The organism is Geobacter metallireducens GS-15 (genome assembly GCF_000012925.1).
In the GTDB taxonomy this organism is placed as follows: domain Bacteria; phylum Desulfobacterota; class Desulfuromonadia; order Geobacterales; family Geobacteraceae; genus Geobacter; species Geobacter metallireducens.
This window is the reverse complement of the sequence record NC_007517.1, coordinates 799,454-856,771: the sequence shown is the minus strand read 5'-3', so window position 1 is coordinate 856,771 and position 57,318 is coordinate 799,454. Positions and strand designations below refer to the sequence as shown.

Sequence of the window (57,318 nt, the reverse complement as noted above, 5' to 3'; positions counted from 1 at the left end):
AGGCCACTTGACCGTTCGCAACATCAAAGAATGCGCCGAATTCAGGATCGAGGTCTGACATGGAACCAGCCCGCAATCCAGCCAAATCCATCAACATTCTCTTTGTGGAAGACGACCGGTATGCGAGAGAATTGATTCCGCTCATGATCTCCAACAAATTCCCGGGGGTTGCCATCATCCTTGCCGATAATGGCGAATCAGGGTTGGAACTCTGCCGGGCCAATGAATTCGACATCGTCATAACCGATATCAACATGCCCGACATGGACGGCATCCGGATGGCCGGGGAGATCAGAGGCCTGAAACCGGACGCCAAAATCATCGTCATGTCCGGTTATAGCGAAAAGTGCTACTTCGACCAGTTGCAGGATATCGGCATCACGGACTATATCCTGAAACCGGTAGACACCAAGCTTTTGTTCCTGGCTATCGGCAAATTCATTGACCAGGTCATGCTGAAACGTCACAGGCCTGCGGTGATCAACTAACCGGCACCATGCAGAAACCGGAGTTACCAAGCCCCCCTAGAGAAAAGAGGCACCGCAGATAACCACCGGTGCCTCTTTTCTCATTTTCGAGACCGCCCTTCGGCAAATCGCTCCCTTGCATTAACGCTCCCGTTTGTATAAAGTGACCCTGTTGCATTTTTGCCACACCAAGGATTCCCCATCAATGGTTGAAAACCATCACCAGCAGCCACCCATCATTTCCCCTCCGGAACAGGAGCGGAAGAAGCGGCGGCGGGAAGCGATTATCATCGCCATCTCCGTCCTGCTGATCCTCGTGCTGACCCGGGCCGAGATCCACCTCTCCCGCATCAGCTCCGAAGTCCCCATGGGGAGCAACATCCTCATCTTCGGCATCATCAACATCATCATTCTCCTCATCATTCTCCTCATCTACCTGGTTTTCCGCAATGTGGCCAAGCTCCTCATGGAGCGACGAAGCAAGGCCATTGGCGCCAATCTCCAGACCAAGCTCGTCATCGCCTTCATGGGACTGTCGCTGGTACCGACCATGCTCCTCTTCGTGGTGTCGGCCTCCTACGTCAACATGAGTATCCGCAACTGGTTCAACACCCAGGTCGAGAGCTCCCTGTCCGAGTCCCTGGAGGTGGCCCAGACCTACTACAAAAACTCGGCCGCCAACGCCCTCTATTACGGCCGGCAGATCAGTTCCATCATCCGGGACGAGCGGCTCCTGAACGAGGAAAACCTTCCCCGGCTCCGGGAGCTGGTCCGCCGGAAGCAGCAGGAGTACAACCTCGGCATCGTGGAGGTCTACTCCTCCCAGAACGAAGAGCTGGTCCGGTCGTCGAACCCCGGCGTCCCCCAGGGGGAATTCACGAACCCCTCCTCCGAGGACATCAAGATGGGGCTCAACGGCAAGGAACTGAGTCGCGTCAACACCGTGGGGAAAGCCGACCTGATCCGCGGCATCATGCCCATCTACTCCACCTACCGGGCCGACGAGGTGGTGGGGGTGGTGGTGGTGAACTACGTCGTCCCCTACTCCCTCGTGGAGAAGATGCGGGAGATCACCAGCTCCTACGAGGAGTTCCGCCAGCTCAAGATCCTCAAGAACCCCATCCGCTCGGGGTACATCCTGACCCTCTTCCTTGTCACCATGGTGATCGTCTTCCTGGCGGTCTGGTTCGGCATCTACCTGGCCAACAGCCTCACGACCCCCATCAAGGAGCTGGCCGAGGCGACCCGCCAGGTGGCCGAGGGAAACCTGGACGTGCAACTGGGGCAGCGCTCGAGCGACGAGTTCGGGATGCTCGTGGCCGCCTTCAACAAGATGACCCTGGACCTGCGGAGCCACCAGCAGGCCCTGCGCCAGACCAACATCGAGCTCGTCCGGAGCAACCAGGAGCTGGACGAGCGGCGCCGCAACATGGAGATCGTGCTGCGCAACGTGGCCGCCGGCGTCATCTCCGTGGACAGTCATGGTGTGATCACCACCATCAACAAATCGGCGGAGGAGCTCCTGCAGGTCGCCGCCCGCGACGTGGTGGGGAAGAACTTCCGGGAGGTTCTCAAGCACGAGCAGATCGACACCCTCAAGGGTATCCTGCGCGACATGGTGATGGCGAAGCAGGACACCATCAGCCGTCAGGTGACGGTCCCGATCCGCGACTCCAGGGCGACACTCCTCTTCAACCTGACCATGCTGCGGGACGAAAGCGGCGAGTTCCTGGGAACGGTGGTGGTCTTCGACGACCTGACCCAGCTCATCAAGGCCCAGCGGATGGCGGCCTGGCGGGAAGTGGCCCGGCGCATCGCCCACGAGATCAAGAACCCCCTGACGCCGATCCAGCTTTCCGCTCAGCGGCTGAGAAAGCGCTATCTCCCCCGCTTCGGCGACGAAGACACCGTCTTTGACGAATGCACCGCCATGATCGTCAAATCGGTGGATGAGCTGAAAAACCTCGTGAACGAATTCTCCAGCTTTGCCCGGATGCCGGCCGCCAACCCGGCCCCCAACGACCTGAACGGGATCATCCGCGAGGCCCTCACCCTCTTCAGCCAGGGGCACAGGGCCATCTCGTTCGGCTTCCGGGAAGACCGCCGGCTCCCCCATCTGCAGCTCGACCGGGATCAGATCAAGCGGGTCTTCATCAACCTCCTGGACAACGCCGTGGCGGCCGTGGCCGAAGAGGGGGAGATCGAAATCGAAAGCCGCTTCGATCCCGTCCTGAAGATGGCGGTGATCACCGTGGCCGACACGGGACACGGCATCGCCCCCGAGGACAAGCCCCGCCTCTTCGAGCCGTATTTCTCCACCAAGAAGTCCGGGACCGGCCTGGGGCTTGCCATCGTCAGCACCATCATCGCCGACCACAACGGCTTCATCCGCGTGCGGGACAATCTTCCCCACGGGACGAAATTCATCATCGAGCTGCCGGTAACGGCGTAATAATCCAAATAACACGGAGAAACGGAGGACACGGAGCAAATCAAAAACCGGCGTTCAGAATCATTTCTGGTAGCCTCTCTGTTTTTTTCTCTTGGTTTCTCCGTGCTCTCCGTCTCTCCGTGTTATTGAATCACTGCTTTCAATACAAGAGGATCCACCCATGAACGAAACAATACTCGTCGTCGATGACGAACAGAACATCCGCACGGCCCTGGCCGGCATCCTCGAAGACGAGGGATACCGCCCCGTCTTCGCCAAGGACGGCCTGGAAGCCCTCGACATGGCCAAGAAGGAGAACCCCGACCTGGTGCTCCTCGACATCTGGATGCCGCGGCTTGACGGCCTGGAGACCCTTCAGGCCCTCAAGGAGTTCCACCCCCTCCTGACCGTAGTGATGATGTCGGGCCACGGCACCATCGAAACGGCGGTGAAGTCCACGAAGCTCGGGGCCTATGACTTCATCGAGAAACCCCTCTCCCTGGAAAAGGTTCTCGTCACCGTAAAAAACGGCCTCGACGTGGGGCGCCTCAAGGCCGAGAACGACACCCTGCGCACCGTGGCTTTCAAGGGACACGACATGGTGGGGAACACCCCGGCCATTCTCCAGCTCCAGGAGCAGGTGAGGCGCGTGGCGGCCACCAACGCCTCGGTGCTCATCACCGGCGAGAACGGCACCGGCAAGGAGCTGGTGGCCCGGGCCATCCACCACTGGAGCCCCCGCAAGGAGAAGCCCTTTGTGGAGATCAACTGCGCCGCCCTCCCCGAGGAGCTCATCGAAAGCGAGCTTTTCGGCCACGAAAAAGGAGCCTTCACCGGCGCCGTGGCCCAGAAGAAGGGGAAATTCGACCTGGCCGACGGCGGCACCATCTTCCTGGACGAGATCGGCGACATGTCCCTGAAGACCCAGGCCAAGGTGCTCCGCATCCTCCAGGAGCGGAAATTCGAGCGGGTGGGAGGGACAAAGACCATCGAGGTGGATGTGCGGGTGGTGGCGGCCACCAACAAGGACCTCCCCGGCGAGATCCGCGGCGGCACCTTCCGCGAAGACCTCTTCTATCGCCTCAACGTGGTCCCCTTCACGGTGCCGCCGCTCAGGGAGCGGCGGGATGACATCCCGCTCCTGGTGGAGCATTTCCTCGCCATCTTCGCCCAGCGGGAGGGACAGGAGCGCAAGAAGATGCTCCCGGAGACGGTGGAACTCCTCAAGGGGTACGACTGGCCCGGCAACGTGCGGGAGCTGCGCAACATCATCGAGCGGCTCGTCATCATGACGCCGGGAAAGGTCATCACCCCCGACCAGGTCCCTGACACCATCGGCAGCGCAGCCGGCGAGGCGCACCGCCCCGGAGCTCCCCTTGAGCTCAACTCCCTCCGGGAAGCCCGGGAGGGGTTCGAGCGGGAATTCATCCTCCAGAAGCTGGAGGAGAACGGCTGGAACATCTCCCGCACCGCCGAGGCAATCGAGCTGGAACGGAGCAATCTCTACCGGAAGATGAAGAGCTACGGGATCGACGCCAGGAAATGAGCTTTGGGTATCCCACCAAGAGAAAAGGCCGTCCCCCACTAGGGAGACGGCCTTTTCTCTTGAAGAAGAGAGTTTATTTCTTACTTCTGCTGCAACACGCAGTCGATGATGGCGTTGATCCGCCGGTTCATGGCGCGTCCCTTCGGGTCGGAGTTGTAGCCGATGGGGCGGGTATAGCCGTACCCCTTGGCGGAGAGGCGGGATCTCTCGATGCCGAACTTGTCGGCCAGATAGGTCACGACACTCTCGGCGCGGCGCAGGGAGAGCTTCATGTTGTAGTCGTAGCTCCCCACGCGGTCGGTGTGCCCTTCGATAACTGCGGTTGTCGTGGGATTTTGCTTCATGAACTCGCCCACCTTGGCTATTTCGTCATGGTACTGGGGCTTGATGGTGTACTTGTCGGTGTCGAACTGGATATTGAGGCTCACACAGAGCCGGTCCGGAAGCTTGGCGATAACCTTGGGATCCTCCAGGGTGCAGTCGATGACCGCCTGGATCCTGCGGTTCTTCTGTTTTCCCGCCTCGGTGGCGTTGGAGGTAAGGGGCTGGGTCTTCCCATACCCCTTGGCGGAGAGGCGTGAGCGGTCAATCCCGAAATCATCCACGAGGGAATTCACAACGGCTTCGGCCCGCCGCTGGGAGAGCTTCATGTTGTAGTCGTCGCTCCCCACGTCGTCGGTATACCCTTCGATGACCGCCGTGGTGTTCGGATACTGCTTCATGTAGTCGGCGACACGCTTCACCTCGTCCTTGTACTGGGGCCGGATGTCGGCCTTGTCGATGTCGAACTCGATCTTGAGATCGGTGCAGTACTTCATGAGGCCAGGGCGCGGCTCGGCAGCCATGACTGCGGGAGGGGCCTCGGGTGCCGGGGTCGCTTCAGCAGGAGCAGCCGCGGGGGCTACGGGAGCGACAGCCTTCTTCTCGCCGCCAAACAGGAAACTGAGGCCGACGGTGTATTCCCAGTTGCTGAGCGTCCGGCTCAGGTCGAGGATGTAGCGGCCATCGGTCCGCACCGCAAGCGCCTCGTTGATGAAATACTTGAGGCCACCACCGGCCGTGACGATGCCGTCGGTACGGCTCTTCACCCCGGCGCCCTCACTGTCGATGGTGATTCCGCCGCCGCCAACGGCCAGAAACGGCACCAGATCCTTTTCCGGCATGAAGTGATAGAGCCCCTCAAGACGGTAGGTGATGGCATCAACATCGGACTCGCGCTTTGTCTGCTCGGTGGGGGTATAGCCGAAGACCCCTTCAAGCCCACAGTTTTTCGTAAAATTGTACCCACCACGGATACCGAAGGTGGGGCCCGTCTTGATGTGCTGCTCGCCATCGAAGGTGTATCCTCCCACGTAGGGAGTGATGGCAAATGAACCCGGCTTCACCTCCGCCATCGCCGTCGTGGCAAAGGCAAGGGCGAAAAGTGCGCATCCTGCAGCCAATAGTCTCTTCATCGCGGAACCTCCTTGTTCTGTGTAAGGCAGCCTCAAGTCAATCTCGGAAAAACTATAGACCGGCATTACCGCTTGTCAACGGATGCAAATGCGCGAAGCTCGTCATGAAAACGGTTGACAGGTCGCACCACGGCCGGGTTATATAGATGCACGCTCAAACCATGCGAAAACGCGAGGTGCCCGATGACCCTTCTCGACACGATCCTCGACGCCAACAGGGAGTTCGTCCGCCCCGGGGTATTCCCTCCCCTTCCCAAGAACCCGAGGAAGCAGTTCGCCATCTTCACCTGCATGGATACCCGGCTCGTGGACTTTCTGGAACCGGCCATGGGAATCAAGCGCGGTGATGCTAAGGTCATCAAGAACGCCGGCAACACCATCGTCGACCCCATGAGCGGCGGCGTGGTGAGGAGCCTCGTGGCGGCCATTTTCATGCTCGGCGTGGAGGAAATCTTCGTAATCGGGCACCAGGACTGCGGCATGGCCAGCGTCGATGCCAAGGCCCTGAAAGAGCGGATGATTGCGCGGGGCGTGGATCCTGCGATCATCGAAGCCCAGGTGCCAGACCTGGCCCAGTGGATGGGGGCCTTCTCCTGCCCCGAGGAGAACGTCGGGCGGGTGGTTTCCGTTCTCCGCCAGAACCCTCTCATCCCCCGGGACGTGCCGATCCACGGCCTCATCTTCTGCCCCAACGACGGTCACCTGGACGTGGTAGTGAGGGGCTACTGAGCCCCGTGAGGAGCGACATGACCCACGACTCCCTCTTCAGCACCGCCGAACTGGAAACGGTTCCCCTTTTCCGCTTCGTCCCCCTGGAGTGCATCGAGGGAATCTTGGCCCACTGCACGGCCCAGGAACTCCCCCGGGGCGAGCGGTTCGAACCTGACGGCCCCCTCGACCGCAGTCTCTCGGTGCTCCTGTCGGGGCGCCTTGCCCTCCACTATGACGTTCGGGAGACCAATGATCCCCTCTTTCTGGAACCGGGGGATATCATCGGCGAGACGTTCTCCGCGGGAGAACCGGGCGTCCCGTGCCTGCTGGTGGCTGCCGAGCCCTGCCGCGTCCTCGTCATGGAGGAGGACCTCATCTGGTCCCTGGCCCAGGCATCCCACGCCGCCGCCTGCAACCTCCTCGGCATCCTCCTGCGGCGGCGCCACGACCCGAGCCGCGAGAGCTTTGCCGGAACGGCGCGCGAATACGCCCTCCACGACCAGAGCATCGTCGACCCCCTTACCGGTTTCCAGACCCGCCGCTGGTTGGAAGGGGTCCTGGAGCGCCAGGCAGGCCGCGCCGCCTCCAGCGGTAAACCCCTCTCCCTCATGATGATCGACATCGACCACTTCCGCGCCTTCAACGAAGAGCACGGCCGCATCGGCGGAGACCGGGCGCTCCATGCCGTGTCCAAGGCCCTGCGCAACTACCTCCGTCCCACCGAGGTGGTGGCCCGCTACGGGGGGGACACCTTCGCCATCCTCCTCCCCGAAACCGGAGTCGCCACGGCCCGGATGATCGCCGAACGCCTTCGCCAGCGGCTGACCAACACCGTCATCGACATCCATGACGGCCGCATGCTTCCCCCCCTCACCATATCGGTGGGGGTTGCCGAAGCCGCCGTCGGCTCGGACAGCCTCACCCTGCTCAGGGGCGCCCTTGAGGCCCTCGACGCCGCCAAGGCCTCGGGGGGGAACGCCGTTTCCGGCTGATTCGGCGACCGTCACCGTCACCTATGCTCTTCAGGCTCTTCCTCATCTTCAGCGTTGTCCCGGTCATCGAACTCTATCTCCTCATCAGGGTCGGGAGACTCATCGGCGCCCTCCCCACCGTGGCCCTCCTTCTCCTCATCAGCTTTGCCGGGGCGTGGCTCGTCCGGCACCAGGGATTCGCCATCCTCCGCACCATCCAGAGCGAGCTGGCCGCAGGGCGGCTTCCGGCCGCCAGCATCCTGGACGGCGCCGTCGTCCTTGTGGGAGGCATCCTGCTCCTCACCCCCGGCTTCTTCTCCGACTTTCTCGGCCTCTTTTTCCTCATCCCCGCCACCCGCACAATAATCAAGCAGTTCTTGGGGCTCTGGCTCCAGAAGAAACTCGCCAGCGGCCAGGTCATCATCCGCCGCCACTGACCCTCCCCGCCGACCTCCCTTCCGTTGCATCAGCCCCGTAATGCGGTACCCTTGATGATGCCGAACATACTTGCATCAAGGAGGACTCACCCATGAAGGTACTCATTCCGTTCTATTCCATGTACGGCCACATTTACCGGATGGCCGAGGCCGTGGCCGAAGGGGTCCGGGAGGTCTCGGGCGCCGAGGCGGTGCTCCGCCGTGTCCCGGAAACCCTGCCAACCGACGTATTGCAGAAAATGGGGGCCGTCGAGCCCCAGAAGGCCTTTGCCCACATCCCCGTCTGCACCGTGGACGAGTTGGCCGCCGCCGACGCCATCATCTTCGGCACCCCGACCCGCTTCGGCAACATGTGCGGCCAGATGCGCCAGTTCCTGGACGCCACCGGCGGCCTCTGGGTGAAGGGAGGCCTCGTGGGGAAGGCGGGAGGGGTCTTCACCAGCTCCGCCACCCAGCACGGCGGCCAGGAGTCCACCATCCTCACCTTCCACACCTTCCTCCTCCACCAGGGGATGGTGCTCGTGGGGCTCCCCTACGCCTTTGCCGGCCAGATGCGGATCGACGAGATCACCGGTGGTTCCCCCTACGGCGCCTCCACCATTGCCGGAGGCCAGGGAGAGCGTCTCCCCAGCGAGAACGAACTGGCCGGCGCCCGCTACCAAGGGAAGTACATTGCGGAAATCGCGGCGAAGCTAAAAGGATAAACCCCTCACCCGGCCTACGGCCACCCTCTCCCCGAGGGAGGGGTTTGGTGTCTCCCCTCGCCCTCGGTGAGAGGGGCTGGGGGCGAGGGGCAACAGGGAGGTTCCCCCATGACCTGGATCCGCTGGTTCTCCGCAATCACCATCGACGACGTCCCCCTCGTGGGAGGTAAAAACGCCTCCCTCGGGGAGATGTACCGGGAACTCCGCCCCCTGGGGGTGAAGATACCCAACGGCTTCGCCATAACCGCGGAGGCCTACTGGTACCTGGTCCGCTCTGCCGGGGTGCTGGACGAGATGCGGCGGACCCTGGCGAAACTCCACAAGGAGGACGTGGACGACCTGGCCTTGCGAGGCCACCGGGTGCGGGAGCTTATCTGCGGCGCGCCGCTCCCGGCGGACCTGGCGGCGGAAATCACGGCCGCCTACCGCCGGCTCTGCATTGAGTACGGCGAGAACTGCGATGTGGCGGTCCGCAGCTCCGCCACCGCCGAGGACCTCCCCACCGCCTCCTTCGCCGGTCAGCAGGAAACCTACCTGAATATCCGGGGCGAGGTGCAGCTCCTGGACGCCTGCCGCCGCTGCTTTGCATCGCTCTTCACCGACCGGGCCATCTCCTACCGCATCGACCAGGGGTTCGACCACTTCAAGGTGGGGCTCTCCATCGGGGTCATGAAGATGGTCCGGTCGGACCGGGCCTCCAGCGGCGTCATCTTCACCCTCGACACCGAGACCGGCTTCCGGGACACGGTGCTGGTCACCGGCGCCTGGGGCCTGGGGGAGAACGTGGTCCAGGGGGCCGTGAACCCCGACGAGTTCACCGTCTTCAAGCCGCCCCTCCGCCAGGGATTCCGCCCCATCGTCCGGCGCAAGCTCGGTGAGAAGAAGATCAAGATGATCTACGGCACTGGCACCTCCAAACACCTGACGAAGAACGTGGAGGTGCCCAGGGAGGAGCGGCGCCACTACTGCCTGGCCGACGCAGAGGTGCTGGAGCTGGCCCGCCAGGCCCTTCTCATCGAAGAGCACTACTCGAAGCGGGCCGGCCACGACGTCCCCATGGACATCGAATGGGCCAAGGACGGGGTTTCGGGGGAGCTCTTCATCGTCCAGGCCCGCCCCGAGACGGTGGAATCCCAGAAGCGGCTCGACTTTCTCGAAACATATGTTCTGGAGCGCAAGGGGGAAGTCCTTGTCACCGGCACCAGCGTCGGCGGGAAGATCGCCGTCGGCCCGGCCCGGGTCATCACCGATGTCCACAAATTGAACGAATTCAGCCCCGGCGAGGTCCTGGTGGCCGACACCACCACTCCTGACTGGGAGCCGGTCATGAAGACCGCCGCCGCCATCGTCACCAACAAGGGGGGGCGTACCTGCCATGCGGCCATCGTGAGCCGCGAGCTGGGGATTCCGTCGGTGGTGGGGACCGGCGACGGCACCGGGCGGATCGCCCCGGGCCGGGAGATCACCGTCTCCTGCGCCGAAGGGGACGTGGGGCGTATTTACGACGGCGCGCTCCCTTTCCGGATTGAGCGGGTGGACCTCTCGGGGATGCGCCGCCCCCGGACCAGGATCATGATGAACCTGGGGAACCCGGAGGAGGCCTTCTCCCTCTGCCGGATCCCCAACGACGGCGTGGGGCTCGCCCGGATGGAGTTCATCATCACCAACCACATCAAGGTCCACCCCATGGCCCTCGTTCACCCGGAGCGGGTAGAGGACGAGGCGTCCCGCCGCGAGATCGGGCGCCTCACCGCCGGCTACCCCGATCCGCCCGCCTACTTCGTGGAGAAGCTGGCCGAGGGGATCGGCACCATCGCCGCTGCCTTCCACCCGAAGCCGGTCATTGTCCGGATGAGCGATTTCAAGTCCAACGAGTACGCCTCGCTCTTGGGGGGGCGGGCCTTCGAGCCCGCTGAGGAGAACCCCATGATCGGCTTCCGGGGGGCTTCGCGCTACTACGACGAGCGGTACCGGGAGGGGTTCGCCCTGGAGTGCCGGGCGCTGAAACGGGTGCGGGACGAAATGGGGCTTGTGAACGTGATCCCCATGATCCCCTTCTGCCGGCGGATCGTGGAGGCGGAGAAGGTCCTGGCGGAGATGGCGGCAAACGGCCTCGTGCGGGGAGAGAACGGCCTCGGTGTCTACGTCATGTGCGAGATACCGAACAACGTCATCATGATCGACGAATTCTCGCAGCTCTTCGACGGCTTCTCCATCGGCTCCAACGACCTGACCCAGCTCACCCTCGGCATCGACCGGGACTCGGCCCTGGTGGCCCACGTCTTCGACGAGCGGGACCCGGGGGTCATGCGCCTCATCGCCAGCGTGGTGGAAGGGGCGCGGCGCAATCACCGCCACAGCGGCATCTGCGGCCAGGCCCCCAGCGACTACCCGGAGTTCGCCGCCTTCCTGGTTCGGGAGGGGATCGACTCCATCTCGTTAAATCCGGACTCGATCCTGAAGATCACCTTGCGGGTGCTGGAGATGGAAAAGGAGATAGAGAAACCATGAACCGCGACTGGACCCTCATCGAGACCCTCCTCCCCCAGGACACCAATTCTGCGGGAAACATCTTCGGCGGGGTGCTCATGAGCCTCATGGACAAGGCGGCGGCCATCACCGCCTGGCGCTACGCCCGGTGCGACATGGTCACCGCCGGGGCCGAGGAGATCGCCTTCATCCGGCCGGTGCATGTGGGGGAGGTGGTCAAGGTGGAGGCCCGGGTGGTCTGTACCGGCCGAACGTCCATCGACATGGCGGTAATGGTTGAGGCGGAGGATGTCTTCACGGGGCAGAGTTACGAGGCGGCCCGGGGATACTTCACCATGGTGGCCCTGGACAAGGGAGGGAAGCCGACGGAGGTCCCGCCGTGGGAACCCCGCACCGAGGAGGAGCGGCGCCGCTGCGAAGCGTCCGGGGAGCGCCGGGCCAGGCGCCGGGAGAGGAAGTGACCAACGCGGCAATTATCGCAGCCCAAGAGGGCTTCTCCGGAGGCCCTCTTGCTTTTATGGGACAAACACCGATTAATCCCTTCCTGATTAACCTACGAAAAATGCGGCAACTCCCCTCCAGTTCTGGGATAATGCCATAGCGGCCGGCAAGGACGTCACCAGGCTCAAGTGCGGCAGTGGCGGCATGGGCGGTGGCGGTATGGGTGGCGCCATGGGATGTCCCGGCAGCGGAACGGACCCCGACCGGTGGACTACCACTGGCGTGCGGCCATGGATAGCGGCATGTGCGGCGGCATGGGAGGCGGTGGCGGCATGGGCGGAAACTGCGAAGCCATGGCCACCATGTTCCCGCCGCCGGAAGTGGACCAGAACCGCACCGCCATGGGATTTTTCCCTCGGCCCCAGGTGGACAACATCGTCCTCTTCCTGAAGACGCTCTCGGACGGCTACTTCACGAGATAGCGGCATTCCGGATGCTATCAAAAAAAGGGCGACCTGGAGGGGTCGCCCTTTTTGCTGTTTCCAGCACCGGCATGCTGTTACCGCCGCCCTCCGCCAAAGAGGGATCCCAGCCCCCCCCGGATAATCTGGCGTCCCACCTGACTGCCGATGGCGTGGGCCGCGCTCTTGGCAAAGGCCCCGAGCACCGTCCCCACCTGGCTTGCCACTTCGCTCTTCCCCTCCTCTGGCGCCGGCGCTGCCGCCTCGGTCTTGGCCTTGAGCGTCTCGTAGGCCGATTCCCGGTCCACCGCTTTCTCGTAGAAACCGGCCAGGGGCGAGCGGGCGATGACCGCGGTCCGCTCGGCACCCGCGAGGGGGGCGAAGCGGCTCTGGGGTGGGCAGACCAGGGCCCGCTCCACCACGGTGGGGGCCCCCTTCCCGTCCAGGACCGATACAAGAGCTTCCCCCACCTCCAGCTGGGTGATGACCGTCTCCACGGAGAAAGCGGGGTTGGCCCGGAAGGTTTCCGCAGCAGCCCTGACCCCCTTCTGGTCCTTGGGGGTGAAGGCCCGCAGGGCGTGCTGGACTCGATTCCCCAGCTGCCCCAGCACCGTATCGGGGAGGTCGACGGGGTTCTGGGTCACGAAGTAGATCCCCACCCCCTTGGAGCGGATGAGCCGCACCACCTGCTCAATCTTCTCCACCAGGGCCTTGGGGGCGTCGTCAAAGAGGAGGTGCGCCTCGTCGAAGAAAAAGACCAGGTTCGGCTTCTCCGGGTCCCCGGCCTCGGGGAGCTGCTCGAAGAGCTCCGACAGCATCCAGAGGAGGAAGGTGGCATAGAGCTTGGGCGACTGCATCAGCTTGTCGGCGGCGAGGATGTTGATCACCCCCCGGCCGTCGGAGTCGGTCTGCATGAAGTCCTGGAGGTTCAGGGCCGGCTCCCCGAAGAACTGCTCCGCCCCCTGCTCGCCCAAGGCCAGGAGGTTCCGCTGGATGGCGCCGATGCTGGCGGCGGAGATGTTGCCGTAGGCGGTCTGGAACTCGGCGGCGTTGTCCCCCACGTAGCGGACCATGGCCTGGAGGTCCTTGAAGTCGAGGAGCAGCAGGCCGTTGTCGTCGGCCACCTTGAAGATGACGTTGAGGACCCCGCTCTGGACGTCGTTCAGGTTCAGGAGCCGCGACAGGAGAAGCGGCCCCATCTCAGAGACCGTGGTCCGGACCGGGTGCCCCTGCTCCCCGAAGACGTCCCAGAAGACCACGGGGAAACCGCTGCAGGCGAATCCCTCAAGCCCCATCTTCGCCACCCGTTCGGCCACCTTGGGGTTCTCGTCCCCCGGCAGGGCCAGCCCCGACAGGTCCCCCTTCACATCGGCCATGAAGACCGGCACGCCGATGGCGCTGAACCGCTCGGCCAGCACCCGCAGCGTCACCGTCTTGCCGGTGCCGGTGGCGCCGGCCACGAGCCCGTGGCGGTTGGCCATCCGCGGCAGGAGGCAGACTTCCTTCTCTCCCTTGGCTATCAGCAGTGCGTCCAGTGCAGTACCCATATATCTTCCTCCCTTTCCTTCATGGCATCCTCTTGAAGTGTTGCCGCTGAACTACCGCCAACCATTTCTCCAACCGGAACGCACCCTCACCCCAGCACCCACCCATAGAGTTCCCGGTACGCCTCCGCCTCCCGCCCGGCCGAAAACCGCTCCTCCACGAACCGGCGCCCCTGCTCGCCGAGCCGCCGGCGCAGCCCGTCGTCCTGCAGCAGGTCCCGGGCCTTTTGGAGCAACTCCCCCTCGTCCCGGTAAAGGAGCCCTGTCTTCCCCTCCTTCACGATGGAGCGGTTCCCCTCGATGTCCGCCGCCAGGACCGGCCGGCCGAAGGCCATGGCCTCCAGCACGCTGTTGGCCATCCCCCCCTCGAAGATGGAGGTATTGAGGACCACGTCGGCACGCCGGTAGATGGCACCAATGGCGTCATGCCCCACCTCCCCCAGGTAGCGGGCGAAGGGATGGCGCACCATCTCCGCCAGAACCGTTGCCCCATACGTTTCGTCGAGGACCGGGCCGGCCGCCACAAGCCGGACGCGGGAATCCTCCCCGTGGAGTTCCGCCATGGTAGCCAGCGGGAAGCCGACGTTTTTCACCGGCCGAAGCCCGGCCGGCAGAAAAAAGACGATTTCTCCGGCGTCGAAGCGCTCCTCTCCCCAGCAAAAAATCTCGCCGGGAAGCTCAACCCCCTGGGGAATGATCCGGGTCTTTGCCGCCAGACTCGGGTGGTGATCGACCACGCGGTGCTTGACGCTGGGGTCAAAGGCAACGATGGCAGTCGCATCACGCAGGACAGCAAGGGATTCTTCCCGCCGATCGTCAGCAAGGGCTTCGTAGACATCGGAACCGGTCAGGGTGACGATGTAGGGGATACCGACGACGCGGGCGATCTCCCGGGCCACCCGCCCCCCGAGATAGGCGTGGAAACCGTGGATCGCGTCCGGCTTCATCTGCCTGATCTCCTCAAGGATTTGGGCCGCGGTCAGACAGTCGAGGGAGTAGACGGCCGCCTCGCACCCGGCAGTGGCAAGATGCGCTGCAATGCGCCTGACGGTAACGGCGTTCCCCCGCACCGGCGGGGCATAGTAGGGAGTGATGAGGGCAATTTTCATGTATGCGGGAGGCTCCTCTCGGAGCGAGGATAGTAGCCTGACTGCGCCTTCCGATGCAAGGACAAAGCCCTTGCAGGGCTGCTCCGGCTCATGGTATTTTTCGTAGATATTTTACAGGGAATTCACCACATGAAAATAACCATTCTCGGCAGCGGCACCTCAACCGGCGTCCCCATGGTCGGCTGCCACTGTCCCGTCTGCTCGTCAAGCGACCCGAAGGACAAGCGAACCCGGTCCTCTATCATGATCGAGACGGCGGGGAAGTACATCCTCGTGGACACCTCGCCGGACCTCCGGCGCCAGGCCCTGCGTCAGCGGATTCCCTACATCGACGCGGTACTCCTCACCCATCCCCACGCCGACCACATAAACGGCATTGACGACCTGCGCGGTTTTCACTTCATCCACCGCCGGGTGATCCCCTGCCACGGCAGCCGGACAACCATGGAGGCGGTGCAAAGGAACTTCTCCTACATCTTCCGGGGGCTGGAGGTGGTCGGCTACTCTCCCCTCATGGAAGCCCACATTGTGAACGAACCGTTCGCCCTTTTCGGGCAGAGCATCGTCCCGATCCATCTCTACCACGGCGCCATGCCCGCCACCGGCTACCGGATCGACGGCGCCGCCTACCTCACCGACTGCAGCCGCATCCCCGACTCGTCGCTATCGCTCCTGACCGGCCTGGACATCCTCATCATGGACGCCCTCCGCTACACTCCCCACGAGAACCACTTCAACATCGAGGGGGCGCTCAGGATCGTGGAGCAACTGAAGCCAAAGCGGGCCATCCTTACCCACCTGACCCACGAGGTGGCCCATGGGGATGAGTCGCGGCTCCCCGAAGGTGTTGAGTTTGCATACGACGGCATGGAGATTGCTTTGTAGACGGAGCTGACCAAACAAGCGGCATAAGGTTCCCATGAACAAAGACATCCGCCTCCACGGACATATCGACGATCGAATCGAGTATTACGCCATCGTGGCTGGCGAGGATGCCCACCGGCGCTACTTCTTCAACGCCGCCGAGAGCAACGGGGCGCAGCTTCGCTTCTTCTCCCCCGGCAACGAGTTCGTCATCGGCCGCGGCGGCATACGACACGCAGGCAATGGCGGCTCATTCTGCGAGTACATGTTCGGCGTGGACCAGCCCATGGCTGACCTGGCCAAGGGGGATGTCATCAACCGGCTCGTGGTCTACGGCGCCCGCTCCGGCGACGAGGGAGGGACGCTCCACTTCAGCGAACAGACCAGTGGGGAGTTGGGCTTCGACAAAATTTTCTTCGACGGCAACGCGGTGGCGAACTACTTCTTTTTCCTCGCCTCGGAACGCCTCGGCGCGAGCCTCCGCCAACAGCAGACAGCCATCGTCCGCGCCGTCGGCAAGGCCCTCAAGCGCTCTCCGACCGTGGGCGCCCATGACGAGAACACCCTCATCGACGAGGTGCTCGGGCTCCTGAACGACCCCGGCGCCCTCTTCTTTCTCTTCAAGCTGGTGAACATCCATCACCGGGAATATTACGACACCTTCCGCAGCCTCTACTTTGCCAGCAAGAAAATCTCCGACGAGGATTTCGCCGGGCTTTCGGACATTGCCGAGCGTCACAACATCGACCGCTACCAGCAGGAGCGGATCCGGATCGATGTCATGTACAAACATCCGGCCAATCGGCGGATCGTTGACGAATACAAGAACATCCTCATTGGCTGCCACCTCAAGGGGGAGATCAGCGCCCTGGAAAACGCCCGGCTCACCCGCCTTAAGACCCTGTCGGTGCGAAACAAGATTCCTGGTGCCCTCTTCTACGCCCTCGACGACATGCTGAAAAAAGACAAGAAGATCGGGGGGACCGAGGAGCACGAATCCATCGCCGAGACCCGCCAGATCCTCGAAGGGCTCTTCCTGCGGGAACGGGAGATCGAGAGCGCCATCGACCGGGAGGACATGGTGAGGCTTCTTTTCGCCAAAAAGCGCGCCTCCGAGGTCAGGGACCACACCTTCGAGGAGATTCTTCTGGACGCCAGCAAGGGGTGCGACGAGAGGATCCGCGACGGGGCGGACATGGCGCTCCTGGAGGGATTCTCCCACATCATCACCTATTTCGACCGGTTCGACGCCACGTCCCAGGCGGTGAACCAACTCGCGTTCATGGAAACCGTGCGCATCTCCGAGGAGATGATCCGGAGCCTCCTGGGAAACCGGAGCGCCTTCGAGGAGTTGCGGCCGGGGCTCTTCACCGAGATCTTCATTGACGGGATCCTGGAGAACAAGTATCTGGGCCGCTACGGACGGAGGAAGGTTACGGCGCTCGTGGCGGGGCTGCGGCTTATCGAGGAGAACCGACTCACCGTGGCGACGCTGCTGGACGAATTGCTGGCCATCGACCGCGAGGAGCGGCTCGCCATCGCCCTCCTGAACCATGTGCGGGACCGGATCAGGAACTTCTACTCCAACTACGCCACCCGGGACGACCAGGCGACCATGAAACGCGAGGTGACCGAGGATCTGCGGAAACGGAAAATCATAACCGGCTCCATCCCCTCACGGCTTTTTGACGAGACCATCGTTACCATCAAGAAGGAGGCGGTCTACCTCCATAACCTCCTCCCCCAGATCATCGGCGAGAAGGACAGCGCCCTGCGGGAGGATTTCCTGGAGAACTCGGGCCTGGACCGCTTCTACGTGGAGGAACTGGAGCGGGAATACTTCGAGCTGAACCGGCTCGACCTCGAACAACTCTACCAGATACGCAAAGGGCTCAGTTAAGGCCGGGACCAAGGACCGGGGACCAGTAAAACCCACTTCCCAAAGCCGCGTTAGCCATGCTGCCACACCAGCCGCACCCATGTGAACATGCGCTTCCCGGTCCCCGGTCCCAGATCACCGGTCCCCGATTTCCTTGACTTCCCTCCCCCCCTTCTCCTACACTGCTTCTGAGTACATTTCCTACACTCAGAGGCATCCATGACCAATCTCAGCACCCAGCTCAATGCACTCCGCGACCGCATCGCCGACTATGGCAAGGAAAACCTGGAGGAGATGCTCCATGCCGTTGCCGAGGGAATCCGCCTCGTCTCGGGCCAGGACCGTATCCGCATCTACCTGGAGGACCTGACCCGCGGAGTCCTCTCCTGCGTCTACGCCTCGGGCCCTCTGGCAGACGAGATCCGTGCGGTAAGCTTCCCCATCATTTCCCGGGAGGCCACGGTCTCCAGCGTGTTCGTCAGCCAGTACCCGGCTGAGTTCCGGCATGACCCGGCCGGCCCGAGCACCTTCGACAACGGCTTTGCCGAGCGGTTCGCCGTCGGCATCTCCTCGCTCCTGCCGGTGGTGAGCCAGGGGAAGTCCATCGGCGTGGCCTGCATCGACCGCTTCCAGCCGGCGGATCTCCTCAGGGGGAAGGATAAGGCCCTCCTGGGCGAGTTCATCACCTCCGTGGCCGACCGGATCGACTCCGCCCGCATCTACCACCAGCAGCTCCTGCTGGCCCGGCGGGTTGACGAGTACAAAAAACGGGAGGCCGCCTCCTTCATGGTCCAGTCGGCGGTGCGCCTCATCGACAAGCTGGTGCTCGCCTCGGTGCTCGTGCCGGTCATGGGCGACGACGGCACGGCGCGACTCGCCATCCTTGCCAGCCATTCGGAAGACCCCCGGTTCAAGTCCCGTTACGACGAACAGGGAGAGATCGCGCTGCAGCGGGGCACCTCCCTCATCTCCCGCTTCATCGACGACAACGCCGTCATTACTGACGAACGGCTCCTGCGCCCCCTCTTCATCCCCGACCTCACCCAGCACTCCCTCCAGAAGAAGGCCCTCACCGAAGAGATGGCGCTCCGTTCCCTCTACGTGGTCCCCCGCTACGAGCCGTCCAGCCGCAAGGTCATCTGCCTCGTGAACTACTTCACCGTTGAGCTCTACCGTTTCTCCGACTTCGAGATGGGGCTTCTCCAAACCCACGCCGAGATGGCCGAGCGGGCCGTGAACGAGATCGGCGGCGAGCACCTGGAGATCCGGGTCCTGGCCGAAATCACCGAACTCCTCCAGGAACGGACCGAAGAGCTGCAGCCCTTCCTCACCAAGGTCCTCTCCAAGGCGACAGAGCTCATCGGCGCCGACACCGGGAGCATCGCCATCGTGGAGGAGCGGGAAGGGGGTAAGTGGCTCCTGGTGGAGGACGAGGAAGGGACCATCGTCGGCGCCAAGAACAAGGCGTGGATGAAGAAGCACATCCCCCCCTTCCGGATCGGCGGGGGGGAGCTCCCCCCGGAGGAACGGAGCCTCACGGGGTACGTGGCCTGGTCGAAGCAGCCCAGGATCATCGCCCACGTGGCCGACGAACAGCAGGGCGAGGGGTTCCACCGCTCCATGCACGAGCAGATCCAGAGCGAGATCGCCGTCCCCATCGTCTGCGACGACGAGGTGATCGCCGTGGTCTGCCTCAACTCCCTGAAGCCGGCCTGGTTCACCGAGGAGCACAAGCGGATCCTCCAGATCATCGACCGGCTCACGGCCCGGCACATCTCGGACCTGACGCGGATCGAGCGGCTCCAGAACGAGGTGACGCGACTTAAAAGCGACGTGGCCTACAAAGACCCCCAGATCTCCTCCTACCGCCTCGGCAACATCATCGGCAACAGCCGCAAGGCCCAGGAGATCGTCGACTTCATCGAGACCGTGTCGGTTCCCCTCTTCAACCGGATCACCCTCTGGTCCAAGAACGTGCTCCAGGAAGCCACCATCGGCCTCCCCTCCATCCTGGTCCTGGGGCAGACCGGCGCCGGCAAGGAATTCTTTTTCAACAACCTCTACAACAAGCTGAACGAGATGTACCGGGAGAAACTGAACCCCAGCGGCCAGCTCCCGGTGAAAAAGACCAACATCGCCGCCTACAGCGGGGACCTCACCTACTCGGAGCTCTTCGGCCACAAGAAGGGGGCCTTCACCGGCGCCTACAGCGACCGGAAGGGGATTCTGGAAGAAGCGGCGGGGGGAATCGTCTTCCTGGATGAGATCGGCGACGCCGACCCCAAGACCCAGGTGCAGCTCCTGCGCTTTCTCGACAACGGCGGCTTCGTGCGCCTGGGGGACAACCAGGACCGGTTCAGCCGGGTGCTGCTGGTGGCCGCCACCAACAAGGACCTGACCGAGGAGATCCGGCGGGGAAACTTCCGGGAAGACCTCTACCACCGCCTCTCGGAGCTGTCGATGCGGGTGCCGTCCCTGAATGACCGGCGTGAGGATATCCCCGACCTGGCCACCCACTTCCTCGGCAAGCTCTACCGCACCTATCGCGGCGACGAGCCCAAGGAGGACACCCCCACCCTCACCCGCGACGCCAAGCAGCTCCTGATGAACCACCACTACCACGGCAACATCCGGGAGCTACGGAGCATCCTGCTGCGGGCGCTCTTCTTCCGGAAAGGGAAAGTCCTTACCGCCGACGACATCCGCCGTGCCCTAGCCGCCGGCATGCGGGAACTCCCCCCTGCCAACGCCGCCCAGGAGCTCAACGAACGGCTGTCAGTTGACATCATGCAGCAGATCGCCAACGGCGCGACCTTCTGGGAAGCGGTCTACGAGCCCTACTCCGCCAACGCCATCTCCCGGGATGTGGTGCGGCTCGTTATCGAGCGGGCAAAGGATGCGGCGGGCAAGGCCATGCCCCAGGTGGCCCGTTATCTGAAAGCGGTGAACGGCGACGACGAGGAAAACGACGATGAGCGGAAAAAATTCTTTAAATTCAAGAACTTTTTATACAAGACCGTGAAGCTGTAGGCAAAAAGACGAAAAGGCTGCAGGGGAGTAACCCAGCAGCCTTTTCTCGAGACGGTGTCGACCCGGCACTAGCCGGATGTTTACGGTAGGCCGAAACCTACCTCAGGTGCTACAGCACTGGTTTTCGGACCGCTGTTTCGACCTGCGCCTCCTTTCGAACATCGAATGCCTGCTCTGGTTATCTCTTCGGCCGTCGCGAAAAAAACTTGAGGGGAAAAAAGGATTCAGCGCCGGCGCCGAAGGTGGGTCGCAAACTCCTCCCGCGTCAGCTCTTTCTTCCTTACCAGATGCTCGACCTGACGGCTCAGCGCCGCCCTCTCCCCCTCCTTCATGGCATCCTTGACCAGCACGAAGAAGGGAACGTTGCGCACCTGGGGAAAGAGGCGGAAACGCTCCATGAGCTCGAACGCCGACATGTCGGGAAGCATTACGCAGCAGAAGACCATGAAGGGGCGGCCGATGGTGGCAAGGGCAACCGCCTCTTTGCCGGTGTATGCGTTAACCACATCGAAGCCGAGGGACGTTAGCGCCTTGGCCAGATGCTCCTCACCCCGCTTCGACACCACCATCACCTGCAGGTCCCAGGTCTCGGCATCCTCCGTGAGCCCCAACACCGCCAATTTCGTCAAGAGGTAGTCGGGATCGACAGGAAGGGTGAAAAATCCGACAGCGGGGAAAATCCCTCCCACCTTCCCCTCCTGGCTGAGATAGACCGGCAGTATCGGCACGTCACGGGTGGCCGCGTTATTCTTGATGTCGAGCAGAATCCCCCACCCGTCCCTGGAAAAGGGCGAGAGGTCGAGAACCACCCCGAGGGGCCTGCCGTCGGCAAAATCATCCATCCCGTGGCAGGTCACCCGGTATCCTGCATAGGTCAGATAATCGCGCACCTTCGCCGAACGCTCCTCATCACATCCCAACCCCATCAGCCAGATTTCGGGCTGCCGTTGCGTATCACTCATGGAATCCCCCGGACTGCGCACGTGAACTGTTAATGAGTAAAATAACAAATTTTCATGCATCTGCAAGGGGACAGGGCCAGAATCTCCCAAATATTGAAAACCAGAGCCCCTTGTGTTAGCGTTTCAGGGAGACGACGACAGACACACCAGGGAGGACATGACAATGCCGAACACAGTCTATTTCGCCGACATGCGGGCCGGCCACAAGGAAAACCTCTTCGACAAGATCGGCAAGCTCATGATCCTGGCCGGGGTCAGGGAGCGGGTTTCCACCGGGGATCTTGTGGCAGTCAAGGTCCACTTTGGCGAGCGGGGGAACCACACCTTCATTCGCCCGATCTTCATCAGGCGGATGGTGGAGGAAATCAAGGGATGCGGCGGCAAACCATTTCTCACTGATTCGTCCACCCTCTATCCCGGCGAGCGGAAGGAGGCCGTCTCGGCCCTCACCTGCGCCGTCGAGAACGGCTTCGCCTACGCGGTGGCCGGCGCCCCCCTCATCATGTGTGACGGTCTCCGGGGAAACTCGGCGACCGTCGTGGAGGTGAACGGCGAAATCCTCAAGAAGGTTCCCATCGCCTCCGCCATCGCCGAGGCCGACGCCATGGTGGCGGTCTCCCACTTCAAGTGCCACGAGCTGACCGGTTTCGGCGGCGCCCTCAAAAACCTCGGCATGGGATGCTCCACCCGCGAGGGGAAGATGACCCAGCACTCCACCGTGGCCCCGAAGATCGCCGAGACGTACTGCACCGGCTGCGGCCTCTGCCTCAAGGCCTGTGCCCATGACGCCATCGCCATCATCGAGGGGAAGGCAAAGCTCGATCCCGCCCACTGCGCCGGCTGCAGCCGCTGCATCACCGTCTGCCCCACCAAGGCGGTCCAGATCCAGTGGAACGAGGCCGCCGATCTCGTCATGAAGAAGATGGCCGAATTCGCCAAGGGGGCGGTCGTGGGAAAAGAGACGAAGACCCTCTTCATCAACTTCATCACCCAGGTCTCCCCCGCCTGCGACTGCTACGGCCACGCCGACGCCCCCATCGTGAACGACATCGGTATCTGCGCCTCCACCGACCCGGTGGCCCTGGACCAGGCCTGCGCCGACCTCGTCAACGACGCCCAGGGTAACCAGAACACGGCCCTGGAAAGCGGCCATGAACCGGGGGGGGACAAGTTCCGGGGCGTGCACCCGGACATCGACTGGGAAGTGCAACTGGTGCATGCCGAGAAGATCGGCTTGGGGACAAGGGAGTATGAGTTGGTGAAGGTGTAAGAAGATCGCGAACTACCGAGCCAACCATCACACAAAGCACATATTCAATAATTTAGAGCAGTTGCGGACAGAGGTTACCATTCAAAGTGGGGCGTCGGCGCTGCGGGTGTGGTGCTGGCGCCACGACCAGTGTTGCATTAATGCAACAGCAAGGATGTAGCTACAGCCTGCCGGAGCGGATGATGGCGAAGACCCACCAGAGGCCGATGAAGCCGGCGATGGTGTATCCCATGAAGGCGAAGATGGGAAATTCGAAGATCTTCGGCCCCTTGTCGGTCTGCATGATGATGGATGAACCGACGATAAGGGCGGCGATGATGAGGCTGGAGGAGAGGCGGTTGATGGACTTGTCGAAGTCCCTGAGGGCCCGGTCGAGCCCCCGGTGCTCCAGATCGATCTTGAATTTGTTGCGATTGATCCGGTTGAGGAACTCCTTCAAATCCTTGGGAAGATTGCGGAACAGGGTCACGTAGGAGGTGATGTGCGAGCCCATTTCGCGCACGAGGTGTTCCGGCGAGAACCGGTCCCGCAGGGCCTTTTTCATGAAGGGACGCAGGTGCTCCACCATGTCGAAGTCGGGGTCCAGCTCCCGCCCCATCCCCTCGATGGCCACCAGGGCCTTGGCCAGGAGCATCAGGTCGGGCTGGAACCGGATGTGGTAGGTGGTGATCACCTCCAGGAATTCAAGGAGCATCCGCCCCACCTCGATCTGCTGGAGCGGCACCTCGTAGTAGCTGTCGATGAGCCCCGACAGGTCCCGCCGCAGGGCCCGGGTGTCGAGGGTGTCGGTAATGTCCCCGGAGTAGAGCAGCAGCGAGATCACCTCGTCCACATCACGCTGCACGATGGCCAGGAGGATGTCGGTCAGGTACCCCTTGAGCTGGGTGTCGAGGCGCCCCACCATGCCGTAGTCCAGGAGGCAGATGACGTTGTTGGGGAGGATCAGGACGTTGCCCGGATGGGGGTCGCCGTGGAAGAAGCCGTGGATGAGGACCATCTTGAGGAAGGCATCGGCCCCCCGCCGGGCGAGGAGCTTGCGGTCGAGCCCCGCCGCATCCAGGGCCGCCGTGTCCGAGACCTTGATCCCGTCCACGTGCTCCATGGTCAGGACCCCGCCGGCGGTCTGGCCCCAGTAGACCGTGGGGAAATGGAGGGTGGGGTCGCCGGCGAAGTTCTCGGCGAACTTCTCGATGGTATGGGCCTCCCGGGAGAAATCCATCTCTCGCCGGATGGTGCGGGCAAACTCCTTCACGAGCCCCACGGGATCGTAGAGGTCGCTGCCGGGGAGGTGCCGCTCGGCCAGCATCGCGAGCCCCATCATGGCGTCCACATCGGTCTCCACGAGCCCCACGACGCCGGGACGGCGGACCTTGATGACCACATCCTCGCCGGAGACGAGCCGGGCCCGGTGGACCTGGGCAATGGAGGCGGCGGCCAGGGGCTCGGAGTCGATAAAGGAATAGCACTCGGACGGCTCCCGTCCCAGGTGCTTGCGGATCTGGTCCTCCACCGCCTCGAAGGGGAACGACGGCACCTGATCCTGGAGCTTGGCGAATTCCAGGATGAAGCTGCGGGGAATGACGTCGGGTCGGGTGGAGAGGATCTGCCCCAGCTTCACAAAGGTGGGTCCCAACTCCTCCAGAGAGAGGCGCATCCGCTCGGCAGGCGAGAGGAGAGCAAGCTCCGACGCCGGCCTGCGGAAGAGCTTGCGCCCCCGGGCCACGAACTGGGAGAGCCCCATGAGCTCCAGCGCATGGTCGAAGCCGAACTTGAAGAGGACGCGGACAATCTGCCGGTAGCGCCGCAGGCTCCGAATATTGCGGTTGAGCTGGATGAACGTCAGCATTCAGTGCCGGGTTCGGTGCAGGTGGAGAGCTTCGCCTCCAGGACATCCACCCGCTTCACGAGACGGTCGTACTCTTCGCGTGGGACGAGGCCGAGCCGCTCGATAGCCCTCTTGACCTCCTGGTCCGCCATCTCGGCGACCCGCTCACGGGCATCCTTGGCCATGTTCTGGAGTTTCTCCACGAGCGCCTTCCCCTCGTCTTCCCCCACCTTGTACTTCTCCTTCAGGTCGGACACCAACTCCTCGGCCTTCTTCTGGGAGAGGGACACAACCCCCAGGCCGGTCAGAACCGCTTTTTCGATAAGCTCGATCATGGTCGAATCCTCCTCAATGGTCTGTCATCACACGGTTAAAACGTAGCAGGAATGGCGAAAAAGACAAGCATCTTCCCTATATCTCCAGATCGAGATCGGGCTGATGGAGCCTTCCTTCCCGGTCGTCGAAGGGGATCGAGAGGAGTCGGCCGGCCCCGCACCGAACTGCAAAAGAGTCGAGAAACCGCTGGTTCACGCGCCGCTCCGTGGCGACGGTGGCGAGCACCACTGCTTCGGTCAGGGCACGGGCATCGGCCTCACGGAAGACGATGGGGGCAATGCGCGAAGGGACGCCGGCGGAGCGACCAAAGGCGGGGGATCGGAGGGTCAGGAGGCGACCGGCCCTGAGAAGCGAGGCTGACTTGGCAGCGAAGGCCGGTACAAAGACCAGGGGAGACTTCTCCCCCCGGCCCGGCGAGAGCGGGGAGACTGAGCCCGCCAGGGCCAGATACTCCCGGAGGGTGGCCACCTCACCACCGACCGTGACCGCCCGGAAGGGGAAGACCCAGAAGGGGAGCCGCGGCATCTCCCGCCGCGCGGCCGGGGGAGCGTCCAAGTCGGGGCCTGCCACGTGGACAATCTCCCGCTGCACCAGCTCTTCCCCCACCAGTTCCCGGTAGGAGCCGCACGGCTTGCAGGGATAGATGACATCCTCTCCGCCCGCTTCAAGGGTGGCGCCGCAGGCCGGACAGCGGAGAGGGATGACGCGGAGGTCGTGCCGGTCAGCCAAGCTCCACCTCCCTCTGCCGCTCCACGAGGGCGAAAAACCAGCCGGCAAGCCGCTCCGGAGAGAGCCCGCCGTTGGCGGCCAGCCACCCCAGGAACCCCACGGCGACGGCGGCGCCGAGAAGCTGATGGAGCGTGAAGGCGAACACGAGGAGCGTCACCGTAAGGAGGGGGCGCAGGAGCGTCAGGCGAGTGCTCCCCGGAAGCCGCCCCGCCAGAACCCGGCCGTTCACCCCGTCAACGGTGACGGGATAGAGGCGTTCGTCACGGGCGAAGGTGAGGCTCCAGACCGGGTACGAGATGAGGGCGAGGCGCTCCCCGCAGAGGGAGAAGCGCCCCGTGGAGCGGATCACCCCGTTTCCCCCGCCCCTGGCCCTGGCCTGAGCCACCGCCTCCCGCCGCACCTCGTCGGGGTCCTTCACCGGGTCGAACACCGTCCCCCGGCCGGAGACGAGAACGAAATCCATCCCCCGGAGGGGAAGGACGGCGCCGGCCACGGCGATCCCCCGCAGGCCGAAGCGCGACACATCGCAGGCCGGAGAGCTGTAGTCCACCGCCACCATGACGCTCTCGGTGGCGCACTGGTTGGGGCCCCGCACCTCCCGCACCGTCTTCATGCCGTTCTCGTCGTACTCTTCCTCCCGCGTCACCGTTTCCCGCTCGGTCCAGAGCCAGCCGGCGGCGTGCCCCCGCAACCGCCAGAAGGGGAGAAAGCAAAGCTCGCCCCCCTCGAACCGGAGCCGCTCCACCACATCCGGGTCGCCGCCTGCCGCGGCCACGGCCCTGCGGGCATTGGCCCGGGCCTGGGCCAGGTCGATCCGCTCCTCGATCCAGAATCGGGAAATCCCCGCCTCCCCCGAGATGGCAAGGGAGGTGCCGCAGGAGGGGCACCGGGCGTTGCGGTCACCCTCCCGGAAGGAGAAGGGGCTTGCACACTGGGGACAGGAGATGGTGACGGTCTGCTGCTCGGCCATTCAGGCCTCCCGCCGGAGAAACGCATTGAAGGAGAAATATGCCATTCCGAAGATGATGGCGAAGGCAATGGCCCGGTGGAGGTGGTTCTTCACCGCCATGCCGACGATGACAAGGAGCAGGGAATACCCCACCACCAGCGCCACGTGGCGCAGCGGAAGCGTAACGGCGCTCCGTGGCAGGGGATCCAGGAGATACGCCCGGCGGTCCACCGCCGATACCACGGCCCGGCAATCACTGCCGCCAACGCGGAAGGTGAGGAGATAGAGGGGAAGATGGACGAGGGCCAAGGAGCCGGGCTCCCTCCCGGCCCCGTCCCCCCAGGGCCTCGGCCACGGGGATGTCGGGCGGGGTGAAATCGCTTCCCTTCGGTACGTAGAGGAGATCCCCCCCGGGGAGAACCAGGGATGCCATCCCGAACCACGGGTGCCGCAGGGCCGGGACGAGGCGCGTTCCGCCGCCGGAGCGGGAGAGCCAGAAGGGGGCCACGAGATACTCGCAGCCGAGCCGCTCCACCGGCGAATCATCCCCCCCACCCTCCAGGGTGGAGGCGAGGGTGCTCCATGCCAACCGGTCATCCCGGCTGTGGGCCAGGTAATATTCGACAATCCCCCTTCCCTCTTCCGCCACAAAGGAGGAGGTGCAGAAGGGGCAGTGGTGGAAGCGGGTCTCGGTGCGGGCCTCGACCGAGGCGCCGCATTGGGGGCAGGACACGGTCACCGGCTATCCTCCGGCGGGCCGTCCGCACCCGGGGCAGAACCGGGCATCCCCCGGCAGCTCCTTGCCGCAGCCGGCGCAAAAGCCGGGTTCCGCGGCAGCGCCGCACTGGTGGCAGAACCTGGCCCCAGCCACAAGCGGCGTTGCACAACGGGGACACCCCCCTCCCGCAGGAGCCGGTGCCGGTTTCGCCCCCCCTCCCCCCATGGCGTTGGCCACCATGCCGGGGAGGATCATGCCGAGACCGGCCCCAAGGCCGAGCCCCATCCCTTGGGCCGCCTCGCCGCCCCCTTCCGCCGAGGCCGCCTTCTCCAGGCTCTGGGCCGCCTTGAACTTCAGATAGCGGTCCACGTCCCCGGCCGCCTCCATGGAGCTGCGCTCGTCAATGACCTTCTGGACCTCCGGCGGCGGCGTAATCGCATTCACGTAGAGTTCGGCCATCTCGATGCCAAAACCGCCGAAATCCCCGGCAAGACGCTCCTTGAGGGCTGAAGCCATCTCGTCGTACCGGGCCGGGAGGTCAAGGACCGTGTCGATGGTCTCACCCAGGTAGTCGTTCAGCCGCGCCACGATGATGTCCCGGAAGAACTCCTCCAGCTCGGCGGCCGTGTAGAGCCCCCGGGTCCCCACCAGGGCGTTCACCAGGAGCTGGGGCTCCACAACCCGCAGGGTGTAGGAGCCGAAGGCCCGCAGACGTACCATGCCGAAGCGGCTGTCACGGAAGGGGACCGGCTCCTTGGTCCCCCAGCGGAGATCGGTAAAGGTGTGCATCCCCACGAAGCAGACTTCGCAGCGGAAGGGTGAGGTGAACCCCCAGGGGAGCGCCAGGAGCTTGGTCAGGATCGGGAGGTTGGCGCTCGTGAGGGTATGACGCCCCGGGCCGAAGCAGTCGGCGACCTTGCCGTCCTTGAAGAAGACCGCCCGCTGGCTCTCCCGCACCACCAACTGGGAGCCGAATTTGATCTCCGCCGACCCCTGGGGAGGTATGCGGCGGACCATCTCCCGGCCGCTGTCGTCGAACCACTCGATAACTTCGAGAAAGACCGCGTTCATGTCATTGATCGCCACGGGGACCTCCGTTCAAACAGCCGTTTCACGTTGTTGCAGCTTGTAGCACGTATCGGGCAACAGTGACAAAACTTGAGGGATTTTAACAGAAGATGCTCACTTCCTCAGAAGCCAGAGGATGAGGGAAAGAATCACGGAGATGAGGATGCTCGTGGCGAGGGGGAAGTAGAAGGTGAAGTTGTCGCGCTTCACGTAGATATCGCCGGGAAGCCGGCCGAGCCAGGGAATCTTGCCGGCGAAGGTGAGGGCGACTCCGATGGCGGCAATGATGAGCCCGAAGACGATGAGCGATTTGCCGAGCCCCTGCATCACTTCGCCCCTTCCCGCGGATGATACCGTTCCTTCTCGCTGTAAATGCAGCCGCAGTACTGCTGGCGGTAGAGCCCCAGCTCCTTGGAGAGGCGGATCCCCTCCTGCCATCCCCGCCGGTAGTCGTCGTAATGGAAGGCCACGCCGTGACGCTCTGCCGCCCGCTCGGCGCAGTCGCGGATCGCGTCATGCTTCTGGTAGCGGCTGTAGAGGAGCGTGGAACTGAACGCGTCGAATCCTCCTGCCGCTGCTGCGGCCGCGACAGCATCAAGACGAGAGAAGTAGCAGTAAAAGCAGCGATCGTCCGGGTTCTGGGCCACCGCGGCCAGGAACTCCTCCAGCCGGTACTCGTCGCGCCAGATCACATCGAGCCTCACCTTTTCCGCATACGCCCGCACCGTGTCGCGACGACGCATGTACTCCTGATAGGGGTGGATATTGTGGTTGAACCAGTAGCCGGTCACCGCCGCGCCTTGGCCCCGGAGTTGCTCAACCGGATAGGCGGCGCACGGCCCGCAGCACATATGGAGGAGGATTTTCATGACTTAACCCTTGAGAATGACGTCTGAACGATACTCTATGCCGATAGTACCCCAAACGGTACAGCAGGCTCAAGCATTCATACGCGAAGCTGACGGGCGATAGTTCTGCAAAGGCACCTCAATGAGCTATTAATAATTTCTGTGACAACCGTCACGACTCCTTGATTAACACACTATTATCTGGTATTTTTTGCTCTGTTTTATAACAAACATGTTTCCGAGAGGGCAAACTTCGGGTAACCGGAGGACGCAAAGCCACGGGTCCTGACTCCATGGTCAGGATAGCCGGGTTGTCGAAGAGCAACGCCCGCCTTCCATAGGTACGGGGGTCTGTTTCTGAGGTAGGAAGCAAACTCAACCCATGGAGGTGGCGCATGCGCTGCACGAAACGAGTTTGTGGGAAGATCACCCTTCACCTTGGCACCCTCGGTATCCTCTGCCTGGCAGCGGGAATGGCCGGTGCCGCCCCCCCTCCCCAGAAGTTCGTAACCGATGAGCTCCTCGTCCAGTTCAAGGCTGGCGTCCACAAGGACAATTCAGACACCGTCCTCAAGGGAGCCGGCGCCCAGGAAGCCGAGGAAATCGCTCCGATCCGGGTAAAGAGGATCAAGGTCCCTGCTGCTGCCCGGGCAAAGGTCAAGGCTGCTCTGGCCAAGAATCCCCACGTAACGTTCGTCGAAGAGAATTACCTGGCTGAGCAGACAATGGTTCCCAACGATCCCTCCTACGCCTCCCAGTGGCATCTCCCCAAGATTGCCGCTCCGGCGGGATGGGACATCTCCACCGGCTCCAGTTCCGTTGACATCGCCATCCTGGACTCGGGCGTCGATCCATCTCACCCGGACCTGGCCGGCAAGCTTCTCCCCGGTTTCAACTTTGTCTTCAACAACACCGATACCCACGATGTGACCGGGCACGGGACAAAGGTCGCAGGCTCGGCCGGGGCCATGGGTAATAACGGCGCCGGGGTTGCCGGCGTGGCGTGGCAGAACCAGATCATGCCCCTGGTGATCGCGGATTCCACCGGCTACGCTACCTACTCGCGCATGGCCAGTGCCATCACCTACGCCGCCGATCATGGGGTCCGCATCATCAATCTCAGCTACGGCGGCTCCACCAGTTCCTCGACTCTCCAGAATGCCGTGAACTACGCCTGGAACAAAGGGGCCATTGTCTTTGCCTCGGCAGCCAACTACAACACGAGCACCCCCTACTATCCGGCCGCCTGCACCAACGCCGTGTCGGTGGCGGCCACCGACGCCAACGACGCCAAGGCGAGCTTCTCCAACTACGGTTCCACCATCGATATCACCGCCCCTGGCGTCTCCATCCTCACCACCGCCAACGGCGGCGGCTATGCGAGCGTGAGCGGCACCTCCTTCTCCTCTCCCATCGCAGCGGGGCTCGGCGCGCTGATCCTCTCCGTTAACCCGACCCTGACCAATGCCCAGGTGGTGGACATCATCACCAAAAATGCCGACGACATCGGCACCCCCGGCTTCGATCAGTACTTCGGCTACGGCCGGATCAACGTCCTCAAGAGCCTCACGGCTGCCCAGAATGCGGTGCCGGTCGGCGACACAACTGCCCCGACAGTCTCAATCCCATCGCTCAACGCCGGCTCGACGGTCAAGGGAACGGTAACAGTCAACGTTGCGGCAGCCGACAACATCGGTGTCACCCGGATAGAGCTTTACATAAACGGCGCACTGTACGCCTCCAGTAACACATCCCCCTTCAGCTTCTCATGGGACACAACCACCCTGCCCGACAGCATCTACACTATCGCGGTCAAAGCCTATGACGCCGCCGGGAACGTGGGAGAATTGAGCCTAGCGGGAATCGTCGTGTACAACTCACTGGACACCATTGCGCCCACGGTCTCCATCACAGCGCCGGCAACGGGCATCACGCTCGGCACAAAAACGACGGTCAGCATTTCAGCAAAAGACAATCTGGCGGTCAGAAAGATTGAACTTTACTTTGACGGACTCCTCCTCACCACGGCAAGCGGCACCAACACCCTCACCTATGCATGGAACACCCGCAAGGTAGCCACGGGCACTCACACAATTCTCGCCAAGGCCTTCGACTGGTTCGGAAACGTCGGTACGACCACCATTACCGTCTACAAGTAATCAACTCCATTGCGGGTTAACGAAAAGGGGAGAGGGCAGAGTCAGCCCCTCCCCTCTTTTTTTGTCTGTTACCCTGTTACGTGTATTCATCTTCAAGGCTGCTATACTTGCATTATAATCCGGCAACCGACAGGTATCTCACCATGAACTCCAAGAATCCACGTACAACCATACCGGCCCCTCTCCAATCGATTCTGAGCGCCATTCCGCTCTTTGCCCCCCTCCCACCCGATGACATCAATACGTTAAGCAAGCTCATTGAGATCCAGGTCTTTCCGAAAAATCGCACCATCCTTCATGAAGCCGATACAGCCAACTACATGTACCTCGTCCTTGCGGGAAAAGTGCGGGTAGTCCAGCACAGCAACGACGGCACGGAACAGGTCCTTGCCATTCATCGCAAGGGGGCGTTTTTCGGCGAAATGGCCCTCCTTGACGGCCGCACGTCTCCGGCAACGCTCATCGCCCACGAAGACGCCACCGTCGGCCTCATTGCCCGGACAGCCTTTGAAAACCAGATTCTCACCAACGACCGGATGCTGCGGCAGATCATCAGCGTGCTTTGTTCGCGGCTGCGCGAATCATGGTTCCTCATGAAGCTGTCACGCTTTTCCTCCGCCGAGCAGAAGGTCAGGGGAGTCCTCAAATATCTCGGAACCCAGTATGGCGTGGACGATTCTCGTGGCAAAATTCTCAGCATCAAGCTAACCCACCGCACCGTCGCCGGTTACGCATCGGTATCCCGGGAGACGGCAAGCCGCATTTTGGGCCGCTTCTCCCGTGCTGGAGAGATCGAACTCCTCGCCAGCAGAAGAATGCTCCTCAAACCTACCCTCTTTCTCAATCCCCCGTTTTTGTGATTCAAGTCACATTTTTTCCCCTCAAGTTATCCATCCTGACGCCGAAATGTAGTAACAGATAAAGAAGAAAGTTTCCGAAAGGGCAAACTTCGGGTAACCGGGGGACGCAAAGCCACGGGTCCTGACTCCATGGTCAGGATAGCCGGGTTGTCGAAGAGCAACGCCCGCCTTCCATAGGTACGGGGGTCTGTTTCTGAGGTAGGAAGCAAACTCAACCCATGGAGGTGGCGCATGCGCTGCACGAAACGAGTTTGTGGAAAGATCACCCTTCACCTTGGCACCCTCGGCATCCTCTGCCTGGCAGCGGGAATGGCCGGTGCCGCACCCCCTCCCCAGAAGTTCGTAACCGATGAGCTCCTTGTCCAGTTCAAGGCTGGCGTCCACAAGGCCAATGCCGACACCGTCCTCAAGGGAGCCGGCGCCCGGGAAGCCGAGGAAATCGCTCCGATCCGGGTAAAGAGGATCAAGGTCCCTGCTGCTGCCCGGGCAAAGGTCAAGGCTGCTCTGGCCAAGAATCCCCACGTAACGTTCGTCGAAGAGAATTACCTGGCTGAGCAGACAATGGTTCCCAACGATCCCTCCTACGCCTCCCAGTGGCATCTCCCCAAGATTGCCGCTCCGGCGGGATGGGACATCTCCACCGGCTCCAGTTCCGTTGACATCGCCATCCTGGACTCGGGCGTCGATCCATCTCACCCGGACCTGGCCGGCAAGCTTCTCCCCGGTTTCAACTTTGTCTTCAACAACACCGATACCCACGATGTGACCGGGCACGGGACAAAGGTCGCAGGCTCGGCCGGGGCCATGGGTAATAACGGCGCCGGGGTTGCCGGCGTGGCGTGGCAGAACCAGATCATGCCCCTGGTGATCGCGGATTCCACCGGCTACGCTACCTACTCGCGCATGGCCAGTGCCATCACCTACGCCGCCGATCATGGGGTCCGCATCATCAATCTCAGCTACGGCGGCTCCACCAGTTCCTCGACTCTCCAGAATGCCGTGAACTACGCCTGGAACAAAGGAGCCATTGTCTTTGCCTCGGCAGCCAACTACAACACGAGCACCCCCTACTATCCGGCCGCCTGCACCAACGCCGTGTCGGTGGCGGCCACCGACGCCAACGACGCCAAGGCGAGCTTTTCCAACTACGGCTCCACCATCGATATCGCGGCCCCCGGCGTCTCCATCCTCACCACCGCCAACGGCGGCGGCTATGCGAGCGTGAGCGGCACCTCCTTCTCCTCTCCCATCGCGGCGGGGCTCGGCGCGCTGATCCTCTCCGTTAACCCGACCCTGACCAATGCCCAGGTGGTGGACATCATCACCAAAAATGCCGACGACATCGGCACCCCCGGCTTCGATCAGTACTTCGGCTACGGCCGGATCAACGTCCTCAAGAGCCTCACGGCTGCCCAGAATGCAGTGCCGGTCGGCGACACAACTGCCCCGACCGCATCGATCACCTCCCCCGCGAGTTCCAGTATCGTGAAAGGAAACGCGTCGGTGGCGGTGGCGGCTTCTGACAACGTCGGCGTGGCCAAGGTGGAGCTCCGCATCAACGGCGCCCCCTTCGCCACGGCAACCACCGCGCCCTACGCCTTCTCGTGGGACACCACCACCACGGCGGACGGCTCCTACACCCTGGAGGCCGTGGCCTTCGACGGCGCGGGAAACATGGGGCAATCAAGCGCTGTTTCGGTCAAGGTTTCAAACACTCCCGACACCATCGCCCCGACCGTCGCCATCACCTCCCCGGCCAACGGCGCAAAGGTCGGGACCAGTGCAACGATCACCATCACCGCCGGCGACAATGTGGGGGTAAGCCGCATCGAGCTCTACATTGACGGCAAGCTGGCAACCAGCAAAACAGGCGTCACCAGCCTGTCTTACAGCTGGAATACGCGAAAAATCGCTACCGGTGCCCACACCATACTGTCCAAAGCCTTCGATGCCGCCGGCAACACCACAACCACTTCCATAACGGTTTACAAGTAACGCCGCTTCGACCACTATTCAGAACAAAGGGGACAGCCAATTGACTGTCCCCTTTCTCATTTCATCCCCAGGCGCACGAAGGGGAGACAGCGCGTGCCGTCTCCCCTTCAACGTATCCCTTGGATTGTAGCTGTGTGTTACTTCATCCGTCTCCTGCCATAAAGCGCAAGGCCGATCAGACCGGTGCCGAGGAGCATAATCGTGCCCGGTTCGGGAACGACCTCCTGCTGCCCGCCGCCGCCATTCTCCGTATCGGGAACCAGTGCCCATGCGCGACCGGTCGCTTGATCGAACGCGTTGCCATCGGCAATGACAGCAGCAGTATCGAAGCCGAAGCCGGTATTGTACGCATAGACATCTGATCCGCCAGTCTTTCCATCACGGGCATATACATCGCCCCACATGGGCTCACGATCGGTAACGATACTGAAATTGAAGACAGTTCCCTCAGCATTCCACTTTATGCCCCAAATGTCAGCGGGAAGGCCATCATTGGATGCATCAGAAGGAGAATAGGTTTTAGGGGCATCCCCATCATACCCGCTGGAAATTTGCATAATGTTGTCTTTAGTAAAAGTATCCGACACTTCAATGACGATGTGGCTCAATCCCTTACGCGTTCCGGTCCAGATGTAGTTGTAGGTCCAGAGACCGGTATTGGTCGTATCGTCAACAGTCCAACTCAGGGAAGAATTAGGAGCACCGGCAGTGGTTATCCCTGCCCAGTCCAGAGTTGCAAGCAATCCACCACCAGGACTGCTGGCTAGTGAACCAGTATACGTAATAGCCCAGCCAGATGTTGCCACTGATGCAACCAGCGCAAGCGCAAATAGTATCCTTTTCATAAATGCCTCCGTTCTTCTATGCGATCAAATCGCTACTTCTTAAAGCTTAAAGTGAGAACTTTGGATTTTTAATTAGCACAGAGTATGCCATTCGTAACTAGTTGAAATCACCAGCCATATCAACAACACCATCCATCAACCTGAAAGCAAATCCGACACAGCACGACACCAATCACATAATAGCAAGTCATTTCGAACAGTTACGACAACAAAACGCGACAACACGCATGTAAAGTAATCCGACAATCCAACAAGTAAACTTCAACAACGATGAAAAATTTTAGGAGTGAAAAGCCAGCGCCTCCCGGGCCAGCCGCACGGAAACCTTCCGCTTGGCGGCCAGGGCATACCGGCTGATAGCGTCCAGTGCCTCAATGAGGGAGGGAACGTCGCGGCGGACGTGGAGGAGGAGGTAATCGATGACGTCGGCGGGGAGGACAATCTGGCGGTCATCAGCGAGTTTTTTCATGATGAGACGGCGGGAGTCGTCGTCGGAGATGTCGACCCGGGCCACGAGCCCCCAGAGGAGGCGGGAGATGAGGTGGTCATCAATGGTGGGAAGTTCTTTCGGGGGGTACAGGCCGGTGATAGCGATGGGGCGGCCGGCCTGGTAAAAGTCGTTGAAGAGTTGCCAGAGCTCGACCCGCACCGCCTGCTGGTCGGGGATGAGGTGGAGGTCGTCCACGAGGAGGGCCGGAGCGTTGCGAAACCGCTCGGCCAGTTTCGACACCGCCTCGGCCGGGTATTCTCCGCCATACACCTCGTCCACGTCCTTGAAGGAGATGCAGGGAACCGACGAGAGTCCCGCCCGTGCGCTGAAGTGTGCTCCAATCGCCATGAGAAGGTGGGTCTTTCCGGACCCGGAGGGGCCGTGGAGGTAGAGGAGGTTCTCCGCCCCCTCGTCGTCCGTGAGCCGCCGGACAAAGCGGTAGGCGGTTTCGTTGCCGGAGCAGATGACGAAATTGTCGAGGGAATACTTGGGATTGACGGGAAAGTCGAAGACAAGTTGCATGGGACGTTAGAAAAGATTCCCCTGGGACGATGACGGCGGAGCGATGCGGCCGAAGTGCTCGTAGGCCGCCCTGGTCGCCACCCGTCCGCGGGGGGTGCGGTTGATGAAGCCGTGCTGGATGAGGAACGGTTCGTAGACGTCCTCGATGGTGTCCCGCTCCTCGCCGATGGCGGCAGCGATGGTGTCGAGCCCCACGGGACCGCCGCCGAACTTGTCGATGATGGTGAGCATAATGGTCCGGTCCATATGGTCGAACCCCTTCTCGTCGATCTCCAGCAGTTTCAGGGATTCGTCCACCACCGGTGCGGTGATGACACCATCGGCCCGGACCTGGGCGAAGTCCCGCACCCGGCGCAGGAGACGGTTGGCGATGCGGGGGGTACCGCGGCTTCGGCGGGCCAGTTCCCGGCCACCCTCCGGTTCGATGCCGATGTTCAGGATACGGGCGGAACGGGTGACGATGGTGGTAAGCTCATCATCGGTGTAGAACTCCAGCCGGGAGATGACCCCGAACCGATCCCGAAGCGGCGAGGAGAGGAGGCCGGCCCTCGTGGTGGCCCCCACGAGGGTGAACTTCGGAAGGTCCAGCTTGATGGTCCGGGCGCTGGGTCCCTGGCCGATAATGATGTCGAGCTGGTAGTCCTCCATGGCCGGATAGAGGATCTCCTCCACCACATGGGAGAGACGGTGAATCTCATCGATGAAAAGGACGTCGTGGGGCTCCAGGTTGGTGAGGATCGCCGCCAGGTCGCCGGGGCGCTCAATGACCGGGCCGGAGGTGGACTTGATGTTCACTCCCATTTCGCAGGCGATGATGTTGGCCAGCGTCGTCTTTCCCAGCCCCGGCGGGCCATAGAGGAGGACGTGGTCCAGGGCCTCGCCCCGCTTCCGCGCCGCATCGATGAAGACCCGCAGGTTTCCCTTGGCCTTCTCCTGGCCGATGTAGTCGTCCAGTGCCCGGGGGCGCAGGGACGATTCGATCAGGTCGTCTTCGGTTATGTCGGGGGTAACGAGTCGGGTCATAACGGGTGTCTACCCGTAAGGGCAATTCATGAATTGCCCCTACATTGTCATTTCATCAGAATCTTCAATGCCTGCCGGAGGACCGCTTCGGTGGAGGCGCCGGATTCGATGGCCATTTCCGCCAGCACCTTACGGACCACCGCCTCCTTGTAGCCCAGGTTCACCAGGGCGGAGGCCACGTCATCGGCCACTTCGGGGGGTGCCTCGCTGGGGGCCGCCTCCTTTGTCGAGGGAGCTACATCCATCTTCCGCACCTTCTCCTTCAGCTCCAGCACGAGGCGTTCGGCGGTCTTCTTCCCGATGCCGGGAATCGACGAGAGCCGGACCAGATTCCCCTGGAGGATGGCTCCGGCCAGCTCGTCGGGCTGGATGTTGGAGAGGATGTCCCGGGCCATCTTGGGGCCGATGCCGGAAACGGAGATGAGAACCTGGAAGAACTCCTTCTCGGCAACGGTCCTGAACCCGAAGAGGCTGATGGCGTCTTCCTTGACGTGGGTGTAAATGGAAAGGGAAACCGTCTTCCCCTCATCGGGAAGCTCGTAGTAGGTGGAAAAGGGGATCTGGACCCGGTAGCCGACACCGTTCACGTCGATGATGATGGCGTCGGGGGACTTGTGGGCGAGCATGCCGGTGAGACGGGCTATCATCTGATGCTCCGGAGGATGTTTTTCATGCCGGCCGAATTGGCGTGACAGACCGCCACGGCCAATGCGTCGGAGGCGTCGGCCTGGGCGATCTCAGGAAGGTTAAGGAGGGACTTGACCATCTGCTGCACCTGCTCCTTGCGGGCATGGCCGTAGCCGACAACCGCCTGTTTGACCTGCATGGCCGTGTACTCGCTGACCGGGAGCCCCGCGTTCACCCCGGCCACGATGGCGGCCCCCCGGGCCTGCCCCAGCTTCAGGGCGCTCTGGGCGTTGTGGGCGAGGAACACCTGCTCCACGGCCATGGCGTCGGGACGGTATTCTGCGATAACCTCGCAGAGTCCTTCGAATATCCTGTGGAGGCGGAGCGCGAACTCCTTGTGGTTATCGGTATGGATGGCGCCGTTGTCCACATGGACGAGGCGGTTGCCGACCTTTTCTATGATGCCGTAGCCGGTGATGCGCGACCCGGGGTCAATGCCGAGAACTCTCATGGGGAAGCATTCTGCCACAGAGGGCACAGAGAACACAGAGAAAAAACGCGGAAGGAAAGGCTGGCTTCCGGCTTCCGCGCTTGAATAAGCATGCATGTAAAACGGGAGAGTACTCCTCCGTTCCGCTTACATCAGTTTTTCCATCTCCTCCATGGAGATGTCGAAGTTGGCATAGACGTTCTGCACGTCGTCGTTGTCCTCGAGCCGGTCCATGAGCTTCAGCATGTTCTCGGCGTTCTTGCCGTCCAGCTTCACCATGGTCTGGGGGATCATGGTTATCTCGGCGGACTCATGAGCGAACCCGGCCTTCTCCAGGGCCTCACGCACCTCCATGAAGGAGGACGGGTCGGTCAACACCTCGTACTGCTCCTCCTCGTCAGCCACGTCCTCGGCGCCGGCCTCCAGGGCCACCTCAAAGAGCTTCTCGAAATCGGCATCCTTGCTGACGACGATGAGCCCCTTCTTGTCGAACATCCAGGAGACGCAACCGGTCTCACCCATGTTGCCGTTGCACTTGGTGAAGGTGCTCCGCACATCGCCGACGGTCCGGTTGCGGTTGTCGGTCATGCACTCCACGAGGACCGCCACGCCGCCGGGGCCGTACCCCTCGTAGACGATCTCCTCGTAGTTGACCCCCTCAAGCTCGCCGGTCCCCTTCTTGATGGCCCGCTCGATGTTGTCCTTGGGCATGTTCTCGGCCTTTGCCTTGTCAACGGCGCTGCGTAGACGGGGGTTTCCGTTGGGATCGCCGCCACCCAGCTTCGCGGCCACGGTGATCTCCTTGATGATCTTGGTGAAGACCTTCCCCCGCTTGGCGTCTGCGGCACCCTTCTTGTGTTTGATCGTGCTCCATTTATTATGTCCAGACATCGCGACTGCTCCTTCTGCTAAACTGTGGGCCGGCGCCCGAAATCGGCAGATAGTAGCATGGGAAAATCTTGGTTGTAAAGGTTGAAAGTTTATGTAAAATGGGCGAATCGGACTCCATGACACCCCACCCACAATGATCCGCGAGGTACGCCCATGACTCGTCCTGCCCCTATTACCGGTTCTGCTTCCCCCCGCCTCGGCAGACTCGCTCGTCTTCTGGCGGCCTCTGCCCTCCTCACTGCTGCCTGCGCAACCCTCACCCCCACTACCGCTCTCGACCCGAACAAACTTCCTCCCATCCTCGCCCAGGATGAGATCATCCGCCCCTACACCAAAATCGGCACCGTCGAGGTGAGCCGTGAGCGCCTGGGACACATCGACGACCTAAAGAACGAAGCTGACGAATGGGCCTACGACGCCCTAGGAGCCGAAGCCGCAAAACTGGGGGCCGATGCCATCATCCTCCCCGAAGTCCAAGCGAAAAAAGGGTCTTACCTCTTCTTCCCCTCAACCTCCATCAAAGCAAAGGGGATAGCGATCAGATTCAACTGACCGCCACCCCTTCCACCCGCCCCCTTATTATCTTTTCCTATCCTTACCCCCACTCGCCCTTTATAAATTCATTCAAACCCCATTACACCCGCCACAGAATCAACAGCATAATCAAACGCACCCCGACAAACCCAGGCACTACCATAAACCACGTTCTATAAAGCAAACAAAACGGCGCTCCAGCGTCTATATATGGTAACTCATGTTTTTAACGCACCGGATTTACGTATTATTTTTTTAAATTTAATTTTTTTATTGAAATTGATGTTGACGCAAGTAAAACGTCGTGCTAAAAAATAATCACACAATATAACATTGTTTATAAAACAGCCTTGCACACCATTCTTGACGGAAGGTAACGATGACCAGGGAAAAGAGTTCATACGCGGTACAAACCGTTGAAAAGGCCCTGGATATTCTCGAAACGCTCACCGAGGAAAGCCGGCACGCCACCCTTCCCTACCTTGCGGAGAGGCTCGATCTCTCCCGCAACAAGGCTTTCCGTCTTCTGGCAACCCTCGAGAGCAAGGGGCTCGTGGAGCGTGACGATGCCAGTGGCATCTACCGCCTCGGGATTTCGTCGGTGGAACTGGCCCAGAGGCTCCTCAACAGCACGAGCCTCATCCGGCATTCCCACCCGGTCATGGAGAAGCTGGCGCGCAAGCATGACGAGGCGGTCTACATCGCGGTCCTCAAGGGAGAGGAAGTCCTCTTTCTCGACATGGTCGACTGCGATCAGGCCATCAAAACCGCCCCCCTTGTCGGCAAGCGCTTCCCCTTCTTCACCAACGCGGCAGGCAAGGCCATCAAGTCGCTGGAGTCGGCTGACCTCCTGGAGAAATTCTTCAAGAAACGGAGAAATGGCGGGACCCCTGATCCGGCCCTTCTCCAGACTGAACTGACGGCGATTCGGGAGCGCGGTTTCGCCGTCGATTTCGACGGGCTCGGCGAAGGGATCGTCACGGTCGCCGTGGCGGTACGGGATTACGCCGGCAAGGTAATCGGCGCCCTTACCATGCTCGGACCGTCGTTCAGGCTGATGGCCTCGCGGCTGGAGGAGGAGATCATCCCTTCCCTCCGGGAGGGCGCCGAGATGCTTTCCCTGAAGTTTGGCTACGCAAAGCTTTAGGACCAGAGGAGTAACGGGACCAACTATTCGACGAAAGGAGGGGAGACACGACGGATACGGAAGTTGATACAGAATCGGAGCGGGACGCCGCTCCATGGATGTGTGATTATTTTGGAGAAAGGAGTAACAAACCATGGCTGAAAAACAGTACGACTGGGGCGCAATCGCCAAGAATCCCAAGTTCGTCGAACTCCACCGCAAGAAAACTACGTTTCTCGTCGGATGGTGGGTATTTTCCACCGTCTTCTACTTCCTCCTCCCGATTGGTGCCGCGTACGCTCCCGGCCTCTTCAAGATCAAGATCCTGGGGCGGATCAACTTCGGTTACCTCTTCGCCCTCTCCCAGTTCTTCGTTTCCTGGGGGATCGCCATGTACTACGCCCATGTGGCCAACAAAGACTTCGACCGGCTCACCCGCGAGCTGGTGGATGAGCTCAAATAAGGAAGGAGGACTGAGATGAAAAAACTGCTTGCTGGTATAACTCTGGCCCTCTCCCTGGGCTCGTTCGCCGCCTTTGCCGAGGAGCCTGCCAAGGCCCCCGCGTCCCCCGGCGCTCCGACCGCCGTAACCGCACCGGCAGCCACAACCCCTGCCCCGGCAGCCACGGCGCCCGCAGCAGCCACCGCAGCCAAGGTGGCAACGCCGGCCGCAACTCCCGAGAAGAAGACCATCAAGGCCAACCCGATGGTCACCATCCCGATCTTTTTGATCATCATCGCCGTGACCATGGCCGTCGTCGTCTGGTCGGCCAAGCGGACCAAGTCGGCTGCCGACTTCTACACCGCGGGCGGCGGCATCACCGGCACCCAGAACGGCTGGGCCATCGCCGGCGACTACATGTCGGCCGCCTCCTTCCTGGGGATTTCCGGCATGATCTCCCTCTACGGCTATGACGGCTTCATGTACTCGGTGGGATGGCTCGTGGCCTACATCACGGTGCTCCTCATCGTGGCCGAGCCGTGCCGCAACGCCGGCAAGTACACCCTGGGGGACATCCTCTCCTTCCGTACCGAGCCGAAAGTGGTCCGGGCCGTCTGCGCCCTCTCCGTCGTGGCCGTCTCCACCTTCTATCTCACCGCCCAGATGGTCGGCGCCGGGAAACTCATGCAGCTGCTGATCGGCATCCCCTACAAGTTCGCCATCATCGGCGTCGGCATCCTCATGGTCGGCTACGTCGTCTTCGGTGGCATGACCGCCACCACCTGGGTCCAGATCATCAAGGCCGGCCTCCTCATGACCGGTGCATTCGTTCTCTCCATCCTCGTGGGCATCAAGTCGGGCATGAACCCGTTCCAGTTCTTCAACGACATCGCCACCAGCCCCAACATCATCGAGCACGTGCAGAAGGTGGTCCTGAAGGATCCCGTGGCCGTGGCCGGCTTCGACTACGGGCAGCGGTTCCTTGAACCGGGTCTCTTCATGAAGAATCCTCTTGACCAGATATCCCTCGGCATGGCCCTCGTGCTCGGCACTGCTGGCATGCCCCACATCCTGATGCGCTTCTTCACCGTGCCGACCGCCCAGGCAGCCCGCAAGTCCGTTATCGTTGCCATGTTCATCATCGGCTTCTTCTACATCCTGACGACGCTCCTCGGCTTCGGCGCCGCCATCCACGTGACCCCGCAAGGGATCTCCGCCGTGGATAAAGGCGGAAACATGGCCGCCATGATGCTTGCCCAGAAGCTGGGCGGCGACATCTCCCCGTTCCTGGGCGACCTGCTCCTGGCCTTCCTCTGCGCCGTTGCCTTCGCCACCATCCTCGCCGTCGTGTCGGGCCTCGTTCTGGCTGCCTCCGCCGCCATCGCCCACGACATCTACGTGAACGTTATCAAGGACGGCCACGCCGACCAGCATGAGCAGGTCATGGCCGCCCGGATCACCTCCCTCTGCGTCGGCGCCGCCGGCATCCTGATCGGCATCGCCGCCGAGAAGCAGAACGTCGCCCACCTGGTGGCCCTGGCCTTTGCCGTTGCCTCCTCGGGCAACCTGCCGGTCGTCGTCATGTCCCTCTTCTGGCGCAAGTTCAACACCGCCGGCGTCGTGTCGGGCCTCGTGGTCGGCACCATCGCCTCAATCGCCCTGGTGATGGTCTCCCCCAACATGACCTATCCGAAGAAGGTTGCCGCCGACGCCAAGAAGGTGGTCGTGAAGCTTGAAGAGAAGCAAGCCACCGGCGCGCTCCTCTCCGATAAGGAAATGAAGGATCTCGACAAGGCCAAGAAGGATTACGAAACCAACAAGGACGGCAAGTCCTTCATCGGCCTCGACAAGCCCCTCATCGACCTGAAGAACCCAGGCATCATCTCTATCCCGCTCGGCTTCATCGCCGCCATCATCGGCTGCCTCGCCTTCCCGAGCCGCCGCTCCGAGGAGATGTTCGACGAGATCTACGTCCGCCAGAACACCGGCATCGGCATGGCCAAGGCCATCGACCACTAGAACGGCTTTTTAATTCGGTATAATTTGTGCTAGGATTAGGGGAAAGCGTTGCTTTCCCCTTTTTTATCCCGCGCGAGGATCTGCATGCATAACGACATCATCCAGACAGCCGTAGCCGAAACCATGGCCCGGATCAACGCATTCGTCCGGGTCCTGGAACAGGACGAAATCCCGCTGATCCTCAACCGGCTCAAGGAAGAGGTCGATCATGAAATCGCCCTTACGGGGCAGATAGCGGGACGGCGGCGGGAACTCATGGCCCGGGTGAAGGGGGAAACCGACTACGGTGCGCTGCGGGAAATCCACGACGAATTGAATGGGCTGGAACTGGAACGGTTTCTCAAGATTCAGTCGGTGACCGCCCTCCACGCCTCATGCACGGAGTACCGGGATGTCCTGGCGGGACGGGCGCTGGAACTGGTGGAGCAGGAAATGGCAGCCACCGGCAAAGGAAGCCCTCCGCGCTCCTACGCCCTCTGCAGCATGGGGAGCGACGGCCGGGAGGAGCAGACCCTCATCACCGACCAGGACTACCTGATCGTCTACGGCGACGAAGGCGGCGAGGCGGCCGACCAGTGGTTCAGGGAATTCTCGGAGACTCTGGTGGAGCGCATGGCGGAGATGGGATTCAAGAAGTGCACCGGCGACATCATGCCGTCGAACCCCACCTGGCGGGGCTCCTACGGCCAATGGAAGAAAAAGCTCCTGGCCATCGTCCGCTACGAGTACGAGGATTACGCCAAAAACCTCATGGACCTCATCGTCCTCTCCGACGCCCGCCACGTGGCGGGGGACAAGGACCTGGCCAACGACCTGGTGGGACTCATCCGGGGACTGGAGCAGGACTACTTCCAGGTACTCTGGGGGATGGCCAAGGCGGCAACGGAGATGAAGCTGGCCCTCGGCTTCCTGAACCGGCTCTGGACCGAAGGTTCAGGGGAGCACAAGGGAGAGTTCAACCTGAAGCTCCTCGCCTGGGCACCACTCGTCATGAACGTTCGGATTCTCGCCATCAACCAGGGGATACCGGCCACGAACACCGTGCGGCGAATCGAGCTGCTCCAGAAGGAGGGGAGCTTCTCGGCGACCTTTGCCCAGGGGCTCGTTGACGCTTACACCACCTTGACGAAGCACCGGATCCTCCTCCAGATCAAGGTCATCAAGGGAATCGACAAGAGCTCCTACTACCTGAACCCCTACACCCTCCCCGCCGACGAACGGGAGGAGATCCGCCAGGCTCTCATCAAAATCGAGGATCTCCAGCGCACCATTCATACGAATTTCTCAATCATGTAACTTCTGTCACTGCGGCAGCACCGCTAAATGGACAGAAGCTGCCTCCAACTCCGCAGACCGAACTGGTGGGTCCCGCTCTCATCTTGCTTAGGTTCAAGACCTGTGTCGATTTTTTGGATGATATCCAAATCATTCGTTCCTCCTGGTGGTGCCACAGTCCCAGAAGAGAGAAGCATCCCCGAGGGCCTCCGAGAGCTGTCACCCACAGGGACAGTGCCGTCCGGCCTTCCTGGCACCACAAACACCGACTTCTTCGGCTCTCCACCCGTCTCCATATTGACCTGCATGCGCCAACCTTTACCTCCCGGCTCACAGGGATCGGTGGATGGAATAAAAGTTGTGAATTTGACCTTGCCGGCATCATTGGTCCCGGTAGCTTCAGGTTCCGCGATAACTCGTTCGCCTTTACCGGGGAGATCAAGATACCACCCATCCTTGCTGCCGACCGTAAAGCTTGAAAGGGTCCGGTACACGGCTCCCGAATACGTCACCTCCGTTATGGTCTGACCGACCAGATCAGCTTGCGTCAGATTTTTCGTCGAATTATCATCCTTTACCCCGTAAAAGCTTTGAGTGAATGATGTGGTCTTGTCACCCTCGTCAAGGTATTTCCCGGTGCCGAAGAAGACATACTGATACCCGAGGCGCACCACCACGTCAGGAGCGGCGGTTATCGGCTGGGTGACCCCGGCGGAAAAGATGCAGTCAGCCTTCCACTGGGCCATCTTGGCGCTGCTCACGTCAAACCGCCACATGTTCCCTTTGAGATCCCCGGCATAGAGGGTGTCGGCGAAGCCGTCCATATCCCTGTCAATGGCAGCGGGAGAGGCAAGCCCATTAGGGGAGACACCACTGAATGCCGACTTGTCGACAACGATCTCGTTGATGACCGCTCCCGTGGCGAGGTCGGCAATGATGAGCGAAGCGGCCTTGCTGCTTGTGGGTCCCTCATAGCCGTTCGCAAGGGCCGCAACCCAGCGGAATCCGCTGGTTGCCGCTTCATCCCTCAGTTTGAGGATCAGGGGGGTTCCAAACGAGTACCCCAGACCGTTCGGTGTTGCCGATGATGTGGCGGTAAGCTCCCATAACGGTATCGGATTGGCCGAATCAGTGATATCGAGGGCGAAATACCCCTTGCCGCCGTCGCGGAGGCCGCAGACGGCTATGGAGCGCCACCCCGCGGTTCCGGCAGTGGTACCGTCGGCATTTTTCGTCTGGATATAGGCGTCGGCAACCGTGATCGCGCCATTGACGTAACTTGTGTGCGTATAGGGATCATTTCTCAGGAGCTTCAGCTTGCTTAAGAGAATATTCGGGATGAAAGCCCATGCCTCGTCACCGGTCGCGGCGTCAAAGGCGTGGAGCATCCCGTCGTTGGCCCCCGCCAGAATGAGCGATGTTCGGGTTGCCCAGTCCCTCTTGAATGCTTTGTAGGCTGCATCGGTGTAGACACCGTCGGGAGGGCCGTAGACGACGGGTGATGATGAGATGATGTCCCCGAGCTTGCTCGTCCGGTTGCGATACCCAGCGGGGTTTGTTGTTCCGTAGCGATCACCGCGGATATACCCGATGAGATCGCTGGCCTTTGCGGACGAAAAATTCATGAATCCCGCACCCGCCAGTTTGGTCCCGTTGGCGGTACTGTACTCAAGCCGCTTGTACGTGCCGCCATCCACGCCGGCGGTATAGATTGCCCGGGCAGATGAGCGACTATTGAGTCGAGAGCCCGCCTCCCATTCGGGAGAGTTCGGATATCCGATGATAGCACCGGTGGCGGCGTCAAGCTTGAAGGCCTCCAGATAACCGTTCCAGTCCGGTGACTTGAATCTTGCCCGATAGAGCGTGCTGTTCGAGTTCAGAAACGGGGTATTCACGGCGACGCTGCTTCCTGCCGCCATTTTGGACACAATATCGGCCAGGGCATTCTGGACGGCCGTGGCAAGACTGATTCCCGACGTCGTCGTGAAGTATTTTCCCCCTCCGTTCACCGCTGTCTGATCGAGGAGGGCGCTGTCCAGCGTCAAGCCGATGGTGTAGGTGGAGACATTCTGCACCCTGCCACTGAACGGCGATGCGTTGCCGTCATGCATGTCTTTCGCCACATCGGCCAGATGGCTCGGAGCGTTTTCGTTCTCTTTGTCATAGGGGTCCTTGGGACAGCCGTAGGAAGCAAACGGCCCTTGATAACAGTTGTCGTAGGTCGGCTCCCCGTCAGTCACGATAATTGTGTAATTCTTCTGGCACCCGTTGGTAATGGGGGTCGTATAGGTTCCCGAATTATAGAGGGAATCCCCCCCCCTGAAGTATTGCCAGATTTCCGAGAGGGTCTCCCCCAAGGGGGTCCAGGTTTCTGCATTGATCCCGTCCACCGCCGCATCGACGGTTGTCGGGGTCAGGGCGCCGCAATCCTTTACCTTGCTCCCCCCCTGGCTGTTGTTCAGCTTGAACAGGCCAAACCTGACACCCGAGACATTCTTAACCACGTCGCTGATGACAGATCTGGCCGTCTGGATTCTTGTCACCCGGATCGATGCATCGGTGGCTAGGCTGCCGTACTGGGCCGCAGTCGCATGAAAAAAAAGCCAGTTCAGGTAGTTGCCATTCCAGCGGGTGTCAACATAGGGAAACGGAAGCGTGATCGAGCGGCCATTGACTGTGTACTGGTTCTGATTGTTACCATCGACGGTGTGCCCCGTGTCCCTGCTCACCAGGTAATAGGGATTTCCACTTTTACTGTAGTCAATTCTGTTAAAGTAAATTTCGCCCCCCCTGAACGAGCCGGAATACACGGTACCGGGACTGTAGTCCCGATGCTCCATGATCGTATTCATGCTGCCGGAGTTGTCCAGGAGAATCATGACGTTCGGCTGCACGCTGCCGGTCAGGAACAGAGGGTACTGGGAAATCGCCGCAAAGGACATGGCCGCGAGAATGCCGACAGAGCAGAGAATTGCGGCTAACAAGAGGATTTTGCGTGCATGAAAATTGCTGATTCTCATTGCATGTCACCAGTAGGCGGTCGTCACGACCTGGACCTGCCTGTGCACCAGATAGGTGCTGTTGGCCCCGTCGACCGTTATGCGGTAGTAGTGCTGGACGCTCTTCGGCCCCTTGGAGTTCTTGCCGATGGTGCTACTCATGTTGTAATTCGGGGCGTCTTTCAGGTGTTCGATATAGTACCGGAAATGGATATCCTCCACTGTCTGCCAAGAGCACCACGTGGCGTCCTTGCGCGCCACGGTCCCGTCATAAAACCAGCCGGGGGGGGTGATGGTGGTTTCCGGCGGGGAATTCTGCTTTCCGAGCCATTCCAGGGCATCGCGGACCCCTGTCTCGGCTGCGTAGAAAGCCCGCTGGGATTCCTGATAAGTGCGGCTTGAAATCATTTCATACAGGGTCGCATGATTCAGTACCGTCATCAGGATGGTGAGGACCATCAGCAGTATGATCGCCACGACCAGCGCAGCCCCCCGCTCATTCAGCACCCGTCCCCCCATGCAACTAGTCCCGGAACCCAAGATTGCGCACATAGATGATCGTGCTCATGGCCATCCTGCGGTAACCTGCCGAATTTTTCACTCCGCCATTGCCATAGGAGCCCGTCAGTTGAAGAGATTGCCCAGGATAGCGGGGATCGGGCTTTTCGGTCCTGACAATGATGCTCACCTGAATCGCTCGAAGGTCCTTCGCAACGAAACCGGGATCGCCGGCATTCTTCCACGTGCCGTCCTTAAACTGATACCGTATCTGAAGGTCCTCGACGCCGGATGCTACTATTTTCGTGCGTTGATTTGCCGGAGGGTCAATCAGGCTGAGGTCTTCGACGGTCTTGATCAGGTTCTGCCGGGCATCCACTGAATATGACACACTTTTCGCCTGCATCAGCCTCAGGTTGAGAACCTTGCTTCCAACGCCGTACGCGACGTCGAGAGTTCCTCCTGAAGGATTATACCCTCCGGGGTTGTGATGGATCTTGTCGGGAGCTGTAACATTCGTCGCCTGAAAGCGCGTAGCCGGCTTCCCCGGATCGCTCGGATCGTAGACGAGAAACAGGTCTCCTTTTATGAAATCGTCATTGAGCGTGCGCGAGGGGGGGACGGAGCCAACGGCGCTGACCAGCATGAGCGCTGAACTTGTAGGGTGATCCACGGAAACGATATAATCATATCCCACGTCGCTCTCGGCCCCGCTGTACAGGACCTTGATCGAGTCGGGCTCAGTGCCGCCATCCGACGCCTCGACCACCTGCCAGGAGGGAATGGCCCCGCTAGACTTGTAAACTTTGACAGTCAGGTCGCCCATATCCATGAGGCCGTAGCCGGTGTTTTTAAGTTCCCGCTCCATCTCGTTCATGGCCTGCCGTGCCTGCTGCTGCATCCTGATGGTAGCCTCACGCACGCCATACTCTTTCTGCCCGGTGATGAACACAGTGGACAAGCCGGCACTGATCACCGCCAGAATAACGATGACCACAAGCACCTCGACAAGCGTGTACCCCCCCATAGACCTTGGCTGCGCCGTCAACGCCTCACACGTCATTGTCTAGTACTCTTTCCGCCTGACCATGGTGAAATCCCTTGTCTTCCTGGCGCCGTTTTTGATCCACGATATCCTGGCGGTCACGATCTTCATGCTGCCGGCCGAAGATATCCGCCACTGTCGCGCCTCGAAGGCAGCGGCAGCCAGGCTCTTGTCGCCGAACGGTTCCGGATAGTTCTGAAATCCGCTTGTTTCAGGCAAATCGTCATACTTCATGGTACCGATCCGCTCCAGCATATCCTGGCCAAGGTTTGCCGCGGTCGTCATGTCTCGACTGAAACGCCCCGACGTTGTAGAGGCCCAGAGCACCAGAAAAACCGACAGAAAGCCAACCACCAGAAGAAACATGGCAATCAGCATCTCAACGAGGGTATACCCTTTCTGGTTCAAACGGCTGGTCATAACAGTCCCACTATTCCTTCGCAACGGCTACCGTTTTATTGACTGATATGCCGAACAGCGTTTCTCAGCCGCAGTCAGACGGTTCATTGTTTCTTCGGCAGAAATGGGAGGCGGTTCTTTAAGCAATGATTGCTCCATGCACTCCTCATAACTTCGGAAATGCTCTTGGGAGACTGCCGCAGAAACGCTGGAAAGCATTCGCTGTTTGGCGGCAACTCGTCCTTGATGTTTTGCTGGATGGATTACACCGGCACGTGACGGCGCAGGACGGCTACCTTGCTTTTTTCTCAAAACCGGAACACTTTCCTGCCGGATAGGATTATCGGTGAAGTAGACGCTCCCGTCCCGTGACGGCAGACGATAGACAACCGTGGGCGGAGGTGGCGGTTCTTCCTCCTCCTCCTCTTCCTCCTCTTCATTTTTGCCCTCTCCGGGGCCTTTAACCGACGCCTTGGGGGCACCTTCGCCGGCGCTGTCACTCTCCTTGCCGGTCACTGGGGGTACAGCGGCAGAAGCGGCCGTATCTTTCTTCGCTGAGCCATTCTGTCCAGGCAGCATGAAACCGTTCTTGTAAAACGCCACACCGAAATCGTTCAGTTCCGGAATCCTCTGGCGATGGCATGAATCACATTTCATGCCGTATTTACGCGAAAAAGCCGACATGGCATGGACGGACCCAACAAAGGGTACACTGCCAAGCATGACCGCCATGAAACACAGCATTATCAGGAAGGATCTCATTCTTCTCTCACAATCGGTATTGTATTGGACCATCGGCAAAAAAATCAGCGTATGGTCCACATGCATGAAAAGTTATGCAAGATTTTTTCCAGATCTGGCACTGAATGTAAGGGACAAAACGCCAATCGCGACCCGCGAAGTATCGGAAGATTGGCACGATTCCAAGCTTAAAACAACTGCATTCTTGCCCATTGATCTAGTCCTGTGCTACAAATTCGCATATCCATTTTACAGCGAGGTTGTCACCATGCCCATCGCCACAAAAATCGCCGGCCACATCTCCAAGTCGTCCTGGATCAGGAAGATGTTCGAGGAGGGGGAGCGGCTGCGCCAGGTCCACGGGGCCGAGAACGTGTACGACTTCACCCTCGGCAATCCCGACACGGAGCCCCCCCGGGAGTTCCAGGAGGAGTTCGCCCGCCTCGCCACCAATCCCATCCCCGGCATGCACCGCTACATGAACAACGCCGGCTACCAGGAGACCCGGGCCGCCGTGGCTGAGGTGCTTGCCGAGGCGTCCGGCCTCCCCGTGGAAGCCGGGCACGTGGTGATGACCTGCGGGGCCGGCGGCGCCCTGAACGTGGTCCTAAAGACCATCCTCAATCCGGGCGAAGAGGTGATCATCCTCACCCCCTACTTCGTGGAGTACAAGTTCTACATCGACAACCACGGCGGGGTGCCGAAGGAGGTCTGGACCAACAGGGAGACCTTCCAGCTGAACATCCCGGCCATCGAAGCCGCCATCACCAACAAAACCCGGGCCGTCATCATCTGCTCCCCCAACAACCCCACCGGCGTCATCTACCCGGAAGAGAGCCTGAAGGAACTGGGCGAAATGCTTGCGCGGGCAGAGCGGCGCTACGACCGACAGATTTACGTCATCTCCGACGAACCCTACGCCCGGATCGCCTTTGACGGCAAGCATGTGCCGAACATCTTCCGGTACGTGGAGAGCTCGGTCATCGTCACCTCCCACAGCAAGGACCTGGCACTCCCCGGCGAGCGGATCGGCTACCTGGCCGTCAACCCCAGTGCCCGGGGAGTAGAGCAGTTCGTGGAAGGGGCGGTCTTCAGCAACCGGGTCCTCGGCTACGTGAACGCGCCGGCCCTCATGCAGCGGCTCGTGACAAAGCTCCAGCGGGCCTCCGTGGACATCGGCGAGTACCAGTCCAAGCGGGACCTTCTCTACGACCGCCTCACCGCCATGGGCTTCGAGATGGTGCGGCCCGACGGCGCCTTTTACCTCTTTCCCAAGTCACCGCTGACCGACGATGTGGAGTTCGTGAAGATGGCCCAGAAACACCGGATTCTGCTGGTTCCCGGGGCCGGCTTCGGCGCCCCCGGCTTCTTCCGGATTGCCTACTGCGTCGACCGGGGAATGATCGAGCGGAGTCTTCCCGCCTGGCAACAGCTGGCCCGGGAGACGGGGCTGGGGGGATAGCGTTGGAGGGAAACTCCACGAAAAAGAGCGGTGCCTGAAGGGGCATCGCTCTTTTCGCTTCCGGCATGACCGGGGCGTCACGCCGGGGGGAGCGTGAACGAGAAGGTTGCGCCCCGGTTCGGCGCCGCATGGGCCCAGACCTCGCCGCCGTGGCGATGAATGATCCGCTGGACCGTGGCAAGGCCGATGCCGGTCCCCTCGAACTCATCGCTGCCATGGAGCCGCTGGAAGGCATTGAACAGCTTGTCGACGTAAGCCATGTCGAAGCCCGCGCCATTGTCCCGAACGAATAACACGCCCCGCCCGTCGCGCTCTTCCCTCCCGAACTCGATCTCCCCCTCCTCGATCTTTCCCGTGAACTTCCAGGCGTTGCCGAGAAGGTTCTCCATCACCACCCGCAGGAGACGCGCGTCTCCCATGGCCCTGAGCCCCTCCTGAATGGTGATCGTTACCTTCCGCTCAGGATTGCTCTTGGTGAACTCACCCATGATCTCCCTGGTCATGTCGCTCAGGTCAACCGGCTCGAACGTCATGTAGTCCCGGGTGTAACGGGAAAGCCTGAGAAGGGCGTCCACCAGCTCATCCATCCGCCTGGTGGCGCGGACGACACGATCCAGATACCCCTTCCCCGTTTCGTCGAGCCCCTCGGCGCAATCCTCAATGAGGATGCTGGAGAACCCCTCGATATGGCGCAGCGGAGCACGCAGGTCGTGGGAAACCGAGTAGCAGAAGGATTCGAGTTCACGGTTGGCCGCTTCGAGTTGGGCGGTCCGTTCCATGACCCGGAGTTCGAGTTCGGCATGGAGCCTCCGGTTTTCCTCCTCAACCCGCTTGAGAGCCGTGATATCGCGGTTGCTGGCGCGGCGGCCCCGGCTTTTCCCCTCACTGTCGTAAACGGTCTGGCACACATGGAATATCCAGCGGGTTTCGCCCCCCTTGGTGATGATGCGCAGCTCCATTGCACTCTTTTCGTTGGAGGACATTGCCTCCTCGTTGTGCCGCGCTATCATCTCCCGGTCGTCGGGATGAACGATTGCCGCGTTCAGGGAGGGGTCAGCGTAGAACTCAGCAGGGGCATAGCCGGTAATATCCAAGCAGGCAGGCGAAACGTATGAAAGGGTACCCTCGGGCGAGAGCCAGAAATCCCAGTCGGAGGAATAGTCGGCCACGATCCGGTACCGTTCCTCGCTCTCCCGCAAGGACTCCTCAGCCCTTTTGCGCGCGGTGATGTCGGTGGCGATATGGATGATCTTGTCCACCTTTCCCCCATCGTCGAAGACAGGGGTGCACGACACGAGAAAGACACCGCCGAAGGCCTCGGCCTCCACCTCGATTGTCTCCTCACCGTTCGACAGGAGCATCATCTCCATGGGGCACACCCGTGGCGGCTCGGTGCATCCCGAATTGTGGAAAACCTCGTAACATTTCCTGCCGATAATTTCCCCTTCGCTTGTCCCTGCGGCCTTCACCACGGCCCGGTTGGCGGCAACGACCACGTGCCGGGAATCGAGGATCACCGTCGGATGGGCAATCCCCTGAAAGATACTCTCCCACTCGCGGCGGGCACGGAACAGTTCCTGATGTACCAGGATGCATTCGGCTTCCCGCGCCTCGAAGTCCCGGATGCGCTCGCGTAACGCTTCAATCTCCCGCTGCAGCTCGACAATCACGCCTGACTCTTCCCCCATTGCTCCTCCATGCCGCTACCCCATCCTGCGAAACACCTGAAGTGTTTGCCTCCAGGGAGGATACACAAAATCCCGGCAAAAAAGAAGGGCCATGCCTTCCTGGCCATAGCCCTTCCCAATCAATAACGGAACGGAACTCCTTACTTCTTGCCAAGGGCCTCCAGCATGGCCGCCCCCATTTTCGTGGGGCTCGGGGCCACGACCACGCCGCACTCGCCCAGGGTGCGAATCTTGTCCTCCGCCTTTCCCTTCCCGCCGGTGATGATGGCGCCGGCATGGCCCATCCGCTTTCCCGGGGGGGCGGTGACCCCGGCGATGAAGGCGGCCACGGGCTTCTTCATGTTCTCCCGGATCCACTCGGCGGCGTCCTCTTCGGCGCTCCCGCCGATCTCGCCGATCATGAAGACCGCCTCGGTTTGCTTGTCCTCGTTGAAAAGCTTCAGGACATCGATGAACTGCATGCCGATGATGGGGTCGCCGCCGATGCCGACACAGGTGGACTGGCCGAGCCCCGCCTCGGTGATCTGCTTCACCGCCTCGTAGGTGAGGGTGCCGCTGCGGGAGACGACGCCGATCTTGCCGGGCTTGTGGATGTAGCCGGGCATGATCCCCACCTTGCACTCGCCCGGGGTGATGACGCCGGGGCAGTTGGGCCCCACGAGGCGGGTCTTGCTCCCCTGGAGAATCCGCTTCACCGGCACCATGTCGCGCACCGGGATCCCTTCGGTGATGCAGACCGCCAGGTCGACCCCCGCGTCGGCCGCCTCAAGGATGGCGTCGGCGGCCCCAGGGGGTGGAACGAAAATCATGGAGACATTGGCGCCGGTGTACCGCACCGCCTCCTCCACCGTATTGAAGACCGGAATCCCCTCGATGTGGATCCCCCCCTTGCCCGGGGTGACGCCGGCCACGATCCTGGAGCCATAGTCCCGGCACTGCTGGGTGTGGAAGAGGCCGCTGCGGCCCGTGATTCCCTGGACGACTATCTTTGAATCCTTGTTGATGAGTATGGACATTGATGATCTCCGTGTTGTCTGTAATGTAATGGCCGTCAGCCCAGCATCTGCACGATCCGCTCCGCCCCCTCACCGAGGGAGTCGGCGGTCTGGACGTTGAGCCCCGAATCCACCAAGAGTTGCTTCCCCTCCAGCACCTTGCTCCCGTCCATCCGGACCACGATGGGAAGGGTGCAGTGGACCTCGCTTGCCGCCTCGATGATCCCTTGGGCGATGACGTCGCAGCGCATGATCCCGCCGAAGATGTTGACAAAGACCCCCTTCACGTCCGCATCCTCCAGGATGATCTTGAAGGCCTCGGCCACCTTCTCGCGGGTGGCGCCGCCCCCCACGTCCAGGAAGTTGGCCGGCTCGCCGCCGTATTCCTTCAGCACGTCGAGGGTGGCCATGGCCAGGCCGGCGCCGTTCACCATGCAGCCGATGTTGCCGGAGAGCTTGATGTAGGAGAGATCGTACTTGCCGGCATTGATCTCCAGGGTGTCCAGCTGGGAGTAATCCATCATGTCGGGGTATTCCCGGTGCCGGAAGACGGCGTTGTCGTCGAAGTTGATCTTGGCGTCCATGGCCATGAGCCAGCCGGCCCGGGTCACCACCAGGGGGTTGATCTCCACCAGGGAGCAGTCCTTGTCGAGCACGACCTTGTAGAGGTTCAGCATCAGCTCCACGCAGTCCTCGCAGAGGCTCCCCGTGAGCCCCAGGGCCAGGGCGATCTTGCGGGCCAGGTAGGGGCGAAGGCCCGTGTAGGGGTCGATGGTGAGGACGTGGATCTTCTCGGGGGACTTCTGGGCCACTTCCTCAATGTCTACCCCCCCTTCGGCGGAGGCGATGAGGCAATAACGGGAGGTTGCCCGGTCCAGAGTGATGGAGAGGTAGAACTCCCGGGCGATCTCCACCGCCTCCTCCACGAGGATGCGGCGGACCTTCAGCCCCTCGGGGCCGGTCTGGGGAGTCACGAGACGCTTGCCAAAGAGCTCCTTGCCGTAATCCTGAGCCTGCTCCGGGTGATGGACCAGCTTCACCCCGCCGGCCTTGCCGCGGCCACCGGCGTAGATCTGGGCCTTGATGACGCAGCGCCCCCCCATCTCCTTGGCAGCCCGCTCCACCTGGTCGGACGTGAGTGCCACCCGCCCCCGCGGGACCGGGATGCTGTACGAGCTCAGGATCTCCTTTGCCTGGTACTCATGAATGTTCATGCCCCCTCCTTTTTAGTTTAAATAAAAGTATTTTAGGTATACCACAAAATAAAACAGTGGTTAAGAATAAAATTCAATATACCGCTTCTCCGTATAACCACCAGAAAAAGAAAAGAAAAAGTGTTTACACCTCCCGGTGAACTTTTATAATACTACCAGACACTTCATCAGGAGGAAGCCGTGGCCGGCACAAACGTCGAGGAGCTTATTGCCAGGGGCATCCGGGCCGTCAACAGCGGCAAGACATCCCTTGCCCTCGAATGCTTCGAAGAGGCGGTAGAACGCAGAAATACCCCCGCCAACTGGTCCTATCTGGCCTTCTGCCTCGCCAAGGAGCGTCGTCAGTTCGATCGGGCAATTCAGCTTTGCCAGGAGGCGATCCGCAAAGATCCCCAAAACGCGGTTCACTACCTGAACTTGGGACGAGTGTATCTCCAAGCGGGAAGCACGAAAGACGCCATCCACGTGTTCCGCCAGGGGCTCCTGTACGAGTCCAACAGCCACATCGAGGCGGAATTGCGCAAGATCGGCCTGCGCAAACCGCCGGTAGTCGGCTTTCTCAGGCGGGACCACCCCATTAACAAGTATCTCGGCATAGTTATGAAAAAGTTGAGACTCAGGTGACGAACAAACCATCGGGGAGGGACGGGGCCATGGTCAGATACCTGGAAATCAGGAGCAGGGCTAAAGCGGAGTTCATCGACATCACTTCCATGGTACGGGAGCAGGTGCGGGGTTCCGGCGTCACCTGCGGCATCTGCCATATCTTCGTCCTCCACACCACCGCCGGCCTGACCATCAACGAAGGGGCTGACCCGGCCGTCCAACGGGACATACTGACCTACCTCGACCGCCTCGTCCCCCGCGACCCGTACTTCACCCACAAGGAAGGGAACTCCGACGCCCACATCAAGTCGACCCTCACTGGGACTTCCCTGACGGTCTTCTTCAACGAGGGGAAGCTCCTGCTTGGCACCTGGCAATCCATCTACCTCTGCGAGTTCGACGGGCCGCGCCAGCGCAAGGTTGCCCTCAAGATCGTCTCCTGCTGACGCCGCCATGGGCGACAGGCTCACCTTCGTCTACGGTCCCGGCGTCGACATCAGCTATCGCGTTGTCGGCCACGGCCCGACGCCGGTCGTCTTTGTCCACGGCTTCGCGGCTGCCCGCACCACGTGGAATGACATCGTCCCCCTTTTCCCGGCAGAGCGTTTCACCCTCTATCTTATCGACCTGAAAGGGTTCGGCTTTTCCTCCAAGCCCCGCACCGGCTCCTACGCCATCGAGGAGCAGGCCGCGGTGACCACTGCATTCCTGAAGGCAAAGGGACTTTCGCGTGTCATCCTGACCGGGCATTCCCTCGGCGGCGCCATCGCCCTCCTCGTCACCCTCCAGGCACGGGACCGGGGAGACACGGGCCTCGTAGCGCGGCTCATCCTCGTCGCCTGTTCCGCCTACCCCCAGAAGCTCCCGCGGCTCATGGGGTGGCTCCGGATTCCGTTCCTGGCACGTATCGGCATGGCCCTCATCCCGGTGCGCACCATTGTCCGCTACACCCTCGCCCGGGTCTTCCACGACACGAGGGCCATCACTCCCGAGCGGATCAGGCGTTACGAGCACTGCTTCGGCCGGCGGGGCATGGCAGGGGTCCTGATCCGGAGCGCCCGGGCCATCGACCCGGACAGCTACGGCGCGATCACGGCCCGCTACCGGGAGATCGACATACCTACCCTGA

General features: G+C 61.4%; 54 protein-coding genes and 2 riboswitches (2 of these 56 only partly in view). Of the genes, 27 read left to right on the top strand and 27 right to left on the bottom strand.

Annotated features, from left to right (window positions below):
* The 4 genes from GMET_RS03900 to GMET_RS03885 form a co-directional block, all read left to right on the top strand.
* Positions 1–58, top strand: the 3' end of a protein-coding gene (locus GMET_RS03900; RefSeq protein ID WP_238378971.1) for a PAS domain-containing sensor histidine kinase. Its footprint begins 1,346 nt before the window's first position; only the last 58 of its 1,404 coding nucleotides appear in the window; the start codon falls outside the window, past its left edge; its stop codon occupies positions 56–58.
* Between the two features lies 1 nt (position 59).
* The gene (locus GMET_RS03895) at positions 60–488 is read left to right on the top strand and encodes a response regulator (RefSeq protein ID WP_004513523.1); all 429 of its coding nucleotides are present in this window, start codon (positions 60–62) and stop codon (positions 486–488) included.
* A gap of 184 nt (positions 489–672) precedes the next feature.
* The gene (locus GMET_RS03890) at positions 673–2,919 is read left to right on the top strand and encodes a sensor histidine kinase (RefSeq protein ID WP_004513522.1); all 2,247 of its coding nucleotides are present in this window, start codon (positions 673–675) and stop codon (positions 2,917–2,919) included.
* Between the two features lie 160 nt (positions 2,920–3,079).
* Positions 3,080–4,444 carry a sigma-54-dependent transcriptional regulator gene (locus GMET_RS03885; RefSeq protein ID WP_004513521.1) on the top strand — a complete coding sequence of 455 codons (1,365 nt, stop codon included), beginning with the start codon at positions 3,080–3,082 and terminating at the stop codon, positions 4,442–4,444.
* An 80-nt stretch (positions 4,445–4,524) separates the two neighbouring features.
* Here GMET_RS03885 and GMET_RS03880 read toward each other — a convergent pair whose 3' ends face one another.
* Positions 4,525–5,898, bottom strand: a complete 1,374-nt coding sequence (locus GMET_RS03880; protein WP_004513520.1) for an OmpA family protein — start codon at positions 5,896–5,898, stop codon at positions 4,525–4,527.
* 183 nt (positions 5,899–6,081) lie between these two features.
* Here GMET_RS03880 and GMET_RS03875 point away from each other — a divergent pair, with 183 nt between their 5' ends.
* From GMET_RS03875 to GMET_RS03845, 7 genes are all read left to right on the top strand, one after another.
* Positions 6,082–6,627, top strand: coding sequence for a beta-class carbonic anhydrase (locus GMET_RS03875; protein ID WP_004513519.1), 546 nt, complete (start codon positions 6,082–6,084; stop codon positions 6,625–6,627).
* A 17-nt stretch (positions 6,628–6,644) separates the two neighbouring features.
* Positions 6,645–7,601 (top strand): diguanylate cyclase, encoded by a 957-nt coding sequence (locus GMET_RS03870; protein ID WP_004513518.1) that lies wholly within the window; start codon positions 6,645–6,647, stop codon positions 7,599–7,601.
* Positions 7,602–7,624: 23 nt separating this feature from the next.
* A complete protein-coding gene (locus GMET_RS03865) occupies positions 7,625–8,017 on the top strand; it encodes an FxsA family protein (RefSeq protein ID WP_004513517.1) in 393 nt (130 codons plus the stop codon).
* Between the two features lie 92 nt (positions 8,018–8,109).
* Positions 8,110–8,721, top strand: coding sequence for an NAD(P)H:quinone oxidoreductase (gene wrbA / locus GMET_RS03860; RefSeq protein WP_004513516.1), 612 nt, complete (start codon positions 8,110–8,112; stop codon positions 8,719–8,721).
* A 108-nt stretch (positions 8,722–8,829) separates the two neighbouring features.
* Positions 8,830–11,232: a phosphoenolpyruvate synthase gene (gene ppsA, locus GMET_RS03855; RefSeq protein ID WP_004513515.1), complete on the top strand. Its 2,403-nt coding sequence runs from the start codon at positions 8,830–8,832 to the stop codon at positions 11,230–11,232.
* Positions 11,229–11,672 (top strand): acyl-CoA thioesterase, encoded by a 444-nt coding sequence (locus GMET_RS03850; RefSeq protein WP_004513514.1) that lies wholly within the window; start codon positions 11,229–11,231, stop codon positions 11,670–11,672. The genes ppsA and GMET_RS03850 overlap by 4 nt, the downstream gene beginning before the upstream one ends.
* Before the next feature lie 246 nt (positions 11,673–11,918).
* Positions 11,919–12,134 carry a hypothetical protein gene (locus GMET_RS03845; RefSeq protein ID WP_004513513.1) on the top strand — a complete coding sequence of 72 codons (216 nt, stop codon included), beginning with the start codon at positions 11,919–11,921 and terminating at the stop codon, positions 12,132–12,134.
* 77 nt (positions 12,135–12,211) lie between these two features.
* On the opposite strand, the gene GMET_RS03840 is transcribed toward GMET_RS03845, so the two are convergent.
* Together GMET_RS03840 and GMET_RS03835 are read right to left on the bottom strand one after the other, a co-directional pair.
* A complete protein-coding gene (locus tag GMET_RS03840; RefSeq protein ID WP_004513512.1) occupies positions 12,212–13,660 on the bottom strand; it encodes a helicase HerA-like domain-containing protein in 1,449 nt (482 codons plus the stop codon).
* Between the two features lie 86 nt (positions 13,661–13,746).
* Entirely contained in the window at positions 13,747–14,766 is a 1,020-nt protein-coding gene (locus GMET_RS03835; protein WP_011365721.1) for a GPMC system family 4 glycosyltransferase, read from the bottom strand.
* 129 nt (positions 14,767–14,895) lie between these two features.
* On the opposite strand from GMET_RS03835, the gene GMET_RS03830 reads away from it, so the two are divergent.
* The 3 genes from GMET_RS03830 (at position 14,896) to GMET_RS03820 (ending at position 20,539) form a co-directional block, all read left to right on the top strand.
* Positions 14,896–15,651 (top strand): GPMC system MBL fold metallohydrolase, encoded by a 756-nt coding sequence (locus GMET_RS03830; protein ID WP_004513510.1) that lies wholly within the window; start codon positions 14,896–14,898, stop codon positions 15,649–15,651.
* Positions 15,652–15,685: 34 nt separating this feature from the next.
* The gene (locus GMET_RS03825; RefSeq protein WP_004513509.1) at positions 15,686–17,530 is read left to right on the top strand and encodes a TIGR04442 family protein; all 1,845 of its coding nucleotides are present in this window, start codon (positions 15,686–15,688) and stop codon (positions 17,528–17,530) included.
* 198 nt (positions 17,531–17,728) lie between these two features.
* Entirely contained in the window at positions 17,729–20,539 is a 2,811-nt protein-coding gene (locus GMET_RS03820; RefSeq protein ID WP_004513508.1) for a GPMC system transcriptional regulator, read from the top strand.
* A gap of 224 nt (positions 20,540–20,763) precedes the next feature.
* Here the strand turns inward: GMET_RS03820 and GMET_RS03815 are convergent, their stop codons facing one another.
* Complete coding sequence (locus GMET_RS03815; RefSeq protein ID WP_004513507.1) at positions 20,764–21,501, bottom strand: response regulator; 738 nt, start codon at positions 21,499–21,501, stop codon at positions 20,764–20,766.
* 163 nt (positions 21,502–21,664) lie between these two features.
* Here GMET_RS03815 and GMET_RS03810 point away from each other — a divergent pair, with 163 nt between their 5' ends.
* On the top strand, positions 21,665–22,771 hold the full coding sequence (locus tag GMET_RS03810; RefSeq protein ID WP_004513506.1) for a DUF362 domain-containing protein: 1,107 nt from the start codon (positions 21,665–21,667) through the stop codon (positions 22,769–22,771).
* 160 nt (positions 22,772–22,931) lie between these two features.
* On the opposite strand, the gene GMET_RS03805 is transcribed toward GMET_RS03810, so the two are convergent.
* From GMET_RS03805 to GMET_RS03770, 9 genes are all read right to left on the bottom strand, one after another.
* Complete coding sequence (locus GMET_RS03805) at positions 22,932–24,617, bottom strand: ABC1 kinase family protein (protein ID WP_004513505.1); 1,686 nt, start codon at positions 24,615–24,617, stop codon at positions 22,932–22,934.
* Entirely contained in the window at positions 24,611–24,931 is a 321-nt protein-coding gene (locus GMET_RS03800; RefSeq protein ID WP_004513504.1) for a phasin family protein, read from the bottom strand. The genes GMET_RS03805 and GMET_RS03800 overlap by 7 nt, the downstream gene beginning before the upstream one ends.
* 76 nt (positions 24,932–25,007) lie before the next feature.
* A complete protein-coding gene (locus GMET_RS03795; protein ID WP_004513503.1) occupies positions 25,008–25,661 on the bottom strand; it encodes a hypothetical protein in 654 nt (217 codons plus the stop codon).
* Positions 25,654–26,631, bottom strand: a complete 978-nt coding sequence (locus GMET_RS03790; RefSeq protein ID WP_004513502.1) for a zinc ribbon domain-containing protein — start codon at positions 26,629–26,631, stop codon at positions 25,654–25,656. Before GMET_RS03790 ends, GMET_RS03795 begins: the two co-directional genes overlap by 8 nt.
* On the bottom strand, positions 26,632–26,919 hold the full coding sequence (locus GMET_RS18950; protein WP_004513501.1) for a hypothetical protein: 288 nt from the start codon (positions 26,917–26,919) through the stop codon (positions 26,632–26,634).
* Entirely contained in the window at positions 26,864–27,349 is a 486-nt protein-coding gene (locus GMET_RS03785) for a hypothetical protein (RefSeq protein ID WP_004513500.1), read from the bottom strand. The genes GMET_RS18950 and GMET_RS03785 overlap by 56 nt, the downstream gene beginning before the upstream one ends.
* A 3-nt stretch (positions 27,350–27,352) precedes the next feature.
* The gene (locus tag GMET_RS03780; protein WP_004513499.1) at positions 27,353–28,414 is read right to left on the bottom strand and encodes an SPFH domain-containing protein; all 1,062 of its coding nucleotides are present in this window, start codon (positions 28,412–28,414) and stop codon (positions 27,353–27,355) included.
* A gap of 96 nt (positions 28,415–28,510) precedes the next feature.
* Complete coding sequence (locus tag GMET_RS03775; RefSeq protein ID WP_004513498.1) at positions 28,511–28,723, bottom strand: DUF2905 domain-containing protein; 213 nt, start codon at positions 28,721–28,723, stop codon at positions 28,511–28,513.
* On the bottom strand, positions 28,723–29,265 hold the full coding sequence (locus GMET_RS03770) for an epoxyqueuosine reductase QueH (RefSeq protein ID WP_004513497.1): 543 nt from the start codon (positions 29,263–29,265) through the stop codon (positions 28,723–28,725). Before GMET_RS03770 ends, GMET_RS03775 begins: the two co-directional genes overlap by 1 nt.
* 214 nt (positions 29,266–29,479) lie before the next feature.
* Positions 29,480–29,563, top strand: a riboswitch (cyclic di-GMP riboswitch).
* 76 nt (positions 29,564–29,639) lie between these two features.
* Between GMET_RS03770 and GMET_RS03765 the strand changes: the two genes are divergently transcribed.
* The 3 genes from GMET_RS03765 (at position 29,640) to GMET_RS03755 (ending at position 34,258) form a co-directional block, all read left to right on the top strand.
* Positions 29,640–31,403 carry a S8 family serine peptidase gene (locus GMET_RS03765; protein WP_011365719.1) on the top strand — a complete coding sequence of 588 codons (1,764 nt, stop codon included), beginning with the start codon at positions 29,640–29,642 and terminating at the stop codon, positions 31,401–31,403.
* A gap of 143 nt (positions 31,404–31,546) precedes the next feature.
* On the top strand, positions 31,547–32,263 hold the full coding sequence (locus GMET_RS03760; RefSeq protein ID WP_004514798.1) for a Crp/Fnr family transcriptional regulator: 717 nt from the start codon (positions 31,547–31,549) through the stop codon (positions 32,261–32,263).
* A gap of 71 nt (positions 32,264–32,334) precedes the next feature.
* A riboswitch (cyclic di-GMP riboswitch) is annotated at positions 32,335–32,418 on the top strand.
* 76 nt (positions 32,419–32,494) lie between these two features.
* On the top strand, positions 32,495–34,258 hold the full coding sequence (locus tag GMET_RS03755) for a S8 family serine peptidase (RefSeq protein WP_011365718.1): 1,764 nt from the start codon (positions 32,495–32,497) through the stop codon (positions 34,256–34,258).
* Positions 34,259–34,395: 137 nt separating this feature from the next.
* Here GMET_RS03755 and GMET_RS03750 read toward each other — a convergent pair whose 3' ends face one another.
* From GMET_RS03750 to GMET_RS03725, 6 genes are all read right to left on the bottom strand, one after another.
* Entirely contained in the window at positions 34,396–35,103 is a 708-nt protein-coding gene (locus GMET_RS03750) for a PEP-CTERM sorting domain-containing protein (protein ID WP_004514465.1), read from the bottom strand.
* A gap of 280 nt (positions 35,104–35,383) precedes the next feature.
* A complete protein-coding gene (locus GMET_RS03745) occupies positions 35,384–36,115 on the bottom strand; it encodes a DnaA/Hda family protein (RefSeq protein WP_004514464.1) in 732 nt (243 codons plus the stop codon).
* Positions 36,116–36,121: 6 nt separating this feature from the next.
* Entirely contained in the window at positions 36,122–37,138 is a 1,017-nt protein-coding gene (gene ruvB, locus GMET_RS03740; protein ID WP_004514463.1) for a Holliday junction branch migration DNA helicase RuvB, read from the bottom strand.
* Positions 37,139–37,185: 47 nt separating this feature from the next.
* Entirely contained in the window at positions 37,186–37,785 is a 600-nt protein-coding gene (gene ruvA / locus GMET_RS03735) for a Holliday junction branch migration protein RuvA (RefSeq protein WP_004514462.1), read from the bottom strand.
* Positions 37,782–38,276 carry a crossover junction endodeoxyribonuclease RuvC gene (gene ruvC, locus GMET_RS03730; protein WP_004514461.1) on the bottom strand — a complete coding sequence of 165 codons (495 nt, stop codon included), beginning with the start codon at positions 38,274–38,276 and terminating at the stop codon, positions 37,782–37,784. The genes ruvA and ruvC overlap by 4 nt, the downstream gene beginning before the upstream one ends.
* 126 nt (positions 38,277–38,402) lie before the next feature.
* On the bottom strand, positions 38,403–39,146 hold the full coding sequence (locus tag GMET_RS03725) for a YebC/PmpR family DNA-binding transcriptional regulator (RefSeq protein ID WP_004514460.1): 744 nt from the start codon (positions 39,144–39,146) through the stop codon (positions 38,403–38,405).
* Between the two features lie 153 nt (positions 39,147–39,299).
* Between GMET_RS03725 and GMET_RS03720 the strand changes: the two genes are divergently transcribed.
* From GMET_RS03720 to GMET_RS03700, 5 genes are all read left to right on the top strand, one after another.
* Positions 39,300–39,698 (top strand): hypothetical protein, encoded by a 399-nt coding sequence (locus tag GMET_RS03720; RefSeq protein ID WP_004514459.1) that lies wholly within the window; start codon positions 39,300–39,302, stop codon positions 39,696–39,698.
* A 361-nt stretch (positions 39,699–40,059) separates the two neighbouring features.
* Positions 40,060–40,827, top strand: a complete 768-nt coding sequence (locus GMET_RS03715; protein WP_004514458.1) for an IclR family transcriptional regulator — start codon at positions 40,060–40,062, stop codon at positions 40,825–40,827.
* Positions 40,828–40,960: 133 nt separating this feature from the next.
* Positions 40,961–41,269 carry a DUF485 domain-containing protein gene (locus GMET_RS03710; RefSeq protein WP_004514457.1) on the top strand — a complete coding sequence of 103 codons (309 nt, stop codon included), beginning with the start codon at positions 40,961–40,963 and terminating at the stop codon, positions 41,267–41,269.
* 15 nt (positions 41,270–41,284) lie between these two features.
* A complete protein-coding gene (locus GMET_RS03705; protein WP_004514456.1) occupies positions 41,285–43,267 on the top strand; it encodes a solute symporter family protein in 1,983 nt (660 codons plus the stop codon).
* A gap of 84 nt (positions 43,268–43,351) precedes the next feature.
* Positions 43,352–44,563, top strand: coding sequence for a putative nucleotidyltransferase substrate binding domain-containing protein (locus tag GMET_RS03700; RefSeq protein WP_004514455.1), 1,212 nt, complete (start codon positions 43,352–43,354; stop codon positions 44,561–44,563).
* A gap of 23 nt (positions 44,564–44,586) precedes the next feature.
* Here GMET_RS03700 and GMET_RS03695 read toward each other — a convergent pair whose 3' ends face one another.
* From GMET_RS03695 to GMET_RS03675, 5 genes are read right to left on the bottom strand one after another with little or no spacing between them, the layout of a single operon-like run.
* Positions 44,587–47,526 carry a pilus assembly protein gene (locus GMET_RS03695; RefSeq protein ID WP_238378970.1) on the bottom strand — a complete coding sequence of 980 codons (2,940 nt, stop codon included), beginning with the start codon at positions 47,524–47,526 and terminating at the stop codon, positions 44,587–44,589.
* A gap of 42 nt (positions 47,527–47,568) precedes the next feature.
* Complete coding sequence (locus GMET_RS03690) at positions 47,569–48,060, bottom strand: pilus assembly PilX family protein (protein ID WP_004514453.1); 492 nt, start codon at positions 48,058–48,060, stop codon at positions 47,569–47,571.
* 4 nt (positions 48,061–48,064) lie between these two features.
* On the bottom strand, positions 48,065–49,066 hold the full coding sequence (locus GMET_RS03685) for a prepilin-type N-terminal cleavage/methylation domain-containing protein (RefSeq protein ID WP_238378969.1): 1,002 nt from the start codon (positions 49,064–49,066) through the stop codon (positions 48,065–48,067).
* 39 nt (positions 49,067–49,105) lie between these two features.
* A complete protein-coding gene (locus tag GMET_RS03680; protein WP_004514451.1) occupies positions 49,106–49,504 on the bottom strand; it encodes a type IV pilus modification PilV family protein in 399 nt (132 codons plus the stop codon).
* A gap of 27 nt (positions 49,505–49,531) precedes the next feature.
* Positions 49,532–50,215 (bottom strand): cytochrome C, encoded by a 684-nt coding sequence (locus GMET_RS03675; RefSeq protein WP_138983422.1) that lies wholly within the window; start codon positions 50,213–50,215, stop codon positions 49,532–49,534.
* Positions 50,216–50,492: 277 nt separating this feature from the next.
* Between GMET_RS03675 and GMET_RS03670 the strand changes: the two genes are divergently transcribed.
* Positions 50,493–51,686 (top strand): pyridoxal phosphate-dependent aminotransferase, encoded by a 1,194-nt coding sequence (locus GMET_RS03670; protein ID WP_004514449.1) that lies wholly within the window; start codon positions 50,493–50,495, stop codon positions 51,684–51,686.
* A gap of 77 nt (positions 51,687–51,763) precedes the next feature.
* Here GMET_RS03670 and GMET_RS03665 read toward each other — a convergent pair whose 3' ends face one another.
* The 3 genes from GMET_RS03665 to sucC form a co-directional block, all read right to left on the bottom strand.
* The gene (locus tag GMET_RS03665; RefSeq protein ID WP_004514448.1) at positions 51,764–53,374 is read right to left on the bottom strand and encodes a PAS domain S-box protein; all 1,611 of its coding nucleotides are present in this window, start codon (positions 53,372–53,374) and stop codon (positions 51,764–51,766) included.
* A 140-nt stretch (positions 53,375–53,514) separates the two neighbouring features.
* Complete coding sequence (gene sucD / locus GMET_RS03660) at positions 53,515–54,390, bottom strand: succinate--CoA ligase subunit alpha (protein ID WP_004514447.1); 876 nt, start codon at positions 54,388–54,390, stop codon at positions 53,515–53,517.
* 35 nt (positions 54,391–54,425) lie between these two features.
* Positions 54,426–55,583, bottom strand: a complete 1,158-nt coding sequence (sucC, locus tag GMET_RS03655) for an ADP-forming succinate--CoA ligase subunit beta (protein ID WP_004514446.1) — start codon at positions 55,581–55,583, stop codon at positions 54,426–54,428.
* Between the two features lie 180 nt (positions 55,584–55,763).
* Between sucC and GMET_RS03650 the strand changes: the two genes are divergently transcribed.
* The 3 genes in view from GMET_RS03650 to GMET_RS03640 are tightly spaced (at most 29 nt apart) and all read left to right on the top strand, a layout consistent with a single transcriptional unit that may run on beyond the window.
* Positions 55,764–56,207, top strand: a complete 444-nt coding sequence (locus GMET_RS03650) for a tetratricopeptide repeat protein (protein WP_004514445.1) — start codon at positions 55,764–55,766, stop codon at positions 56,205–56,207.
* Between the two features lie 29 nt (positions 56,208–56,236).
* Positions 56,237–56,635 (top strand): secondary thiamine-phosphate synthase enzyme YjbQ, encoded by a 399-nt coding sequence (locus GMET_RS03645; RefSeq protein WP_004514444.1) that lies wholly within the window; start codon positions 56,237–56,239, stop codon positions 56,633–56,635.
* 7 nt (positions 56,636–56,642) lie between these two features.
* Positions 56,643–57,318, top strand: the 5' portion of a protein-coding gene (locus GMET_RS03640; RefSeq protein ID WP_004514443.1) for an alpha/beta fold hydrolase. The gene runs 218 nt beyond the window's last position; 676 of the gene's 894 nt are visible here — the first part of the coding sequence; it begins with the start codon at positions 56,643–56,645; its stop codon lies beyond the right edge, outside the window.

Bases quoted from the DNA above. Each gene is read 5' to 3' on its own strand.
- GMET_RS03890 (WP_004513522.1), top strand. From the start codon at position 673: ATGGTTGAAAACCATCACCAGCAGCCACCCATCATTTCCCCTCCGGAA.
- GMET_RS03840 (WP_004513512.1), bottom strand. From the start codon at position 13,660: ATGGGTACTGCACTGGACGCACTGCTGATAGCCAAGGGAGAGAAGGAA.
- wrbA (WP_004513516.1), top strand. From the start codon at position 8,110: ATGAAGGTACTCATTCCGTTCTATTCCATGTACGGCCACATTTACCGG.
- GMET_RS03865 (WP_004513517.1), top strand. From the start codon at position 7,625: ATGCTCTTCAGGCTCTTCCTCATCTTCAGCGTTGTCCCGGTCATCGAA.
- GMET_RS03665 (WP_004514448.1), bottom strand. From the start codon at position 53,374: ATGGGGGAAGAGTCAGGCGTGATTGTCGAGCTGCAGCGGGAGATTGAA.
- GMET_RS03720 (WP_004514459.1), top strand. From the start codon at position 39,300: ATGACTCGTCCTGCCCCTATTACCGGTTCTGCTTCCCCCCGCCTCGGC.
- GMET_RS03675 (WP_138983422.1), bottom strand. From the start codon at position 50,215: ATGGCGGTCATGCTTGGCAGTGTACCCTTTGTTGGGTCCGTCCATGCC.
- GMET_RS03690 (WP_004514453.1), bottom strand. From the start codon at position 48,060: ATGGGGGGACGGGTGCTGAATGAGCGGGGGGCTGCGCTGGTCGTGGCG.
- sucC (WP_004514446.1), bottom strand. From the start codon at position 55,583: ATGAACATTCATGAGTACCAGGCAAAGGAGATCCTGAGCTCGTACAGC.
- sucD (WP_004514447.1), bottom strand. From the start codon at position 54,390: ATGTCCATACTCATCAACAAGGATTCAAAGATAGTCGTCCAGGGAATC.
- GMET_RS03745 (WP_004514464.1), bottom strand. From the start codon at position 36,115: ATGCAACTTGTCTTCGACTTTCCCGTCAATCCCAAGTATTCCCTCGAC.
- GMET_RS03805 (WP_004513505.1), bottom strand. From the start codon at position 24,617: ATGCTGACGTTCATCCAGCTCAACCGCAATATTCGGAGCCTGCGGCGC.
- GMET_RS03835 (WP_011365721.1), bottom strand. From the start codon at position 14,766: ATGAAAATTGCCCTCATCACTCCCTACTATGCCCCGCCGGTGCGGGGG.
- GMET_RS03725 (WP_004514460.1), bottom strand. From the start codon at position 39,146: ATGTCTGGACATAATAAATGGAGCACGATCAAACACAAGAAGGGTGCC.
- GMET_RS03685 (WP_238378969.1), bottom strand. From the start codon at position 49,066: ATGGGGGGGTACACGCTTGTCGAGGTGCTTGTGGTCATCGTTATTCTG.
- GMET_RS03880 (WP_004513520.1), bottom strand. From the start codon at position 5,898: ATGAAGAGACTATTGGCTGCAGGATGCGCACTTTTCGCCCTTGCCTTT.
- GMET_RS03830 (WP_004513510.1), top strand. From the start codon at position 14,896: ATGAAAATAACCATTCTCGGCAGCGGCACCTCAACCGGCGTCCCCATG.
- GMET_RS03755 (WP_011365718.1), top strand. From the start codon at position 32,495: ATGCGCTGCACGAAACGAGTTTGTGGAAAGATCACCCTTCACCTTGGC.
- GMET_RS03810 (WP_004513506.1), top strand. From the start codon at position 21,665: ATGCCGAACACAGTCTATTTCGCCGACATGCGGGCCGGCCACAAGGAA.
- GMET_RS03815 (WP_004513507.1), bottom strand. From the start codon at position 21,501: ATGAGTGATACGCAACGGCAGCCCGAAATCTGGCTGATGGGGTTGGGA.
- GMET_RS03750 (WP_004514465.1), bottom strand. From the start codon at position 35,103: ATGAAAAGGATACTATTTGCGCTTGCGCTGGTTGCATCAGTGGCAACA.
- ruvC (WP_004514461.1), bottom strand. From the start codon at position 38,276: ATGAGAGTTCTCGGCATTGACCCCGGGTCGCGCATCACCGGCTACGGC.
- GMET_RS03680 (WP_004514451.1), bottom strand. From the start codon at position 49,504: ATGACCAGCCGTTTGAACCAGAAAGGGTATACCCTCGTTGAGATGCTG.
- ppsA (WP_004513515.1), top strand. From the start codon at position 8,830: ATGACCTGGATCCGCTGGTTCTCCGCAATCACCATCGACGACGTCCCC.
- GMET_RS03705 (WP_004514456.1), top strand. From the start codon at position 41,285: ATGAAAAAACTGCTTGCTGGTATAACTCTGGCCCTCTCCCTGGGCTCG.
- GMET_RS03895 (WP_004513523.1), top strand. From the start codon at position 60: ATGGAACCAGCCCGCAATCCAGCCAAATCCATCAACATTCTCTTTGTG.
- GMET_RS03820 (WP_004513508.1), top strand. From the start codon at position 17,729: ATGACCAATCTCAGCACCCAGCTCAATGCACTCCGCGACCGCATCGCC.
- GMET_RS03790 (WP_004513502.1), bottom strand. From the start codon at position 26,631: ATGGCCGAGCAGCAGACCGTCACCATCTCCTGTCCCCAGTGTGCAAGC.
- GMET_RS03800 (WP_004513504.1), bottom strand. From the start codon at position 24,931: ATGATCGAGCTTATCGAAAAAGCGGTTCTGACCGGCCTGGGGGTTGTG.
- GMET_RS03715 (WP_004514458.1), top strand. From the start codon at position 40,060: ATGACCAGGGAAAAGAGTTCATACGCGGTACAAACCGTTGAAAAGGCC.
- GMET_RS03645 (WP_004514444.1), top strand. From the start codon at position 56,237: ATGGTCAGATACCTGGAAATCAGGAGCAGGGCTAAAGCGGAGTTCATC.
- GMET_RS03710 (WP_004514457.1), top strand. From the start codon at position 40,961: ATGGCTGAAAAACAGTACGACTGGGGCGCAATCGCCAAGAATCCCAAG.
- ruvA (WP_004514462.1), bottom strand. From the start codon at position 37,785: ATGATAGCCCGTCTCACCGGCATGCTCGCCCACAAGTCCCCCGACGCC.
- GMET_RS03670 (WP_004514449.1), top strand. From the start codon at position 50,493: ATGCCCATCGCCACAAAAATCGCCGGCCACATCTCCAAGTCGTCCTGG.
- GMET_RS03885 (WP_004513521.1), top strand. From the start codon at position 3,080: ATGAACGAAACAATACTCGTCGTCGATGACGAACAGAACATCCGCACG.
- GMET_RS03870 (WP_004513518.1), top strand. From the start codon at position 6,645: ATGACCCACGACTCCCTCTTCAGCACCGCCGAACTGGAAACGGTTCCC.
- GMET_RS03875 (WP_004513519.1), top strand. From the start codon at position 6,082: ATGACCCTTCTCGACACGATCCTCGACGCCAACAGGGAGTTCGTCCGC.
- GMET_RS03850 (WP_004513514.1), top strand. From the start codon at position 11,229: ATGAACCGCGACTGGACCCTCATCGAGACCCTCCTCCCCCAGGACACC.
- GMET_RS03700 (WP_004514455.1), top strand. From the start codon at position 43,352: ATGCATAACGACATCATCCAGACAGCCGTAGCCGAAACCATGGCCCGG.
- GMET_RS03770 (WP_004513497.1), bottom strand. From the start codon at position 29,265: ATGAAAATCCTCCTCCATATGTGCTGCGGGCCGTGCGCCGCCTATCCG.
- GMET_RS03765 (WP_011365719.1), top strand. From the start codon at position 29,640: ATGCGCTGCACGAAACGAGTTTGTGGGAAGATCACCCTTCACCTTGGC.
- GMET_RS03775 (WP_004513498.1), bottom strand. From the start codon at position 28,723: ATGCAGGGGCTCGGCAAATCGCTCATCGTCTTCGGGCTCATCATTGCC.
- GMET_RS03760 (WP_004514798.1), top strand. From the start codon at position 31,547: ATGAACTCCAAGAATCCACGTACAACCATACCGGCCCCTCTCCAATCG.
- ruvB (WP_004514463.1), bottom strand. From the start codon at position 37,138: ATGACCCGACTCGTTACCCCCGACATAACCGAAGACGACCTGATCGAA.
- GMET_RS03825 (WP_004513509.1), top strand. From the start codon at position 15,686: ATGAACAAAGACATCCGCCTCCACGGACATATCGACGATCGAATCGAG.